Source organism: Paenibacillus sp. MMO-177, assembly GCF_037147795.1.
Lineage (GTDB): Bacteria > Bacillota > Bacilli > Paenibacillales > Paenibacillaceae > Pristimantibacillus.
The window spans coordinates 229,692-287,362 of record NZ_JBBCUR010000005.1; the positions used below are offsets into that span (position 1 = coordinate 229,692).

General features: G+C 51.6%; 49 protein-coding genes (2 of these 49 cut by a window edge). 10 read left to right on the forward strand and 39 right to left on the reverse strand.

Translation table 11 applies throughout. The annotated features are described in order from the left end of the window. From WFK81_RS19220 to WFK81_RS19235, 4 genes are all read left to right on the forward strand, one after another. Window positions 1–301, forward strand: partial view of an AraC family transcriptional regulator gene (locus WFK81_RS19220; protein ID WP_336788000.1) — the final stretch only. The gene continues 527 nt to the left of window position 1, outside the view; 301 of the gene's 828 nt are visible here — the last part of the coding sequence; its start codon lies beyond the left edge, outside the window; its stop codon occupies window positions 299–301. 104 nt (window positions 302–405) lie between these two features. After that, window positions 406–1,587, forward strand: a complete 1,182-nt coding sequence (locus WFK81_RS19225) for a M20 family metallopeptidase (protein WP_336788001.1) — start codon at window positions 406–408, stop codon at window positions 1,585–1,587. 189 nt (window positions 1,588–1,776) lie between these two features. Next, entirely contained in the window at window positions 1,777–3,471 is a 1,695-nt protein-coding gene (locus WFK81_RS19230; protein WP_336788002.1) for a M3 family oligoendopeptidase, read from the forward strand. Window positions 3,472–3,485: 14 nt separating this feature from the next. Beyond that, window positions 3,486–4,358, forward strand: coding sequence for a GNAT family N-acetyltransferase (locus WFK81_RS19235; protein ID WP_336788003.1), 873 nt, complete (start codon window positions 3,486–3,488; stop codon window positions 4,356–4,358). 527 nt (window positions 4,359–4,885) lie between these two features. On the opposite strand, the gene WFK81_RS19240 is transcribed toward WFK81_RS19235, so the two are convergent. From WFK81_RS19240 to pdxR, 3 genes are all read right to left on the reverse strand, one after another. After that, the gene (locus WFK81_RS19240) at window positions 4,886–6,505 is read right to left on the reverse strand and encodes a glycoside hydrolase family 9 protein (protein WP_336788004.1); all 1,620 of its coding nucleotides are present in this window, start codon (window positions 6,503–6,505) and stop codon (window positions 4,886–4,888) included. Window positions 6,506–6,673: 168 nt separating this feature from the next. Beyond that, window positions 6,674–7,030: a nucleotide excision repair endonuclease gene (locus tag WFK81_RS19245; protein WP_336788005.1), complete on the reverse strand. Its 357-nt coding sequence runs from the start codon at window positions 7,028–7,030 to the stop codon at window positions 6,674–6,676. Window positions 7,031–7,036: 6 nt separating this feature from the next. Next, window positions 7,037–8,485 carry a MocR-like pyridoxine biosynthesis transcription factor PdxR gene (gene pdxR, locus WFK81_RS19250; RefSeq protein WP_336788006.1) on the reverse strand — a complete coding sequence of 483 codons (1,449 nt, stop codon included), beginning with the start codon at window positions 8,483–8,485 and terminating at the stop codon, window positions 7,037–7,039. A gap of 112 nt (window positions 8,486–8,597) precedes the next feature. Between pdxR and WFK81_RS19255 the strand changes: the two genes are divergently transcribed. Then, complete coding sequence (locus WFK81_RS19255; RefSeq protein ID WP_336788007.1) at window positions 8,598–9,140, forward strand: pyridoxamine 5'-phosphate oxidase family protein; 543 nt, start codon at window positions 8,598–8,600, stop codon at window positions 9,138–9,140. Between the two features lie 143 nt (window positions 9,141–9,283). Here the strand turns inward: WFK81_RS19255 and WFK81_RS19260 are convergent, their stop codons facing one another. Next, on the reverse strand, window positions 9,284–10,258 hold the full coding sequence (locus tag WFK81_RS19260; protein WP_336788008.1) for a 2-hydroxyacid dehydrogenase: 975 nt from the start codon (window positions 10,256–10,258) through the stop codon (window positions 9,284–9,286). A gap of 38 nt (window positions 10,259–10,296) precedes the next feature. On the opposite strand from WFK81_RS19260, the gene WFK81_RS19265 reads away from it, so the two are divergent. After that, window positions 10,297–11,289 (forward strand): helix-turn-helix domain-containing protein, encoded by a 993-nt coding sequence (locus tag WFK81_RS19265; protein ID WP_336788009.1) that lies wholly within the window; start codon window positions 10,297–10,299, stop codon window positions 11,287–11,289. A gap of 24 nt (window positions 11,290–11,313) precedes the next feature. Here WFK81_RS19265 and WFK81_RS19270 read toward each other — a convergent pair whose 3' ends face one another. The 14 genes from WFK81_RS19270 to WFK81_RS19335 form a co-directional block, all read right to left on the reverse strand. Continuing rightward, a complete protein-coding gene (locus WFK81_RS19270) occupies window positions 11,314–12,033 on the reverse strand; it encodes a response regulator transcription factor (RefSeq protein ID WP_116393787.1) in 720 nt (239 codons plus the stop codon). A 91-nt stretch (window positions 12,034–12,124) separates the two neighbouring features. Beyond that, window positions 12,125–13,900: a two-component system histidine kinase PnpS gene (gene pnpS, locus WFK81_RS19275; RefSeq protein ID WP_336788010.1), complete on the reverse strand. Its 1,776-nt coding sequence runs from the start codon at window positions 13,898–13,900 to the stop codon at window positions 12,125–12,127. Between the two features lie 52 nt (window positions 13,901–13,952). Further along, window positions 13,953–14,870, reverse strand: coding sequence for a bile acid:sodium symporter family protein (locus WFK81_RS19280; protein WP_336788011.1), 918 nt, complete (start codon window positions 14,868–14,870; stop codon window positions 13,953–13,955). A 176-nt stretch (window positions 14,871–15,046) separates the two neighbouring features. Next, a complete protein-coding gene (locus WFK81_RS19285) occupies window positions 15,047–16,459 on the reverse strand; it encodes a PAS domain S-box protein (protein ID WP_336788012.1) in 1,413 nt (470 codons plus the stop codon). A gap of 121 nt (window positions 16,460–16,580) precedes the next feature. After that, window positions 16,581–17,273 (reverse strand): Na-translocating system protein MpsC family protein, encoded by a 693-nt coding sequence (locus WFK81_RS19290; protein WP_442956077.1) that lies wholly within the window; start codon window positions 17,271–17,273, stop codon window positions 16,581–16,583. A gap of 129 nt (window positions 17,274–17,402) precedes the next feature. Next, entirely contained in the window at window positions 17,403–18,107 is a 705-nt protein-coding gene (locus tag WFK81_RS19295; protein WP_336788014.1) for a DUF2294 domain-containing protein, read from the reverse strand. A 270-nt stretch (window positions 18,108–18,377) separates the two neighbouring features. Next, entirely contained in the window at window positions 18,378–19,343 is a 966-nt protein-coding gene (locus WFK81_RS19300; RefSeq protein WP_336788015.1) for a phosphotransferase family protein, read from the reverse strand. Window positions 19,344–19,463: 120 nt separating this feature from the next. Next, entirely contained in the window at window positions 19,464–21,992 is a 2,529-nt protein-coding gene (locus WFK81_RS19305; RefSeq protein ID WP_336788016.1) for a LamG-like jellyroll fold domain-containing protein, read from the reverse strand. 77 nt (window positions 21,993–22,069) lie between these two features. Further along, window positions 22,070–23,020, reverse strand: coding sequence for a glycoside hydrolase family 43 protein (locus WFK81_RS19310; RefSeq protein WP_336788017.1), 951 nt, complete (start codon window positions 23,018–23,020; stop codon window positions 22,070–22,072). A gap of 29 nt (window positions 23,021–23,049) precedes the next feature. Next, window positions 23,050–24,519, reverse strand: coding sequence for a glycoside hydrolase family 43 protein (locus tag WFK81_RS19315; RefSeq protein ID WP_336788018.1), 1,470 nt, complete (start codon window positions 24,517–24,519; stop codon window positions 23,050–23,052). Then, the gene (locus WFK81_RS19320; protein ID WP_336788019.1) at window positions 24,519–26,009 is read right to left on the reverse strand and encodes an alpha-N-arabinofuranosidase; all 1,491 of its coding nucleotides are present in this window, start codon (window positions 26,007–26,009) and stop codon (window positions 24,519–24,521) included. Before WFK81_RS19320 ends, WFK81_RS19315 begins: the two co-directional genes overlap by 1 nt. A gap of 46 nt (window positions 26,010–26,055) precedes the next feature. Further along, window positions 26,056–26,910 (reverse strand): carbohydrate ABC transporter permease, encoded by an 855-nt coding sequence (locus WFK81_RS19325; RefSeq protein WP_336788020.1) that lies wholly within the window; start codon window positions 26,908–26,910, stop codon window positions 26,056–26,058. Window positions 26,911–26,925: 15 nt separating this feature from the next. Continuing rightward, a complete protein-coding gene (locus tag WFK81_RS19330; protein WP_336788021.1) occupies window positions 26,926–27,834 on the reverse strand; it encodes a carbohydrate ABC transporter permease in 909 nt (302 codons plus the stop codon). Window positions 27,835–27,925: 91 nt separating this feature from the next. Beyond that, a complete protein-coding gene (locus WFK81_RS19335) occupies window positions 27,926–29,311 on the reverse strand; it encodes a sugar ABC transporter substrate-binding protein (protein ID WP_336788022.1) in 1,386 nt (461 codons plus the stop codon). Between the two features lie 325 nt (window positions 29,312–29,636). Here WFK81_RS19335 and WFK81_RS19340 point away from each other — a divergent pair, with 325 nt between their 5' ends. Next, window positions 29,637–30,560 carry an ArsR/SmtB family transcription factor gene (locus tag WFK81_RS19340; protein WP_336788023.1) on the forward strand — a complete coding sequence of 308 codons (924 nt, stop codon included), beginning with the start codon at window positions 29,637–29,639 and terminating at the stop codon, window positions 30,558–30,560. 70 nt (window positions 30,561–30,630) lie between these two features. Here WFK81_RS19340 and WFK81_RS19345 read toward each other — a convergent pair whose 3' ends face one another. Further along, complete coding sequence (locus WFK81_RS19345) at window positions 30,631–31,095, reverse strand: hypothetical protein (protein ID WP_336788024.1); 465 nt, start codon at window positions 31,093–31,095, stop codon at window positions 30,631–30,633. A 336-nt stretch (window positions 31,096–31,431) separates the two neighbouring features. Here WFK81_RS19345 and yfbR point away from each other — a divergent pair, with 336 nt between their 5' ends. Next, on the forward strand, window positions 31,432–32,028 hold the full coding sequence (gene yfbR, locus WFK81_RS19350; protein ID WP_336788025.1) for a 5'-deoxynucleotidase: 597 nt from the start codon (window positions 31,432–31,434) through the stop codon (window positions 32,026–32,028). Window positions 32,029–32,133: 105 nt separating this feature from the next. On the opposite strand, the gene WFK81_RS19355 is transcribed toward yfbR, so the two are convergent. The 7 genes from WFK81_RS19355 to WFK81_RS19385 all read right to left on the reverse strand — a co-directional run bounded on the left by WFK81_RS19355 (window position 32,134) and on the right by WFK81_RS19385 (window position 40,462). Further along, window positions 32,134–33,006, reverse strand: a complete 873-nt coding sequence (locus WFK81_RS19355) for a sugar phosphate isomerase/epimerase family protein (RefSeq protein ID WP_336788026.1) — start codon at window positions 33,004–33,006, stop codon at window positions 32,134–32,136. Next, window positions 33,003–34,055: a glycoside hydrolase family 18 protein gene (locus tag WFK81_RS19360; protein WP_336788027.1), complete on the reverse strand. Its 1,053-nt coding sequence runs from the start codon at window positions 34,053–34,055 to the stop codon at window positions 33,003–33,005. Before WFK81_RS19360 ends, WFK81_RS19355 begins: the two co-directional genes overlap by 4 nt. Then, the gene (locus WFK81_RS19365) at window positions 34,056–35,984 is read right to left on the reverse strand and encodes a transglutaminase domain-containing protein (protein WP_336788028.1); all 1,929 of its coding nucleotides are present in this window, start codon (window positions 35,982–35,984) and stop codon (window positions 34,056–34,058) included. A gap of 69 nt (window positions 35,985–36,053) precedes the next feature. Further along, entirely contained in the window at window positions 36,054–36,695 is a 642-nt protein-coding gene (locus tag WFK81_RS19370; RefSeq protein WP_336788029.1) for a transglutaminase-like domain-containing protein, read from the reverse strand. Beyond that, window positions 36,692–37,726, reverse strand: a complete 1,035-nt coding sequence (locus WFK81_RS19375) for a carbohydrate-binding family 9-like protein (protein WP_336788030.1) — start codon at window positions 37,724–37,726, stop codon at window positions 36,692–36,694. The genes WFK81_RS19370 and WFK81_RS19375 overlap by 4 nt, the downstream gene beginning before the upstream one ends. Window positions 37,727–37,754: 28 nt before the next feature. After that, the gene (locus WFK81_RS19380; protein ID WP_336788031.1) at window positions 37,755–39,041 is read right to left on the reverse strand and encodes an alpha-L-fucosidase; all 1,287 of its coding nucleotides are present in this window, start codon (window positions 39,039–39,041) and stop codon (window positions 37,755–37,757) included. Window positions 39,042–39,067: 26 nt separating this feature from the next. After that, window positions 39,068–40,462, reverse strand: a complete 1,395-nt coding sequence (locus WFK81_RS19385) for an alpha-L-fucosidase (protein ID WP_336788032.1) — start codon at window positions 40,460–40,462, stop codon at window positions 39,068–39,070. Between the two features lie 118 nt (window positions 40,463–40,580). Here WFK81_RS19385 and WFK81_RS19390 point away from each other — a divergent pair, with 118 nt between their 5' ends. Continuing rightward, on the forward strand, window positions 40,581–42,839 hold the full coding sequence (locus WFK81_RS19390; protein ID WP_336788033.1) for a helix-turn-helix domain-containing protein: 2,259 nt from the start codon (window positions 40,581–40,583) through the stop codon (window positions 42,837–42,839). A 78-nt stretch (window positions 42,840–42,917) separates the two neighbouring features. Here WFK81_RS19390 and WFK81_RS19395 read toward each other — a convergent pair whose 3' ends face one another. The 5 genes from WFK81_RS19395 to WFK81_RS19415 all read right to left on the reverse strand — a co-directional run bounded on the left by WFK81_RS19395 (window position 42,918) and on the right by WFK81_RS19415 (window position 50,843). Next, window positions 42,918–44,555, reverse strand: a complete 1,638-nt coding sequence (locus WFK81_RS19395) for an ABC transporter substrate-binding protein (RefSeq protein WP_336788034.1) — start codon at window positions 44,553–44,555, stop codon at window positions 42,918–42,920. 41 nt (window positions 44,556–44,596) lie between these two features. Then, window positions 44,597–45,505: a carbohydrate ABC transporter permease gene (locus tag WFK81_RS19400; RefSeq protein WP_116393804.1), complete on the reverse strand. Its 909-nt coding sequence runs from the start codon at window positions 45,503–45,505 to the stop codon at window positions 44,597–44,599. Window positions 45,506–45,558: 53 nt separating this feature from the next. After that, the gene (locus tag WFK81_RS19405) at window positions 45,559–46,488 is read right to left on the reverse strand and encodes an ABC transporter permease (RefSeq protein WP_442956081.1); all 930 of its coding nucleotides are present in this window, start codon (window positions 46,486–46,488) and stop codon (window positions 45,559–45,561) included. A 336-nt stretch (window positions 46,489–46,824) separates the two neighbouring features. Beyond that, window positions 46,825–49,695 (reverse strand): family 78 glycoside hydrolase catalytic domain, encoded by a 2,871-nt coding sequence (locus WFK81_RS19410; protein WP_336788036.1) that lies wholly within the window; start codon window positions 49,693–49,695, stop codon window positions 46,825–46,827. Window positions 49,696–49,835: 140 nt separating this feature from the next. Further along, on the reverse strand, window positions 49,836–50,843 hold the full coding sequence (locus WFK81_RS19415; protein ID WP_336788037.1) for an aldo/keto reductase: 1,008 nt from the start codon (window positions 50,841–50,843) through the stop codon (window positions 49,836–49,838). Between the two features lie 231 nt (window positions 50,844–51,074). Here WFK81_RS19415 and WFK81_RS19420 point away from each other — a divergent pair, with 231 nt between their 5' ends. Next, window positions 51,075–51,488: a hypothetical protein gene (locus tag WFK81_RS19420; protein ID WP_336788038.1), complete on the forward strand. Its 414-nt coding sequence runs from the start codon at window positions 51,075–51,077 to the stop codon at window positions 51,486–51,488. Window positions 51,489–51,531: 43 nt separating this feature from the next. On the opposite strand, the gene WFK81_RS19425 is transcribed toward WFK81_RS19420, so the two are convergent. From WFK81_RS19425 to WFK81_RS19460, 8 genes are all read right to left on the reverse strand, one after another. Beyond that, window positions 51,532–51,987 (reverse strand): VOC family protein, encoded by a 456-nt coding sequence (locus WFK81_RS19425; RefSeq protein ID WP_336788039.1) that lies wholly within the window; start codon window positions 51,985–51,987, stop codon window positions 51,532–51,534. 65 nt (window positions 51,988–52,052) lie between these two features. After that, window positions 52,053–52,526 carry a GNAT family N-acetyltransferase gene (locus WFK81_RS19430; RefSeq protein ID WP_336788040.1) on the reverse strand — a complete coding sequence of 158 codons (474 nt, stop codon included), beginning with the start codon at window positions 52,524–52,526 and terminating at the stop codon, window positions 52,053–52,055. Window positions 52,527–52,735: 209 nt separating this feature from the next. Then, window positions 52,736–53,314, reverse strand: coding sequence for a DUF1345 domain-containing protein (locus WFK81_RS19435; RefSeq protein WP_336788041.1), 579 nt, complete (start codon window positions 53,312–53,314; stop codon window positions 52,736–52,738). 305 nt (window positions 53,315–53,619) lie between these two features. Continuing rightward, window positions 53,620–54,360 (reverse strand): hypothetical protein, encoded by a 741-nt coding sequence (locus WFK81_RS19440; protein WP_336788042.1) that lies wholly within the window; start codon window positions 54,358–54,360, stop codon window positions 53,620–53,622. A 380-nt stretch (window positions 54,361–54,740) separates the two neighbouring features. Continuing rightward, window positions 54,741–55,118 carry a VOC family protein gene (locus tag WFK81_RS19445; protein WP_336788043.1) on the reverse strand — a complete coding sequence of 126 codons (378 nt, stop codon included), beginning with the start codon at window positions 55,116–55,118 and terminating at the stop codon, window positions 54,741–54,743. A gap of 86 nt (window positions 55,119–55,204) precedes the next feature. Further along, on the reverse strand, window positions 55,205–56,023 hold the full coding sequence (locus WFK81_RS19450; protein WP_336788044.1) for a helix-turn-helix domain-containing protein: 819 nt from the start codon (window positions 56,021–56,023) through the stop codon (window positions 55,205–55,207). 93 nt (window positions 56,024–56,116) lie between these two features. After that, window positions 56,117–56,629 (reverse strand): GNAT family N-acetyltransferase, encoded by a 513-nt coding sequence (locus WFK81_RS19455; protein WP_336788045.1) that lies wholly within the window; start codon window positions 56,627–56,629, stop codon window positions 56,117–56,119. Window positions 56,630–56,744: 115 nt separating this feature from the next. Beyond that, window positions 56,745–57,671, reverse strand: the 3' portion of a protein-coding gene (locus tag WFK81_RS19460; RefSeq protein ID WP_336788046.1) for a glycoside hydrolase family 3 protein. 681 nt of this gene lie beyond the right edge of the window; only the last 927 of its 1,608 coding nucleotides appear in the window; the start codon falls outside the window, past its right edge; it ends in the stop codon at window positions 56,745–56,747.

The following is a 57,671-nucleotide window of genomic DNA, read 5'->3' on the forward strand; positions in this document are numbered from 1 at the left end:
TTATATCGAAGAGCATATCGGCAGCGTCATGACGATTCAGGATTTATCTTCGCGCATTGGCGTTACCCCTCAATATTTGTGCCGCCTATTTAAGCAGCTGATGGGCATGCGGCCGATGGAATACGTGAACCGGGAACGGATTAATCGCAGCAAGGAGCTCATGTTTCTGGACCGGGAGCATAAAATGTACGACATTGCCTCCATGGTAGGCTTCGATAGCGCCAGCTACTTCAGCACCGTCTTCAAGCGAGTGGAAGGCATGAGTCCGGAGCAGTTCAAGAGAATGCACGGCATTCATTAAAGCGAGGCAAAGCTTCTTCATTGCCCGATGCCGCACTGGCAGGCAATTATGCGGCATATCGGTTATAATGATGGCGATAGAGCTTTACGGAAGGGGGCTTGTCCATGACAAGCAGCAACAAACAACTCGTATTTGATGTGATTGACTCCCATGCAGATGCATTCAAACAAATCTCGCGCACGATTGGCGCCAATCCCGAGCTTGGTCACCAGGAATTCAAGTCCGCGGCTATGCTATGCGAAGAGCTGGAAAAACAAGGATTCTCGGTTGAACGGGGAACGCTTGGCATTCCTACCGCGTTTATCGGAACCTATACGACCGGCAAGCCGGGTCCAACCGTCGCCTTTTTATGCGAATACGACGCTCTGCCGGAAATCGGACATGCCTGCGGCCATCATCTCATCTGCACGATGGGAATTGCGGCAGCTGTTGGTTTAAAGGCCGTTATTGATCAATTTGGCGGGACGATCCGCGTCTACGGCACGCCTGCGGAAGAAACCAAAGGCGCCAAGGTGCCGATGTCCGAAGCCGGGCTGTTCGACGACTGCGACTTTGCGCTGATGGCGCATCCCTACTATACGTTTGAAAAATCCGGCGATTCTCTGGCGCTCGACGCAATCCGGTTCGAATATTTCGGCAAGCCGGCCCATGCGGCGGCAAGCCCTTACGAAGGCATTAATGCCCTCGACGCGGTTCTGCAGCTGTTCAACAGCATTAATGCCCTCCGCCAGCAGACTCGGAGCGACGCTCGCATTCATGGCATTATCGATAACGGCGGCAAAGCGCCTAATGTCATTCCCGACTACGCTTCCGCCCAATTCTATGTCCGTTCCGCTTCCCGGGCTTACACGAACGAGCTTGCCGAGAAGGTTCGCCGCTGCGCCGAGGGTGCCGCCTTGCAGACCGGCTGCAGGCTGGAGATGAGCAATTATGAATTTTCCTATGATGAGCTGCTTACGAATGAAGCTTTGTCCGAAAGCTTCACCGCCAACTTGCTTGAGCTAGGCGTAAAGCCGGAAGAGATTGAGACCGGGAAGGATCATGGCTCGCTGGATCTCGGCAATGTATCCGTCCGCTGTCCTGCCATTCATCCTTATGTCAAAATCGTCGAGGAGCGTTACCTCCTCCATACGGTGGAGTTCCGTGACGCGGCGATGACGGAGCGCGCGCTCGAGCGGATGATTTTTGCCGCCAAGACGCTGGCTGCCACCGCTTATGATGTGATTGCCGATCCCGCTTTGCTCGCACGGATTCGCGAGGAATTTGAGCTCAGAACCCGGAGATAACATCCACATTCTGAACATACGTGCATAAGAGGCTTCTCTTCGCTTGAGCATTGGTGAAGGAAGCCTTTTTGCTTGCGGATGAAGCAGGATTAACCGCTAACCCTAACGAATAGACATCTTAAGACGATGGTTCTACCATTGATTTCCTATTTTTAATATCGATGATCAAGAGAGGGCAGGTGTATCCAAGTGAAATTTAATGAGTATCGTTACGAACGTCCCGATGTAGCGTCTTTCGAGAAGCAGTTCAAGGAGCTTTTATCCGCCTTTAACGCGGCAAGCCGTTTCGATGAGCAGGATGCCGCGATGACTGGCCTGAACAAGCTGCGTAGCGAATTCGATACGATGCAGCAAATTGCGAGCATCCGTCATTCGATTGATACGAACGATGAATTTTATAAAGCCGAGCAGGATTTCTTCGATGAGAACGGACCTGTCGTACAGGAATACATAACGGATTATTACCGGGCTCTGGCGGGCTCTGCATTCCGTCCGGAGCTGGAGGCCAAATGGGGCCGTCAGCTGTTCCAGCTGGCCGAACTTTCGCTGAAAACCTTCAGCCCGGAGGTTATCGAGGATCTTCAGCAGGAGAACAAGCTGTCCACCGAGTACACGAAGCTTATCGCTTCCGCCAAAATTATGTTTGACGGCGAAGAACGGACGCTTTCTCAATTATCGCCATTCCAGCAATCGACCGACCGCTCCGTTCGTAAGCAGGCTTCCGAAGCTTCTTCCGGTTTCATGAGCGAGCATGAAGCTGAATTTGACCGGATTTACGATGAGCTGGTGAAGGTGCGCACCCGCATCGCGAAAAAGCTCGGCTTCGCCAATTTCGTTGAGCTTGGTTATGCCCGCATGAGCCGTACCGATTATACGGCGGAGATGGTGGCGAACTTCCGCAATCAGGTGCTCGAGCATATCGTGCCGGTGGCGAGCAAGCTGAAGGAACGCCAGCGCGAGCGCATCGGAGTCGACCAGCTCTACTACTACGACGAGAACCTTGCTTTCTTGTCCGGCAATGCAAAGCCAAAGGGCAGTCCGGATTGGATCGTCGAGAACGGAGCAAGGATGTATGCGGAGCTGTCGCCGGAGACGGATGAGTTTTTCCGGTTTATGATGGATAACGGCCTGATGGATCTGGTTGCGAAAAAGGGCAAGCAAGGCGGCGGATATTGCACCTATATCAGCGAATACGGCGCACCGTTTATTTTCTCCAACTTTAACGGCACCTCCGGAGATATCGATGTGTTGACGCACGAAGCGGGCCACGCCTTCCAGGTGTACGAGAGCAGAAGCTTTGCCGTGCCTGAGTACGCCTTCCCTACTTATGAAGCCTGCGAGATTCATTCGATGAGCATGGAGTTTTTCACTTGGCCGTGGATGGACCTGTTCTTCAAGGAAGACGCGGATAAATACCGGTTCCAGCATCTGGCGAGCGCTCTTCTCTTCCTCCCTTATGGCGTAACGGTTGACGAATTCCAGCATTTTGTCTACGAGAATCCGGATGCTACGCCTGCTGAACGGAAAGCAGCATGGCGCGAAATCGAGAAGAAGTATTTGCCGCACCGCAATTACGAGGAGAACAACTATCTCGAGCAAGGTGCTTTCTGGCAGCGTCAGGGGCATATTTTCGGCAGTCCGTTCTATTATATCGATTACACCCTGGCGCAGATTTGTGCCTTTCAGTTCTGGAAAAGAATGCACGAGGACCGGACCGCGGCATGGGCCGATTACCTCAAGCTCTGCCAGCAAGGCGGAAGCCTCTCTTTCACTGAGCTCGTCAAGGTGGCCGGCCTGATCTCGCCGTTTGAGGATGGCTGCGTCACTTCCGTTATCGGCAGCATCGACAGCTGGCTTGAGAGCGTAGACGACAAAGCGCTGTAAGGAGACTGCTCCGTATGGATGTGACATTTCAGTCTCTTAGCGAGCTTCCGATCAAAGAAGTATCGGAGCTGTGGAACCAGTCCTTCGAAGGTTATTTTGTTCCGGCTGCGCTTCCGCTAGATCGGTTCATCGGCAGGATCGCCTCTGAAGGTCTCTCGCTTGAGCATTCCCTTGCCTGTTATGTCGACGGCGAAGCGGCGGGGCTTGTCATGAACGGCTTCCGCGAATATGATGGCCGAAAGCGGGCATGGAACGGCGGAACCGCCATCAAACCGGCCTTCCGGGGCAAAGGAATCGGAAAAGCTCTTATGCTGAGAAACTTGCAGCTGTACGAGGAATTAGGCGTTGAAGAGGCAAGTCTCGAGGCGATTTCGCAAAATGCGAATGCCATTCGGCTGTATGAATCGCTTGGTTATAGGCAGATCGACCGTCTCCTGATCCAGTCTACGGAACAACCGATTCCGGATATGGACCACACGTACGAGCATCCGTACCAGATTGCGCTTGGCATGGCAGCGGAAGCCGCACGGCTTCCCTTCTACTCCCCGGGCGAAGTCTGGCAGGCTGGTCTGCCCAGCCTGAAGGATGGCGAAAGCGTCGCTGTATTTGATGGCGGCGAGGCAGCCGGTTACGCCTTGTACAGAAGGACGTTCGGCCCGGCGGGAGACCTCACGGGCATTGTCCTATACCGGGTTGAAGTTGCTCCGGGACGTACCGACGCCAAGGATGTAATGACGGCCGCCTTGCACGAGGTGTGGCAGCCCGGCGAGATTTGCCGGCGCTCGGCTTTTAATATCCGTGCATCCAACACGGTGCTGGCTGAGCTGCTCGCCGGGATGGGGCTTGTAACCACGATGGAGCAGGTATTGATGGTGCTGGAGAGGTAGCTGGGATATGGTTAAGATCCCTAAAGGACCTTAACCATATCGTGTTGCCCCGTTTACTCCCCGTTAAGGTCCCTGATGGACCCTAACGGTCCATCATTCCCATCGTTTTCTACTATTCGGGAATGTCCGTCCTTGATTAAGGCCCTTTAGGGATCTTAATCATGTAATACTATGCCTTCAGATAGAAGTTAAGGTCCCTAAAGGACTTTAACTTACTATCCCGGTAACGCAAAAAGACCCCTATGGGGTCTTTTTCATGACTAGCTTGCCACCAGCTGTCTACTAATAATCAGTGAATAAGACCCCATGAGGGTCTTATCACTGCCATTTAGCCCTCCGAACTTACTCATAAGACCCTCGCAGGGTCTTATTTCGTGGTTTGCCCGCCTCCATGCGCCCTTTCTCGCTCCCCAAAAAGGCAATAAGACCCTGCGAGGGTCTTATCACTGCCTTTCAGCACCCCAGACCTATCAATAAGACCCCCTCAGGGTCTTATTGATAGCCACGGTCAGCGTCCGGACCACCTCTTACACAAAATGCGAGAGAACAAATACGGCAGGCGAGTTCCAGTAGATCGTAACTTCGTTTGTCGAGTAGCTTTCCATCGCATCGCCGAAGGAGGCCGCAGGAGCCCTGCCTGCCAGATGCTCGCTGGCGTATTCGTCCTGTATGCCAAGGTTGGGCCCTCCGGAGACAAGCCCAGGTACCGGCTCATCTACACCGTCACCTTCAGACGGGCGATGATGCGGATGCATAACCGGCTGGCTCCCAAACCCCGTTACGTAACTGATGCCCATCACATTCATCCCAAATAGATAATGAACGTGATCCAGCGCTAGATCCGCATAATTGTCTGTTCCCGCTACACGATCGGCAATAAGCAGCAGCATCGCATGATTGAGCACCAGCATATTGCTGCCCCATATGTACTGCTCCGGCTGCAAGGATACGCCGTATCCATCCTTCCGGCTTACTTTCGCAAGCCGCTCGGCCCGTTCCAACAGACCGGCCCGCAGCCGCTCTGAAATAGCCGGATCTCCCGTCCGTTCCGACATGAGATAAGAGATTGTCCCGTAGCCGCCCATATCGGCCCAGCCCAGCTCATACTTGTCGAAATCCCGTTCCGCCAACTGAAGAAAAGACTCGTGATACCGTTCTTCTCCCGTTGTACGGTACAACTCGGCCGCAGCCCAATACCGCTCATCGGCGTCCAGCTTATCGCCATATTCACCGGTTACGATCTCGGGCGGATTGCGGAAGCCCGGCACCTCCGGATGCTGCTCAAGCCACTCCCATGCCCGTTCGGCTGCGGCTTGGCAACCGGACGCAAACACAGAATCGAAGCCTTCGTACACGCGCGCCGCCATCGCCATAATCGCGGCAAAGCAGCCCGTTGCCGTGGCCGATACCGGAGAAACGTACAGCTCATCCGTATCGTCTTCCGGCATTGTATCCACGGCAGGGAACCGCAAAGTCGTCAGCTTGTGGAAGACGCCGCCAGAGTCCGCATCCTGCATGCGTTGCATCCATTCCAGCTCATACCGGCATTCATGGAGCACATCCGGCATCACGCCGTCTGTTTCAGGCAAAGGCACCGCTCCTGAAAAAGCCCCCGGATAATATTCATAAGCAAGCAGCAAATCCGCAACGGCTTTTGCACCCGGTCCCACGTATTTGCCGTAGTCGCCGGCATCATGCCACCCGCCCCAGGCATCTACATGTCTCGTTTCATCTCCGTATACTATCGCAGGCGTTAAATGGCATGCCCCATGCTTCCATGCTCCCGCGTACTTCTCTTCCAGCCCGATTCCGCAGCGGAAATAATAAAACGCTTTCAACAAAGCCTGATGAGCAGCCCCATAAACCTCTTCCCCGATAACAAACGGGTCAGACGTTTGCCCGTCCTCCGCCTCCAGCTTATAGGTCCCAGCTTGCCGCACACCCGAAAAATCCGCCCGGCAAACTTTCAGGCCGCTGGATTCGTCTTCAGCGGCAGCACCTGTTTTTCCCTCATACGCCACTTCGCCAGTTGCCTGGTTAATCAACCTGAACGCTCCGCCTTCACCTTCTATAACAGCCGTCTTTCGGTCCTTGCTCCGGAAGCCAAGCTGGTTAACCGCAATTATATTCCGCTTCTCCTGTTCCACAAGCAATCCCTCCCTTTTTCCGCTACATTATAGCTCATCCGCTTCTCATTGGAACTACCGAAACTAAAGAACATCCTGCGAGATTCTCACATTCTTCCCCATCACCGTCACACAACGAGAAAAGGCCCTCATTGCTGAGCAGCCTTTGCATCCAAACGCTAATATTTACTATCGGTACAACACCTTGTCCACATTGTATTTCGCACGGAATTGATTGATCAGGTATGTCTCGTAAATTTCGCGCTCCACCGGATCTTCATTCACGTAAATCTCAATCTTGGTCACTTCGTCGCGGTAATTCTTCATTGGAGATACGCTGTCTTCGAAATGCTTCTTGATGCGTGGTCTCAGCTTTCTGGCCTTGCCGACAAACAGCACGTCTCCTTTGAAATTGTAGAAAATAAAGAAGCCGCCCTTTTCGCGAGTAATCAGATGGAAATCCGTGAAATTGTAAATATGGCTGAGCTGCGGATTCACCTGCTTGTAAATCGTAACGTCCGGTTCCGGAATCGTAATGGTAATCAAAAAAACTCACTTCTCTTTCCTCGTTAGGTCTCCATCGTATTGTATCACATCTTGGGGGAACCAAGCCTTGCGCAGCCGAATAATTCCTTCTCGGATTTGCTGCTCGTTTAATCCGCCAAAACCCAGCATGATGTACGAGGGAGGACATGCCTCCGGGTCCAACCAATGCTTCTTTGGCGTATAAGCAATAACCCCATACTCTAAAGCCTTCTTCACAAGCTCATCGCCGGAGCGACCATGGACATCAAGCAGCAGATGCATGCCCGACCGTTCCCCGATAATGCCGACATGGCTGCCGAGCTGTTCCTGAATCGTACGGAGCAGCATCCGGTGGCGGGATTGGTACAGCTTCTTCATCTTGCGAATATGGCTTTCGAAATACCCTTCCTTCATGAACCGGTACATGGCGGCTTGAATAAGCGGCGATACAGACTGGCTGTAAGCCTGCAGCTTGCTTCTGAAGTTTTGCGCGGCCCGTTCCGGCATCACCATATAGCTTAACCGCACTCCCGGCAGGAACGACTTCGAGAAGGTTCCCAAATAAATAACCTTGTCCCCGGTGTCCAGCGCCTTAAGCGCCGGAATCGGCTGCCCCTGATAACGCAGCTCGCTGTCGAAATCATCTTCGATGATATAGCCGTCCTGCTCATAGGCCCATTGAAGCAGCTTGATCCGGTTGTGGACAGGCATGATCATCCCGAGGGGAAACTGATGGGAGGGCGTCACATATACCATAGCGGCCGTACTGCTCTTCAAGTGCGCCACCGAGATTCCGTCATGTTCCAGAGGCATAGGGATGATCTTTCGCCCCATGTTCACCAGAACCGCTCTAACGCCGTTATAGCCTGGCTCCTCCATCGCAATCTCTTCAGGCAAGGGCAGCAGCTGAGCCAGCAGGCTGACCATCGTCTGAGTCCCGGCGCTTAAGAAAATCTGATCCGGCTCGCATACCACCCCGCGCGACTGGTACAAGTAACGGGCAATCTCGGACCTTAGCCCCTTATGTCCCTGGCGGTCCCCATAGCCGTACACCTCCGTCGTGCATTCCTCCAGGGCATCCACCAGGCATTTCTTCCACAGCCGCACCGGAAAATGCTCAAGCTCAACATCGCCATATTCAAAGTTAATTGCGTTAGGCGGCATCGACTCCGGGCTTGACTCGGCTTCTGGTCTGGCCGGCTTTGTCTCCGCAATCCCCTCAAGCTGGTCCAAGGGCATCACATATAAGCCGCTGCGGAGCCTGCTTTGTATATAGCCTTCCGCCAGAAGCTGCTGATAGGCGGTTTCAACGGTATTTTTGCTGACGGACAAATAAACCGAGAGCTGACGGATCGAAGGCAGACGGTCATTTTCCCGCAGCATGCCCGATTCGATCTGTCCTTTTAAATAGGCAAAAAGCTGCTGATAAAGCGGAATCCCGCTTTGTTTATCCAATTCCGGCGTTAAGCTGATCATTCCGCCACCTCAATCTGTACCCTTTATTTTTAACAAAACTGTACCTTTCGACAGGGACAGATTCCTTCTACAATGATAACACAATGAAACGATAGAAAGGCAGTGAAGCAAAATGTTTCCCATCCGCTTGCAAAAAAGAGCCTGCACCGACGCAGGCAAAATCGAACGTTTCCTGGGGCAGGCCCGGACCGGATTTCTTGGCCTCGCCTCGGACAATGTCCCTTATGTCGTCCCTTTAAACTTTGTCTGGAAAGATAACGCCATCTATTTTCACGGTGCATCCGAAGGTCGGAAGATCGATATGATTGAGAGCAACCCGGCCGCCTGCTTTACGGTCAGCGAAGAATACGGCACCATCGCCGATCCCACGCCTGCCCATGTCGACACCGCCTATATGAGCGCCATTATCCACGGTACCGTCGAGAAAGTCGACGATTGGGACGAAGCGACCGCCGCGATGCAGGTTATGCTGGACAAATACGTTCCCGGCTATTTCGACCGGCCGCTGGCGAAGACTCACCTGGAACGGTACGTCTCCTCAATGGGCAGCAAAACCTCCGTATTTAAGCTGACCGCAAGCTCCCTCTCCGCGAAGGAAAGCGAAGTGAATCCGGCAAAAATGTATTTCGAAGGCCGAAAAAGCCGCGAGGACTAAGCCATTGGGGGCTGTTTCGGTTCAAACTGGACCGGATAATGGGATTATCCGCCCTCGTTAACGATTAGGTCAGCCCTATGGCGGCTAATATGCTTACACGCAAATAAAGAGGATGCTCCAACGAAGGAGCATCCTTTTCACCATTAGTTCTTCAATTCGGGAATTACGTATTGCGGCTCTCTGCCATATAGCGCATCCACCAGGTTGCGGGCCGCTACCATCGCCATGTCGTTCCTCGTCTTCTTGGTTGCCGAGCCGATATGCGGCAGCGTCACCACATTATCGAGCTGAAGCAGCGGATTATCCGGGCTGACGGGCTCCTTCTCATACACATCGAGGCCTGCCGCATAAATCCGTTTCGTGCGCAAAGCCTCAATCAGAGCTGCTTCGTCAACCGTCTCGCCTCGAGATACGTTAATAAAGATCGCCGTCCGTTTCATCCGGTTAAATTGCTCTTCGCCGATCATATGCTTAGTCTCCGGAGTAAGCGGCGTCATTAGAACGATAAAATCCGACTGCTCCAACAGCTCGTTAAGCGCCAGGTAATTTACGCCAAGGCGTTCCTCCGTCTCCGGCTTGCGATTTCGGTTATAGTAGGATACCTCCATATCGAATCCGAATTTGGCGCGTTTTGCAATCTGCTCGCCAATGCGTCCCATGCCGATAATGCCAAGCTTCGCATGATGCACGTCGAGTCCAAACAGCTGCTCGCCAACACCGCGCTGCCATTCCCCTGCACGGACGAGATTATGCAGCTCCGTTACTCTGCGGGCCGCTGCCAGCATAAGGGCAAGCGTCAAATCCGCAACCGTTTCATCCAGCACATACGGCGTGTGCGTGCCGATAATGCCGCGTTTTTTCATCGCGTCCAGATCGTTATGGTTATAGCCTACCGAAATATTGCTGACTGCCTTGAGCTTAGGCGCTGCGCTTAACAGCCGTTCGCTGATGGCATTGCCCGCTGCAAGCAGCCCTTCCACGTCGCCGAGCTTTTCGGCAAGCTCCTGCCCGGTAATCGCTCTCTCCGGGTTTTGCCACATTTCGCAATCGCAATATTGATCGAGGTATGCCTTTACCTCATCGGATACTTTGGATGATATGTACACTTTTGGCCGCATGCCGTCATCTCCTCTCGCGTTCTTACTCTATTATACCTATGTCCCCGCCGATTTGGCGAATGGTTGCCTTTAACGCCGAAGCCCACTACAATGAAGAAGGCAACCTGTCGCCTACGGGCGGCAAGTGCGGAATCAAACTTCAACGTAAGGTGGGACCAGCAAAGGTGGAGCCGTTTAACGAGAAAGTTGTCTATGAAAACCCTTTGTTATCCTTGCGTGTCTGGCAGCCGATCCGGAAGGATGACGATTTCACCAACTGGCATTATCACCGGCAGCTTGAGCTGCTCTATATCATAAAAGGCAGGCTGGATGTGGATGTGGAGGAAGACAGCTACCATCTGGAGCCGGGCGACATCATTATGATCGGCGCTTCCCAGCTGCACCGCGACAAAAGTGTCGGGCATCTCGACTACATCGTCCTTCAGTTCGAGCTGGAGCCGTTTTTCGATCAAAGCACGATTGCTTATATGCGTTATTTCTCCGAGACCGAGAATCCGCTCAGCATGGCCAATTATATTTTTCAAGAGAACGGCAAGGTGAAGAAGCAGATCGGTGACTATATCCGCCAGCTTCATCATGAGGCGGAACGCAAGGAGACCGGCTATGAAATCGCGGTCAGCGTGCTGATCAAGCAGATTCTGCTGACGCTGCTGCGCAACGACAACCGGAAGATGCTCGCCGAGCAGGACGACTTCGACAGACTCCGGCTGAAGCCTGTCCTGGACTACGTCGAGAACCGGCTGACCGACCGGATTCAGGTGGAGGAAGTATGCCGGATCGCCAACATGAGCTATTATTACTTCGTCAAGTTCTTCAAGAAAACAATAGGGATGTCCTTCACCGAATTCGTCAATTACCGGAAGATCAAATGGGCTGAACGGATACTTCTAACGAAGGATCTTAGCATTACCGAGGTCGGGGAGCGGATCGGAATGCCTAACATGGCCCACTTCTATAAGATGTTCAAGAAGTACAACGACTGCTCTCCCAAGCAATTCCAGCGCAAGATGCTGGATTGGAACCGGCAATAGCGCCAACAAAAAAACTCGTCCACCTTATCCCTTTGGTGTGACGAGTTTTTTTGACATGACTAATTTATAACCGACGCCGCGAATCGATTCGATCTGTACGGATTGGCCAAGCTCCAGCTTCTTGCGCAGCGAGCTGACATGGACGTCAACCGTACGCTGGCCGCCGATATAATCAAAGCCCCAGACTACGTTCATCAGATCATCGCGCGTAATAACCATCCCCGGACGTTGTACGAGATACAGCAGCACTTCGAATTCCTTCGGACGAAGCGGAACGGTCTCCCCGTTCAGAATAACTTCGTATTTCTCCGGATAAATCGACAAATCTCCGACGGTAATGACCTTCTCCGAGGTTTCGATCGGCACGCTGTCATCCTGCTGCGTCCGGCGCAATACCGCCGATACTCTCGCGAGCAGCTCCGCCACGCCAAACGGCTTCGTAATATAGTCATCCGCGCCATGCTTCAGCCCTTGAACGACTTCTTCCTCCGCATTGCGGGCGGTCAAAATAATAATAGGCGTCTTAACGCCGTTCTGGCGAAGCCTTGTTAATATTTCAAAGCCGTTCAAGCCTGGCAGCATAATGTCCAAAATAATGAGATCAAAGGTGCGCTGCAAAGCGGTCTGAAGCCCGGTTGCACCATGATCAATGACAGTCGTATCGTAACCCTCTTGCGTCAGATTATACGACAAAAGTCGCGCGAGTGTCGGTTCATCCTCAATAACGAGCACTTTATGTGACATGAGTACCTCCAGCTTGTCCAGCCTGGACACAAATTTTCTACCTTATTTTATCACGATTTCATGAAGAATGGGTAAATTTTTCGGCCGGCTGTTATTGCTGAAGAACGGGCAGCTCGATGACAAATGTCGAACCGACGCCTACCGTGCTTGTCACCGCTATCGTGCCTTTGTGCAGCTCAACCAGATGCTTGACGATCGACAGACCAAGTCCGGTGCCGCCTGAACTTCGGGATCTTGCCTTATCAACCCGGTAGAACCGCTCGAAAATCCGCGGCAGATCCTTCTTCGGAATGCCGATGCCGGTATCGCTGATCTGGATCCGGATATGATCTTCATCGATGCTTGCGATATTAACCGATACTTTACCGCCTTCCGGCGTATAGTTTACGCCATTTGCGATGACATTCATCATAATTTGCCGCAAACGGTCCTCATCGGCTTCCACGTACAAGCCATGCTCCATCTCCAGCTGCAGCTTGATCGACTTCTTCGCTGCCTCAGGCTCCATCATCGTTACCGTTTTCGTCATGAACGAATCCATTTCCACCGGCGAGAAATAGAGCGGAACACGCTTCGATTCGATTTTCGACAAAGCCAGAATGTCCCCGATGAGACGGTTCAGCCTGTCGCTCTCGTCATAAATGATCTGCAGGAAGGAGCGCGCGGTCTCCTCATCGTTCACCGCACCGCCGAGAAGCGTCTCGGCAAAGCCTTTTACCGCTGCGATTGGCGTCTTCAGCTCATGGGATACATTCGCGACGAATTCGCTTCGCATCCGCTCAAGACGACGGATCGCCGTAACGTCCGCAAGCACGAGCAGCACCCCGCTGAATTCCTGGTTCTCCTGATGAATCGGCACCAGGTTAAGCTCAAGCAAGCGCTCCTCCGGGAAATAGAACGTAATCTCCTCGCGGATATGCTCCCGGCCCTCCAACGCTTCCTGAATCAGCTGGGACAGCTCGTATTGCTGCTTGGCCTCCGCATAATTCCTTCCGACAAGCTCGCCGGACGAAATACCGAGGAGTTCTCCGGCACGGCGGCTCATCAGCAGAATCTTGCCGGCAGGATCAATCATCATTACGCCGTTAATCATGTTGTCAAGCACGCTCTCCAGCTGGCTTTCGTTCTGCCGGATTCGCGTCATTTGCACCTCAAGGCTTTCGGCCATCGCATTAATAGCATGACCAAGCTCGCCAACTTCATCCTGCTTCCTGACCTTCACCCTTGCTTTATAATCCATCTGCTTGATGCGCTGGGCCACCTTCGTAATTTGTTCAAGCGGACGGGTTAAGCTTAAGGCGATCCGGTAGCTGATAAAAGCGGCAACAATAAACAACACCAGCAGCCCGATAATCAGAACGGTCCACAGCTGATTGATGCTCTTGTCGACTTCCTTCAGACTCATCGCCAGCCGGATCACATTGGAGTGCGGATCCGAAGGATTAACCGAAAGGGCTACGTACAATAAATTTTCGTTTAAAGTGTCGCTATGTCTAATGGCTCGTCCGATTCCGTTCTTATGAGCCTCCACAACCTCTACCCGCGTGCTGTGATTATCCATCGTTTCCGGAGCATGGTCCGAATCGCCAAGGACGGTGCCGTCGCCTGCTATAAAGGTAACCCTTGTATCGGCATAGGTCTTAAGATTCTCGGCTTCCTTCGTGAAATACGGGAACAATGCCGCGTTATCCCCCTGCTTCCACTCGGTTTTGGCCAGAATGATATGCATCTCGCGGATCATGTTGTCCTCGAGCGCATTGATATGGTTATCCTTAAACGTCTTTGCCATGAAGAGACCGGCCGCGGTTACGGATAACGCAAGGATAAGGATCATGGTTAACGTTAATCGGTTGCGAAAGCTGTTCATGGCCCTTCATCTCCAATTTGCCTATTTGTCACTCGTTTTATCGTACATGCCGTCATGCGGCTTCGCCAGTCTTGTTTTTATTAAGTTTTTGTAAAACGAAATGATGCACCGTAGCGAGCGGCTGCTGCACAAGGATAGACAGCACAACCGGTACGGCAGCTAGAGGGCTGAAGTAGCCCAGCGCCAGCACGATGCCAAGCGAAATATTTCGCATGCCCGTCGCATAGGACACCGTTACCTGCACCTCTTTGCCGCCGAATTTCGCCGTTCCGAGGAACCCTACCGCATAACATACCCCCACCAGAACAATAACAAGCGGGATCAGTTTCAGCATATCGTGCTTCAACTGGTCAACATACGGCGCAATTGCGGAAGCGTTCAGGGCCACCACCGCAACAAAGCAAAGCTTCGAGATTGGCATCGCAACGGGCTTCACCTTCTCCTGAATCCGTCCCTTGCTCAGCTCATACAAAGCTACGCCAACGATGGTTGGCAGAACAACGATAACAAACAGGTCGAACATGATCGGGCCAATCGCGATATCAACCGAAGTATTAAAGAATAAATGAATGCCGTAGGGTACAACGAAAGGACTTAATGCCGAATCCAGCACAACCATCGCAAGCACGAGAGGTACGCTCCCGCCCGACATGCCAACCCATAGAACGGTGGATACTCCAAGCGGAATGATCGTAAACAGCACGAGCCCAACCACGTAAGGCGAGGATGCGCCAAACAAAAGCGAACCAAGCCCGTAGGCAGCCAGCGGTGAAAGCAGATGCGCCAATATAAGCGTCCATAACAATATGCCGGGCTTTTTGATAACTTCATACAAATGCCGGAGCCCGCAGCCAATCCCCATCGTCAAGGTCACATAAGCAAACAAATACGGGACGGCGTCCACCATCGGAGCAAGCGCATCGGCAAAAAGAAAACCCAGGACAAGCGATCCCGGGATCAGCAGAAACATCCATCGTTCGAAAAATCGATTAAACTGCAGGCCAAACTCCCTCGTAAGCCATCCCTCTTTTCTATATGATGTCGATCAACATTATAGCCTTTATAATAGCATACTCCCTGAGAGATAACTGCCCGAAAACAAAGAAAGACACCCGAACATTCCGGCTGCCTCCCTTATATCTTTCCTCATTTCATGTCACCCGTTTCAGCTTGATTCTGTGCGTTTGCGGCTGGCAAGCAGATATGGATCGTAGTCCCTTTGCCTTCCGTGCTTGTGATATCAAGCGTTCCGCCATGCGAATGTATGATTTGCTGAGAAGCCGTCATGCCAAGACCCGTTCCATTCTCTTTAGTTGTATAAAAGGGAGATCCGATCTTCGCGATAAGCTCCTGCGGTATGCCTTTTCCCGTATCGGTCACCTGAATCATAACCGTTTCCTCGTTTGGAAGAGACGCCTTGATATCAAGGAACCCGCCGTTTGGCATCGCCTCCAAGGCGTTTTTTATCAAATTGATAAACACCTGCTTCAGCTGGGCTGCTACACAATGTATGTCCGGCAGACCGTCCAGACCCGATATTCGGATCTCCACGTTATTCATTAAAGCCTGGGAGCCCATCAGCATGTTGACGTCCTGAATAATCTGGCCGATTTGCTCATCCTTGAATTCTTGGGCCTGCGGCTTTGCCAGGCATAACAGCTCGCTTGTAATCAGCTCGATTCTTCGCAGCTCGTCCTTCATAATCGTAAAATAATTGGCGCTAACGCACGATGCGGCCTGTTCGATGAGATGAACGAAACCTTTCAGCGAAGTGAGCGGGTTCCTGATTTCATGAGCAATGGAGGCTGCTAGCTGGCCAACGGCAGTCAATTTTTCCGCTTCCAGCAGCTTTGTCTTGTTTTGTTTCTCTTGCATAATGTTTTTGGCAACGCCAAACACCCCCACGGTTTCATTATTGACGATGATCGGCATGTTCGTTACTTTCACGTCAATAACTTTACCGTTCTTGTGAATCGCCTTTGTTTCATAATGCTGCGTAATTCCCTTTGCCGCCAGCTTGAAGAGACTTTTTGTCTTCTCGAGCTCCTCCGCGGGAATGAGCGGGATATAGGACATCTTCAAAAATTCATCAGCCCTATAGCCTAACAGCTGCTCCATCGCCGGATTGACGCTTAGATAATTCCCTTCCAGATCGAAGGCAAATACCGCATCCGGATTATATTTGAAGAGTGACTCGTAGTGCTGCTCCTTCAGAAGCGACAAGCCTTTTTTCTGCGTGATATCCTGCAGGTAAACGGACAGACCGCTCTCGGAAGGATAAGCTTTTACCTCCAGCCACATCGAGATGGGCGGACAGTAAGCTTCAAATTCGACCCGAACCTGCTCCTGCATCGCTTTAAGGTAATGCTCATAGAAAATGCTATAAACCTCTTTTGGATACACACTCCATATGCATTGGCCAATCGCTTCTTCCGGCGTGCAAGAAAAAAATTTGGCTGCTTCTTTATTCATATAAGTAAATTTCCAGGAGTTATTGAGAGCAAAGACGGCATCTGTTATTCGATTAAGAACCTCGCTTCGTTCAACATAATGGCTCATATTTCCTACTCCTTGTGCGAAAATAATTTACCCATAATAAAAAACCTAAATATAAGCCGCATATTGCTGCTTTTATTTAGGCTGATGTCCAGCGATCTATCTGGTTCATTACCGCCGCCAATTATTGATTCGGATTTAAAATGAACACCATGACGCTTTTATCCAGATGGAAATCCCAGTCAACAAACAGATCCATAACCTTTGCGTTTAAAAACTCTTGAAAATGACCGTTGTTATGCAGATGCCCTTTTTCAAGATTGCGCTTGGCCAGTCTCAAGCTTTCTTCATGTCCGATCCGGATCAATTCTTTTTCGATGCTGATCAGAATTCCCACCCGAATAACGAGTAGAGTTCTATCGTTGATCAGGCAAGAATACAATTCGTCCGGGCGTTTCTGAACCTGCTGGCTGATTAGACTGATTTCGTGCTGAAGCTCATCTTTCCCCGTGTATTCGCAACCGAGCAAGGGTTGGCCTTGGGCATCCCGACCTTCAACGCCAACCATAACGCCCGAATGATTGTGAAGGCCCCAGTCATAATAAAACTCCTGAATATCCATGCCTGCCAGAAGCAGCAGGTAGGCTTTGATCTCGGGAATCAACGACTTCATTAATAGATCTCTGGTCGATTGAATCGAGTGGATTTGATCTTGCTCAAGAAGAATCTTCTCCGTCGGCGACAGGAAGTTTCTTAGATATAAAACGACAAACGGCCGATTGATGCTGACATAAATGGACTGCGGTCCTCTCCCGAAAGCCTCTCTCAGCAATCTGCCAACATAGCTCGCTATTTCGGTTTGAGCTTCTTTCTCCAAGATCATTCATCCTTAATTTAGGCAAAAGCATTATTTCTTCCGCCCCAGATTTATTGTAGTAATATATTCGGAATAAAACAATCGAAACTTTACCTATTATTTGCCTTTTTCCGCATCCTATCCGTTTCTTCATTTATGATCGGGATTCAAAATAAAGACGATAACGCTTTTATCCGCATGAAAATCCCAATCTACGAACACATCTAAAATCTGCGACTTGATAATCTCCTGGAAGCGGCTGCTGTTTATTAGATAGTTTTTTTCAAGATTACGTTCCGCCAGCTTCAAGCTTTCTTCGAACCCAAGGCGGATCAATTCCTTGCCGATACTGATCAATATTCCCGTTCTGACGACCAGGAGTGTCCGGTCATTGATCATGTAGGAATGGGTTTCATCCGGCTTCTTTTGGATTTGGTGACTGATGCGATCGATTTCATCGTGCAGCTCCTCTTTCCCCGTATACCGTTCCTGCGGTCTGAACCGCAGAGTCTCATCTTCCGCTTCTATGCCAACTAGGATTCCGGAATGATTATGAAATCCCCAGTCATAATAAAACTCCCTAAGGTTCATATCCGCCAGCAGTAATAGATAAGCTTTAATTTCCGGTATCAACGATTTCATGACAAGGTCACGGGTATGCTGCACGGAACTCAACTGATCCTGCTGAAGAAGAATCTTTTCGGTTGGCGATAAGAAATTTCTCAAATAGATGACGATAAACGGGCGGCTGATATTCACAAAAATCGATTGCGGCCCTTTTCCGAACGCTTCCCGAAGCAGTCTACCAATGTGACTCGCAATTTCCTTTTGAATTTGCTTTTCATTCTTTTCCAAAAAATCCATCCTTAGTTTTAGGTAAACCTGCTTTTTTACCTTCAATATGTAATCGTAATAGAAACAAAAAAAGCCTAAATAAAAGTTGTAAGAAACCAACTCTTATTTAGGCTTATGTCCAGCTCCGTCTCTGGTTCATTAATGCCGAATTAGTCGTTAACCGCAAAAAAGCAATTTAAAAAGGCAAAAGCTTTATTTCCTTTACCCTAGCATTATTTTAATGATTTTTTATCATTTAAACAAGAAAAATTTCGAGTGCTTCATGCCGAATTACGCCATACCCGCCTCAATTGCCGCCTTGTTTTCCGTAATCATGCGGATGGCCCAGTCATACACTCCTCTATCGGGATACCTTCGATAGTCGCATTCCAGGGCGGAGATGAGGAACAAGTACATATCGTACCACCTTGAGCGCACCTTCTCGCTGTCGTTCAGCCCCGACATGCCGTACCCTTGGAGAAAGGAGGAATTCAAATGGATTGACCGGAAACCGGTCTCCATGAGCGGATCCGCCCATAGACATCGCTCGAAATCAATCAGCCCCGTTACGCGGCCGTCTTCAATAAAGACATTGCCCGCCCACAAATCCCAATGAATAAGTCTTGGCCTTTTGACCTCCGCGAAGAATGGCGCATCCCGAACAAGCAGTTTATGAAGCGTTCCGGCATCAACCGGCAGCGCGATATTTAGCCGTTCCGCATCCCGGACGGCATCCTGCAGCATGCTGCCGAACACGTCAATCCAGACGTTTCCTTGCCGCTCCGGCTGACCGAAATATCCGAAACGCTCCCCGGCGATTTGATTAATCCTCGAGTTAAGTTGTCCAACCTGCCGATCGATCGCTGCTCTCGCCGTTTCTCCAAGCTCGTTAGAGACCGAATAATAGCTGCACCCCTGAAGCTTCTCCGAGAAGAAGTACTCCGAACCGCACAAGCTGCGGCTGGGATCATAGAACAATACGGACGCAACAGGCAGGTCTGTCCGTTCGGCAATGAGCCGAATCGCTTCAACTTCACTGAACAGGATGTTATGCTCGTGCGTCATAACATTGGTATCCGGCGGCGGCGCAACCTTCAGTACCGTCTGGCGGCCGTCGGACAAGTCAACACCGTAAGCCGCATTGAAGAAGCCCTCCTTCAACTCGACAATTCGGTCTGCGGATAGGCCAGGGAACGCTTTCCTGGTCATCGCTTCGATGGTTTCCCGCGGCAACTTATATTTCGTTATGCTTTCCATAGGAATTCCCCTCCTTCATGCCAGCCCGAGAAACAGAGAACCGCCGAGGTAAGATAACGTCGGCGGCCAGTCTAGTTGCCCTAGCATTGGCTATTCAAATATCGGCTTGCCTTCCGTGCTCTAAATCCCCGCCAGCTCAGCCACCTGCATCGGGTTAAACGCTCCTTCGAACACCTGCAGCTCATCGAGCTGGCCTTTGAACGGAGTATCCCACCAGTTGACGCCCAAGCTGAAGACCGAGTCTGTGCCGGTGAAGATATCCGGGAAGTTCGAGCCGGTGAACTTCAGTTCCCCGTTCACATATACTTTCAGCGTGCCGTTATCGACCGAGTAAGCGAGATGCGACCATTTGCCGGCCGGAATCGTCACACCTGCAATCCCGTCATACCAGACGCCGCTGCCTGACCATACCATCGTGTTATTGCCAACCGGTCCTTGAGGCACAAGGCTGACCCAATTGTTGCCGTCCTTCGCGCCAAAGAAGGTTGTCGTATAAGTCGTAAGCTGGTCTGGCTTCACCCACAGCGAGACCGAATATTGATTGCCGGCAATCAACTTGTTCGGCAGACGCACGCCTGATGCTCCATCCAATACTAACGCATTGCCTTCGATGCCAGCCGTATAAGAGATTGATCCACCCGAATTGTCAATCCGGTTGCCGGTTACGGTACCGGCGCCAAAGCTGCCGGTCGACTCTGTCAGATCGTTCTCGAACGAATATTTCGCCGCCAGCTTCGCAGCTTCATATGGAAGCACCGTTAGGGTGAAGCTCTTCGTACCCGTTACGCTTCCCTTCTGAATCGATGCGGTAAGCGTAATAACCGCAGACTCGGCTCCAGGCATCGGTCGAACAACAACCCCCGCAGACGATACGACGTCTTCATTGCTTGAAGTCCAAGCAATAGAAGCATGCCGAGTCCCCTCGGTAGGCAGATCGAGGTCCGCAATTACGCGGCTTGTATCGCCCACATTCAAATCAGCGATAATATCGGCCACAACCTCCGAATCCGTCTTCTCCTCCTGCTTGCTCCCCCATACTGCAACGCCGTCCTTTGAAATCGCTGTAAAGGTCATTACAAACCTCGCAGCTGTTGGGTCCCAGCCTTTGACAAACACGCCTTTATACGTTACGCCATCCAAGGTCAGCTCCGCCTCATTGCGCCCTGTCGCCTTCCATGTCCCTTTCGTGTCACCAGTCACTTTATTGTTCTTGGTCAGTGTAATATAGCTGGACTCTACGATGTCCGCCGTTGTGCCTTTGCCATGGTTAATGAATTTGTACTCCCCAGTCAAATCCTGACGGTTCACCTTCTCGAGCGATTCTCCTGCATAGCGGTATGGCGTGACAACCGGCCAACCGTCCTTGTTCATGAACATCTGATGCACGCGAACCTCATGGATCTCGCCTCTTTGCGGGAAGCGTGTATGGAAGACAAGAAACATTTTGCCGGTATCCGGGTCCTGATAGAACGAGTTATGTCCCGGAGACACGTAGCCGTATCCGATTCCCGTGCCCGGATCGCCCACCTCGCGCTTGAACAGAAAGTTGCCCATCAGCTTGTTGCCAAAGGCAGAATGATCGGTATCGCCTGGAAGCACCGCGTCTTTGCCTGCCGCATCGACGAATGGTCCATCCGGATTTTTGGAGCGGTAGAGCCTCATATTGTAGCCGCCGTCAGCGCCAAGCCAGCCGAGCGTCTCAAACAGATAGTAATAATCCGTCTGCTTGTTATACACCATATATGGACCTTCACCGGATTTATAGTAACCGCCGGCGATCTTTGTACCGAAGTAACGGTCAACCAGTCTGCCGTCCGCCGTAGTAGAGTCCGTACCCGGGTAAATCGCTTTGCCGGTGGCAGGATCAATCTCCAGCGTGAAAATGCCGCCAGACCATGAACCGTACGTCATCCACAGCTTTCCTTCCTTATCCCGCAGCAGCTGCGGATCGATGGCGTTAGGATAATTAATATTCGCGAACGAGCCGTCCCCATTAAACCATTTGTCGCTTGAGCCGCTCAACTTGCCGTCTTCGATCAGCTGCGGAATATTCGTGTTCGTCCATTTCTTGTTGATGACGCTGTTTGCATCGTATGCATCACCGGCTGTAAAGCCGGAATAGACAATCGTGCCCACATACGTATAAGGTCCTTCGATATTTTTGGACACGGCATAGCCGATTGCCGAGCGGATATAGGTGGATGAAGTGCAGTAATAAAGCAAGTACGCGCCTTTAGTGCCGTCTGCGTTTACGTAGTCCTTGTTCCAGATGACATCAGGCGCCCAGACGGAAAAGCCGCCTTTGCTGTCGGAATCATTTTCCCCCGCCCATTTGAACGAAGCTGCCAGGTTGTTCGATAAATCTCCGAAAATCACGTTGTTAGGCGTTGTATAACCGTTCGTAAACGTCGTCCAATTCATCAGATCCGTCGATTTGGCCGCTTCGATATGCGAACCGAATACATAGAACGTATCGCCTGCTTTTACGATGGATGGGTCATGAACCGAGACATTGCTGAACGTTGGGGCAGCAGGCTCTCCTCCTTCACCGGGTTTATTGCTCGAAGCCCCGCTGCCCATCACCGTGATAGGAATCGTTAAGGTTAATATAAGCAGAAGCAAAATCAGTTTGTACGATTGTTTGACCATTGTCGTAAACCTTCTCCTCTCCATTAAACAAAAATCAGCCTGGACAGCGGCAGCGCCACCTTGGCGAAGCTTATAAGTTATTCAAAAACCGGCTTGCCTTCCGGACTCCACTCCAGCTTTCGGATGAACGTGTGACGATTCGGGTCGTAGAGCGGATCGCCAATAATCTCCTTGTACGTGCGGGCGTGGAAGACAAGAATGTCGTCTTTACCGTCTTCCGACTTGGTAAAGCTGTTATGGCCCGGTCCATACAAGCCGCGTGCCTCATCCGTCTTTAGCACGGGCTGCGGCGATTTCGTCCAGGAATCCGGATTCATCAGATCGGCTTCTTCCGACGCTTCAAGCAGCCCCATGCAGTAATGATGATTTGTCGCGCTGCCTGAATAGGAGATGAAGATACGTCCGTCACGCTTTACGACAGCCGCCCCTTCATTCACGAGGAAGCCGATCACTTCCCAGTCATGCTCCGGCTTTGTCAGCATGACACCGTCTGCCGCCAGCGTCCACGGGTTTGCCATAGGCGCGATATACAGGTTGGAGTTGCCTTTGATATCCGGATCCTTCTGGGCCCAGACGAGGTAACGGGTACCGCGATGCTCGAATGTCGTTGCATCAAGCGCGAACGATTCCCACATCGTCTTGATTTGGCCTTTCTCGACCCACTCGCCTTCAAGCGGATTCGTCGACGCGTTCTCCAGCACGAACATGCGGTGATCGAATAATCCCTCGTTCGTCTCCGTCGTGCGGGCTGCGGCAAAGTAGATATACCACCTACCTTCGATATAATGAATTTCCGGCGCCCAAATGTTTGCGCTCATCATGCCGGATTCGTGCTTTCGCCAAGCGACGACCGGCTCCGATAGCGCGAGTCCGGCGATCGTATTCGAACGTCTCACTTCGATCCGGTCATATTCCGGAACCGAAGCGGTAAAATAGTAGAATCCGTCCTCATGCTTGTAAATCCACGGATCGGCGCGCTGCAAAATAATAGGCTGTTCGGTTGCCTGCATCGTTTTCTGTTCCGTCATCGACTCTCTCCCTCTCTATCTTGCCTTTGTTATCGTCTTGCACCCCACATCGCGACGCCTTCCTTGGACAGGACCGTGAATGTCTCCGTCCACGCCTCCGCCGCCGCATCCCACGACCGGAGCCAATAACCGTCATAGTTCACGCCGGCGATTGTCAGCTTCAGACCCGCTTCCCCGTTCAATCGCCATTCACCGCTAACGGCACCAGACACGGTGCCGTCCGTCTCAAGCCGGATTGATGACGATTCTTTCAGCTCCGCCGAGATATCCTTCCCGTGGTTCACAAGCTCATAATCTCCTGCAATCGTATCTTTACCAACTTTCCGGAGTGTCTCGCCGGCATACCGGAACGGCGCAACAACCGGCCAACCGTCCGCGTTCAGGAAAAACTGATGGACCCGGATCTCATGCTTCTCTCCGCTGTAAGGGAAGCGCGAATGGAAGATTAAAAAATATTGTCCGCTTTCCTCATCGTAATAAGCCGAGTTGTGACCCGGCGACACATAACCGCTCTCACGTCCTTCACTCGCCGGATCGTTCCACAGATGGTTGCCCATCAGTTTTGTGCCAAACGGCTCGATCGTACGGTCATCGAACAGCGGAAGTGACGGATCTGCCTTTGCCTCAATCATCTCTTTGCCCGCGGCATCAACATATGGACCGTCCGGATTTTTCGACCGAGCAACACGAATGTTGTAGCCGCCTGCCGCATCAAGCCCGCCGAATGAAAGGAACAGATAGTAGTAATCCGAATCCGGGCTGTACAGCATATACGGGCCTTCGATTCGGCTATGGTTGCCGCCGAGCAGCTTCTTGCCGTACCCTTGGTCAGGCAAAGGCTTGCCCGTCTTTTCATCCATTTCCATAATATAAATTCCGCCCGAATACGATCCGTACACCATCCACAGCCTGCCGTTTTTGTCGAAGAAGACGTCGGGATCAACAACGTTCGGATGGATGGTCGCGTCATAGATCTCCCCATCCTCGCTCGGCTCCCCCCACATGCCGGACTTGAGAATGATGCCCAGATCCTTATACGGCCCTTCGATGTCATCCGCCACGGCCACGCCCATTGCCGAGAGCGGCGAATCGCCGCGGCATGCATTGTAATACATATAATACTTGCCGTTGGAGAGCTGAATGACATCCGCGGCCCAAAGCGTATCGGTCTGGGCCCATTCGAATGTCTCGCGCAACTCCTCTGTCACATTCGGAATGAGCGGATTGCCGTCGGCCGCGCCGGATGCGATAAGCTCCCAATTCATCAGATCGGTTGATTTCGCTGCCGCCAAATGTGAACCAAACACATAAAAAGTGCCGTCTTCCGTTCGAATGACGGACGGATCATGGACGGATGCTTCCGCGAACACTGGCGTGCCTTCCATCTTGCCTTCTCCGTTGTTCCCCGCATCGCTGCAACCGCCCAGCAGCAGCGCTGCCGTCAAAGCCGTGCCGATACCCGTCCACAGACGACGATATCTCCCCGCCGCGCGCGCCATTATACGTTTGGCGTCAGCCGCACAACCGCTGCCGATGCCGGAGGCAGCTTAACGGACAGCTTGCCGTCCGCCCAGTACGCTTCGTTAAGCGGCCGCTGCGCAACCCGGTTTGGCTGATCGAATGTATTATGGGCGTGAATGTCATCCGCCGCGAGAAGGGAACCGCTAACCGTATACCCTGAAGACGATCCGCGCAGCTCGAAACACAAATCCGACGACTTTAATGGATCAAGGTTTGCGAGGCTAACGCTGATGATGCCTTCCTTGATCGAAGCGGATACGGTTACCTGCGGCAGCTTCTTGCCGAAGCCTTCGTATTCGCCGAAGGAGCCATGAATAGCAAGTGCCTCGGCATCCTGATGCACCTTGAACATCTCAAGCACATGGTAAGTTGGCGTAAGCAGCATTTGGTCGCCTTCCGTCAGAATGACCGCTTGCAGCACGTTAACCATCTGAGCGAGATTCGCCATATGAACACGGTTGCAGTGCTTGTGGAAAACATGAAGATGAATGGCTGCGACAAGCGCGTCGCGCATCGTATTTTGCTGGTACAGGAAGCCTGGATTCGTGCCCGGCTCGGCGAGGAACCAGGTGCCCCATTCGTCAACGATAAGACCTACGCGCATCGCAGGATCGTACTGATCCATGATGGTGCTGTGGCGCTTAATCAATTCGTCCATATGAAACGCCTTGACCATCGTTTCCGCCCAATCTTGCTCATCAAATTCCAATGCCGATTTCTTCTCTTCCCATCTGCCCGGAATCGTATAATAATGAAGGCTTAGACCGTCCATGACATGGCCCGCCTTGCGCATTAACACCTCCGTCCAACGATAGTCGTCAATGTTCGCACCGCCCGCGACCTTATAAATACGGTTGTCGCCATATTGTCTGACATAGGTCTGATAATTGCGATACAGGTCCGCGTAATATTCCGGCTCCATGTTGCCGCCGCAGCCCCAATTCTCGTTGCCGACTCCAAAATATTTCAGCTTCCACGGCTCTTCCCGGCCGTTCTCCCTCCTCAGGTTCGCCATCGGCGACTCGCCGTCAAATGTCATGTATTCGACCCACTCGCTCATTTCCTGAACGGTACCGCTGCCTACGTTGCCGCAAATATACGGCTCCGCGCCCAGCAGCTCGCACAACTGGAAAAACTCGTGCGTGCCAAAATGGTTATTTTCCACTACGCCGCCCCAATGAGTATTCACCATCCTCTTCCGAGCTTCGCGGGGGCCAACGCCATCCTTCCAATGGTACTCGTCTGCAAAACAGCCCCCGGGCCAGCGGAGGTTCGGAATATTCAGCTTGCGCAGCGCCTCAAGCACGTCATTGCGGATCCCCTTCGTATTCGGAATCGCGGAATCCTCGCCAACCCATAATCCTTCATAAATGCAGCGGCCCAAATGCTCCGCGAAATGTCCATAGATATGACGGTTGATCTTGCCGACCTTCCAGTCCGTATGCACAACGATATGGTTAGTAGTCATCGTTTGGTTTGTCTCCTTTTTCTATATAAAAAGCAATAATCATTTATTAGCCTTTAATACCCGTCAAAGCGATACCTTCAATAAAGAAACGCTGAGCGAAAGCAAACAAGAGCAATGTGGGCACTAGCGCAACGACCGCACCGGCCATAATAAGCGTCCATTCTGTTGCGTAGTAGGACGAGAAGGAAGCAAGCTCAAGCTGAAGCGTGTATTTCTCCGGAGTATTCAGGTAAATCAACGGACCCAGATAGTCGTTGTATCCTGCATTAAAGGATAGAATCCCTTGCGTAATAAGGGCCGGCTTCGTAAGCGGAACAATAATCTTCATAAAAATGCCAAACGGATTCATGCCGTCGATCTTCGCTGCATCCTCAAGCTCGTCAGGGAGCTGCTTAATGAATTGGCGGAAGAAGAAAATCGTCATCGGCGCACCAAACATGCCGGGAATGATAAGCGGCTTCCAGCTGTCGGTCCAGCCAAACGTCTTGAACATAATAAATGCCGGAATCATCATGACCGCACCGGGAATAACCATTGTGCCAACGAGTGTCATAAACAGCTTGTCGCGCCCCGGGAAGCGAAGCTTTGCGAACGCGTAAGCAGACAGCGCACAGACAAACAGTCCGATCAGGAGCGTTGGGATGACCACAATCATCGTGTTGAAGAAGCCTCGAATCATATGCGCATCCGTAAAAATTAACTTGTAGTTCTCCCAGGCAAAGGCTGAAGGTATCCACTGCGGCGGATACGAGAACACTTCGCCGTCCGGCTTAAGCGAAGTAGACAGCATCCACAGGAAGGGTACCGCCATAATGACGCCGCCGATGATCATTAGCAGGTAAACTACCGTATTGACGAGCGCTGCACCTGTTTTCACCTTGCGGCCAGTTATTGTACTCATGATTCGTCCCCCTCCTTAGTTATAGTGGACCCACCGCTTGGACAGCAGGAAGTTGATTAGAATAACAAACATAATAATGATGCCGATAAACCAGGCGATTGCCGACGCGTAACCCATCTCGCTGTACTCGAAAGCAACGGTGTACAGGTAATACACGATTGTTGTCGTGGAGTAATTCGGCCCTCCGCCCGTAAGCAGCTGGAAACGGGGGAAGTCCTGAAGCGCGCCAATCAGCGAGGTAATCAGAATGAAGAACGTCACCGGCGAAATTCCCGGTACTGTAATATGAATGAATTTGTTCCAGCCGTTAGCTCCGTCCACCGTAGCCGCTTCGTACAGGGACGACGGGACATTGCCAAGCGCTGCAAGATACAGGATAATGCTGACGCCCATGCCGCCCCAGACTCCTTGGATGATGATGGCGATCATTGCCCAGTTCTCGTCGACAAGCCATGCCGGCGGATTCAGGCCAAGCTCGCTCAGATAGTAATTGAGCAGCCCGAAATCGGCATTAAAAATCCATTGCCAGATCATCGCAAGCGCAACCATGGAACAGATCGTCGGAAGGAAAAACATCATCCGGAAAAAGTTTCTGCCGCGCAGCTTCCGGTCGAGCAGCAGCGCGATAATCAGGGAGACCATCATACCGATCGGAACACCAAGTGCCGCGTAGAACGTATTCAACAACGTTTTCCATACAAGCGGATCGTTCGTCAGCGCGCGTCTATAGTTCTCAGCGCCTGTAAAATCGGCAGGCTGGCCGAAGCTAAAAGTCGTGAAGCTCATATAAAGTGAATTGATTAACGGATACAGCAAAAACACAAGCGCGCCGATGAACGGCGGTGCGATGAACAGGAATCCCCACCATTTCTCGCTGCGATAGAGCGACTTGCGCTTCGCCGACTTGACTGTAAGGTCCTTCACAGGGCTGGCCCCCTTCTTCCCTAAGTTGTTCTTGATAAAATGGTGCAGCGCGTCCGCACACGGCATCGGCGTTGCACCATGTCGTTATGAATTATTGAAAGAGTTCCGGATTGCCTTCCTTCAGGTCTTTCTCAATCTGCGGCTTCAGCTTCGTAAAGTAATCGACCGCCGATTCCTTGCCGGTCCAGAACTTGCCGAGGTTTTGGTTCAGCGTATCAAGCCATTTGCCGTTCGGCAGGTACGTCCACGGACCCGGCTGCTGGCTTTCTCCCGCCTTGACGAACACTTCAGGATGTTCCGGCTTTTGGCCAGGCTGCGTGTATACTTCGTCGTCGGACATCGATTTGAAGTTGGGAATCTGGAAGCCAAGCTCCGTCATCTTCTTTTGGCCTTCAATACCGGAGAAGAATTCAACCAACTTGAACGCTTCCTCCGGATGCTTCGACTTCGCGTTTACCCCAAGGCCAACCGAACCGGACCAGCCGTTTGTCCACGATCCGTTATTGGACGGAATCGGAGCGACATCCCAATCAAACTTCAGCTTGCGGTATGTAGGCACCATCCAGCGACCGCCCGTAATGGTCGCAAGCTTGCCCGCCTCGAACATTTGACCATCGTTCATCGATTGCAGCGCGCGGGAATCCGGTACAACTTTTTGCGTATTCGTCAGATCGTAGATGAACTGCATCGCATCGGAAGCCGCCTTCTCATTCAAGGTAAACTGTTTGCGGTCATCGCTTAGTATCGTTCCGCCATTGCCCCAAACGAAGCCTTCCCACCATACCGGACCTGCGCCGTAGATGTCGGTCTTGCCGTCACCGTTCTCGTCGACCGTCAGCTTCTTCCACATCTCAAGCGCTTGCTCCCAAGTCATAGGCGTATCTGCGCTTGGGTATGGAACGCCCAGCTTGTCGAAAATCGTTTTGTTATAGTACATCACAGTCGGGCCAATATCTTTCGGAAGCGCATAGTAGCCGCCTGTTCCCGTGATTTTGCCATCGTAACGGTAACGGCTCAGACCGCCTTCCCACATATCATTGAGGTCCAGTTTGTCGCTTGCCTCAACGTACTTCGTAATATCGAGGAACGCGCCTTGCTTTACCCAGCGCGGGAAGTCACCGTCACTTGTGAAGATCACATCCGGCGCGGAGTTGCCGGCAATCATGGTATTCATCTTCGTTGTATAATCGTTAGGAATGTGAATGAATTTGACTTTAATATTCGGATTCGCTTTCTGGAATTCGTCGAGTACCGCTTCGAACACTTTGCGCTCGTCCGGCGCTCCCCATGAAGAGATGGAGATCTCGACTTTCTCCGCCGGCTTCTGTTCCTTCTCTTTATTGCTGTCGGCAGCCGCGTTCGTACTCGCCTCAACATTGTTGCTTTTGGTCCCCTTATTCCCCGCATTATTGCTGCTGCATCCCGTAACCGCCATCACGGCAATCAGCGTAAGCATCAAAATCGAACTTTTTTTCATTTGTTTCACAACCTCCTTAGGATTATAAAGCGAATGACAGGCCCCCATAATAGCGCTTACATGTTTGTTCCGAAAAAAGTCATCCTCCCTTCGACTCAACCCATAGTATTTAACAAATGTGTGAAGTATTTCGTAGATGACTGTGTCATTAAGCATGTTAAAACGATCCCCCCGTTTTGTCAACGCATTTTTGTGAAGTGTTTCATATTTTTATTAAATTCTTTGAACATTAATTCAAAAATTTAAATGACTGTTACACACTCTTGTCAGAGTTCAATCCGATAAGGTATATTTAATACAAAAATGAACTATCGGAAGAGGTCCCATGGAGACAATCGTATCGGAGAATAATCTCCCCCTGTTCGAAGCATTGGCCAGCAACGTCCGAATCAAGATTATTGAACTGCTCGGACAAGAGCCTATGATCATGAAAGACTTGGCTGCCGCGCTTGGACTCAGCAATTCCATCATTACCATGCACGTGAAGAAACTTGAGAAGGCCGATCTGGTCCGCACCGAGATGATTCCCGGCAAAGGTGCGTCGCAAAAGCTTTGTACCTTGGTCGCCGATCGGATCGAGCTTGTATTCCCAAGCAAAGGGCTGATTCCGCGCAACTTCCATATTTCCAACATCTCGATCGGACATTTCACCGATTTCGACGTCAAACCGACATGCGGCCTGGCGTCCAAATACAAGATCATCGGCGGCGGCTTCGACGACCCGCGGTACTTTCTTGACCCGGAACGCGTCGACGCGAAAATATTATGGTTCTTGAAAGGCTTTATCTCGTACAAAATCCCAAACTACCTGAAGCCGGATGAAGAACCCGAGGAGCTCGAGATAACGATGGAGCTGGCGTCCGAGGCCCCGCTTTCCAATGAGCATTGGCCGTCCGACATCTCATTCTCTTTCAATGGATTTCCGATCGGCAAATGGACGAGCCCCGGGGACTTTGGCGGAACGCGCGGCAAGTATACGCCCGAGTGGTGGAACATCGAAATGAATCAATACGGCCTGCTCGTCCATATCCGAATCAACGGCGACGGTACGTTTATTGAAGGTACGAAGGTTTCGGACTACACGATTGCCGACGTCGATATTAACCGGCTGCAGTGGGATCTGAAGCTTGAAGTAAAGGAAGACGCGAAGAACATTGGCGGCCTGACCATTTACGGTGCCGGCTTCGGCAATTACTATCAGGATATCGTCAGCAAGCTTACTTACATTGACCGCAAGAAATTGAAATAAACTTGCCTATACAACAAAAGAGACAGCTTCGCATATCACTACGCGGGCTGTCTCTTTTGTTCGATTACCGTCACGGCTTAACGCCGTTCACGATCTGCGACACCTCTTCGGTAACCTGATTGCCCCCCAGCTCCTTCCACTGCAGGACGAAATCATCAAATGCTTCCACCGGTTTGTCTCCAACAATAATCTGCAAATACGTGTCATTTTCCAGCTTCTGAAGAGCATCCCACTTCGCGTCCATCGTTGGCGTCGTACCGTAATAAAGGCTGCGCACCTTCATCACGGATGCAGCCGGTGCCGGGAGAGAAAGGACGCACCCGCTGAATGAAAACCGTCCGGTGTTATCGGACGGTTTTCTCCCCGCAGTGAACCATTTTCTCCTTACGGAGAAAATGCCGCTCTTTGGGTCGGTCCTTGGACCGTTGCCTGCCCCAGAATACCTCACCGCTAGAAAGCCGTTGACCACCCCATTGCCTCCATGCCCTCTGCCCGTGGTCATCCCATTGCAGTCGAGCCCTCTAGCCGTGGCCATACGAATGCTGCTTCTTCCTCTCAGGCCGTAAGCCATCGGCCCCTCGGCCGCGAGGCTAACGAAACTACGTATCGTTATTTCGCCTAATTTTGCTGTTTCCAGATTCTAACGAAACGTAGTATCGCTATTGGGCTGCATTTGCTCATTGGGCGGGCTTTTTTCAGCTAATAACGTGTCTACGTTTCGTTAGAATTCCGAATGCCCTCTTTTCGGGCAAATAAGGATATGTAGTTTCGTTAGGATTTACCCCATGTATGTGGGAGTCTGCTGAATTATGGTAGGATATAGTAAAACAAACATAGCTGCACGGGGATTAGAGAGGAGTTTGCGAAACAGATGGAAAGTCATTTTTTTGCCTATATGTACCGCCTGAAATATATTGAACGCTGGAGTCTGATGAGAAATACGACCAAGGAGACCGTTGCGGAGCATTCCTTCCACGTTGCGCTGCTTGCCCATATGCTGTGCGAGATCGGCAACAGCTTCTTCGGGCGCAGCTATAATGCGGACCGCGCCGTAACGCTGGCCTTGTTCCATGATGCGACTGAAGTCTTTACCGGCGATATTCCGACTCCCGTGAAGCATCATAATCCGAAAATGCTCGCAAGCTTCCGCGAGATTGAAGCAATGGCGGCGGAACGGCTGCTCGGCATGGTGCCGGAGCCGCTTCAAGCCTCGTACGCTCCTCTTCTCGGCAAGCCTGGAAGCACGCTGTCCGAAGAAGACCAGCTGCATCACAAAATCGTAAAAGCTGCCGACCTGCTGGACGCTTACCTGAAATGCTTGACCGAGGTATCTACCGGCAACCGGGAATTTCTCGTGGCCAAAGGGCAGACGGAAGCTGCCATCGAGCAGCTCGGGCTGCCGGAGACGGAGTGGTTCCTCGCCCATATGGCGCCAAGTCTCGGCATGACGCTGGATGAATTATCGTAAAGAGCAAAGTTTACCTAAGCTGATAAATAGAGTAGAATCCAAGGCTGGTGAGTCTTATGTTCAGTCAAAGCACAAAAATCGGCCTCCCGTAGGAGACCGATTTTCTTATATTTCCTGCCATAGCCGCTTCACGTTATCCATGGCAATGCGGGAGGCCATGCGGCACTCCTCCATCCCTTCGAATTCGACAGTCAGATAACCATCGTAGCCGGATTGCTTGATCAGACGGAAGATTCGCCGGAGGTCGAGATCGCCGTGGCCAACAATCGCGCCGCGCAAATACGTGCCGTGGGCAGACTTGAACCAATCGCCGCCGCCCGGAGACTCGTCGCTAGGCCGTATGTAGAAGTCTTTGATGTGGAGCAGCGAAGCATACGGCAAGCTGCGGCTCACGCCAACGAGCGGATTCTCGTCGACGCACAGGAAGTTGCCAACGTCTAGCGTCGTCTTGAAGTTCGGGCTGTTCACCTCATGCAGGACGCGCAACACGCGGTCGCTAGCCTGCACGCTGAAGCCGTGGTTCTCGATGGTTGTCGTAATGCCGTACGCCGCGGCGTAATCGGCGATCAGCCGGCTTCCCCTGACCATGTGGTGCAAATTCTCCTCGAACCATTGGATCGTCATGCTCTCCGGCGGAAGGGTAAACGCCGTCACGTCGTGACGCATGTGCTTCATGCCAAGCCTATTAACCAGATCGACGTGTTCCTTAACGCGCGCGATTTCGCCTTGGAACGCTTCCTCGCTGTCCTGCACGAAGTTGGCCGGCATCGAATAATTGGACAACTCAATTCCAGCAATCTTCGCCTTCTCCCGGACAGCGTCCGCAAGCTCAGGCTGGTCGACAAGCGTAAAGCCGTAAGGCACGATTTCCATATGCTCCCCGCCGTTCCCGGCAATCCAGTCCACAACGTCAAGCACCGACATGTCCCCTGCTTTAAGCGCGGGGAGCAGACTGTACGTGCTTAGTCCTACCTTCATATCGTCCCCCTATCTCCGCGAAGCCCGTCATGAATTGCATTCAGCAGCCGGCGGGTCCGGTCGCAGCCGAATTCCCAGAACATCAGACCGGCTAGGCCGTTAGCTTTTACATAATCGCACTTGTGCCGGATCGATTCCTCATCGTCGTAAGAGATAAAGCTTGAACCGTTAAACAGATAAGGCGCGCGAGCTTCCTCGTCCCAATAACGAACAAAGCCGTTTTTTCCAATGTATTCCGAAGTTAAAGCCGTGAAGTCCGGACCGTAGCCGCCAACGCTCCCGGCCATCTGGTGAAGCCCGCGGTTTCGGTCCGGCACCTGGTTCCACATGCGGGAATAGAAAGCCGCTCCGATAACGATCTTCTCCTTCGGCACCCCGGCGCGAACGAACAGACTGACGGAAGCGTCCGTACTAATCCGGAACAGGTCTCCCGTCGGCGTATACAGGTTGGCATGATGACCGGTCAGCACCTGGAACCCGCCGCGCATATCGTAGGTCATGAGCTGAACAAAATCCAGGTATTTCTGTGCCTTGTCCATCTCGGTTCCGTCTACGTAATACTGATCGGCTCCCGCCGCGATCGTTAGCGGATAATGCCGGCCGTCCAGCTCCCCTTGCTTATCCAGCGCTTCGCGAATGACGGCAAGCAGCAGCGTAAAGTTCGTGCGGTCATCCGGGCTTGCTCCGATTCCGGCTTCCCCATAGCAAGGATACTCCCAATCCAGATCAATCCCGTCAAAAGGATGCTCGGTCACCGCGCGAACCGCCGATTCCGCCATGCGGCTTCTTCCTGCTTCGGTAGACGCCGCTTCCGAGAAGCCTCCGGCGCTCCAGCCGCCGACGGAGAGCAGGATATTCAATTGCGGACGTTCCCTCTTAATCCGCGTGAGCTCTTCCAGATTGCGCAGATGATCGGTTGAGATGGCATCGCTTCGGACATGGCCAAACGCGACATTCAGATGCGTAAGCTTCGCCAAGTCTTCCCCGGTCAGCTCGGCAAGATGGCTATCGCTCGCGTAACCGGCGGCCACGTAGTTCTGCTGTGTCATTTAAGATTCTCTCCTTTTCGCTGGCGATGTTTCGCTGGTCTGCCTTACGGCAGCCAGCACTTGCCATGCTTCCTTGCCCATTCCGATCTTATAGCCCGACGCGGCATAACGGATACGGTCTTTGCCATCCAACACGAACAAATGCGGGTAACCCGCCTCGCGGACCGCTGCTGGCGGCAGCGAAGCTTGCGAACGATCCCTCGCGAATCTGACTCCTGACGGCAATTGCGCGTATTGAGCGGGATCAAACGACGAGGTCCATTCCGCATCGCCGATGATGAGAAGTATAGGGCCATTTAGTTTACCCGAAGAAGCCGCCAATTCACCTAACTCGCGAAGCAAATGCTTCGTTGGTTCGCGCTCCGGCTTGATCCAAGCAACGATTGCGCCATCCTCCATGATCTGTTCGCCGACCGTCATTACCGCACCGTCCAACCCTTCGAGTGGTCTCGCTCGGTCCATTTCGCCTAACACCGGAAGTTCGCGGAATGCCTCACGGTAGGTGAACCGTACATCCATGTTCTCGCCTGCGCGTACGCGGAAATAGGAAAACCGCGCCAATACAGTGCCATCCTGAAGGCGCATCCCCGTCGTAAGCCGGTACGAACCCGGCTCTGCCTCAAGCAGCTTTCCGTACACGTCTCCAAATTTATCGGGGTAGACTAGCGTTTTGTAGAACCCGTTCTCCTCCAGTCGGGCCACCGTGAAATTCTCGGCATAAGACGGCGCTGGGGCATCCTCCTTTGCTTCGGGATCGCGTTGCAGCCGAATGCTGCCCTTGCCCCCGATCGAAGACGAAGACAAATTCGCGCCTTGCATCGCGTCCCGCCATTCCCCGCCAGTCCTGTATTGCGGGGTTAGCTCATGCGGATGCAGACGCGCCGGGATGCCTAAACTTCGGCAGACGGCTACGAAAAGAATGTTCAGCGATTCCAGGTCTCCCCATTGCAGCTTAAACGTACCGACCGGATTGCCTTTCCCCTTCAGATTGGGAAGATCCTCCCACGCTCCATGCCTTTCGCTTAGCCAACGCGCCAGCGCAGACGGGTCCGACCGGAAGACATCCCGCTCTAGCTCCGTAAACGCCGCTTGGAAAAACTGCCGGTAAGGCACGATCATCTCGTTCAGCACGCGCGGACAAAGAACGTACCGTTCAAACTCATCGTCCGGCAGGCTGCCGCAATGTACAAGCGAGCCGACCAGATGATCGTCCAGCGTTTCCTTTCGCGCATCGATCCAATCTTTCTCGCGCAGGCTCTCCAAGAGCCGCAGCGGCCACTGCCCATATTCCGCCGTCCGCTCCCGCAGGAAAGACGAGATTTCGCGGAAGTTTCCGCGCGAGCGGTTCAGAATGTTCCACACTCGTTCTCCCGGAAGCCCTAGCGATGCAGCCAATTCCCCGGCATCTTGCTTGCTTGCGAACGTTCTCTCATAGACGGCGCGAAGCCTCGCCCCTTCTTCAAGCCGGCGGGCATGTCTGCTCTGCTGCTCTTCCGACAAGGGTTCCGCCGGTTCTTCTTCGCCCTCCGGCGGGGGAACCATATCCAGATCGAAGATGCCTTCCGGCTGCCCCGCTCGATCCAAAACCATTTCAAGGCGGTTATCCCCATAGGCAGCCAGCTTAACCTCGCCCCATCGGCCGTTCCAAGCACCGCGGACCAGCAGATCGCCATATCCGGTCTTAAAGCTGACTACTCCCCTTGCATCGGAGAACAGCGTAGCAATCGGATAAAATTCCGCCATATTGTAAAGTTCGAAGCGCACTTCGGCGCCCGGGACCGGGTTGCCGGCACCATCTTTTACCGCTATTTCAACGGTACGCGTCGAAGCATAGTTTTCGAGCAAATTAATCTCCGTGAACCAATCGCTTGCTACCGTAATCTCTTCCGGGCCGGAATAGTCGGCCAGGATGCGCGTATTCAGAAGCATTGCCCTGCGGGCCGGCGGGCCGAACCACCCTTGGTTGAGCCGCGCTTCCGGCTCGCAGGCGCCGAGGAATCACCATTTTCCGTCCGCCCACGCTTCTACCCAGGCATGGTTATCGTCGCAATGCGCCCACCTGGGCGTGTAGACCTGGCGGGCGGGAATACCAATGCTGCGCAGCGCCGCAACCGCTAACGTCGACTCCTCGCCGCAGCGGCCCCTTGCGCTCTTGATCATCGTAAGAGGCGACATTGTTCTCAAATCGCTACCAATATAAGTAGCCTTCTCGTAACACCAATAATTCGTCTCCAGAATGGCCTCTTCCATCGTCAGCGACTTTGTGCGATAGGCTAGCTCATTGAACAAAATGCCGCGGTGATCCTCGATATTTTCCGTATTGACCCGGTAGGGGAGAACATAATGCAAGAACAGGGAGTCGGGCACCCGATCGCCCCAAGGGACGAGCCGGCGGATCGCCAGAGTCCTCCGCACATGGCTTAAGAACAAGGCTCCGTCATAATCGGCAAGATCGTTCACCGGCATATAGGCAAACAAATATTTGAGCGCCCAGCTCTCTTCCTCCGTCAGTTCCTCCCGAAACACATCGAACAGCTCGTGTTCCCTGGCCTGCGCCAGCTGGCGTTTTCTAAGGAATTTGCTCTCGATCAAATCCCGCTCCGCCCGATTCAGCGAAAACGGCGAAGTCCAAGTCGTCATGGTCCCAATCTCTCCTTCCACAGCTTTCCGTCCTCGCGAATGCACCACAGTGACATTCCATCCTCCGATAAGGCCGAGATCTGAAACAAGCTGCGCGTTGTCTCGACGGTTGCTTCGATGGACCACTCATCGCCATCCATCAATCGCTTCGCATCCGCTTCATACCTGCCTTCAGCCGCGTAATGGTTGCGCTGGCGGTAATACAGCTTCCGCAGCTCCCACTTGATGCGCTCGTCCTCCGGAATAGCAAAAGAATGCGGACCTTCATCGCCGGAAAACACCACGTAGCCCCACAATTCAGGGTAATGCATGTTGACAATGCCCATCGGCGACCACACCCAGTTGTCCTCCGGATAGGGCTTGCCGATCTTCGGATTGATAACCTTGCGATAGCCGCCTTCCGTCTGCTCCGCCTGCCATTCCACTCTGGAGAAGTTGATGCGCCAGAACTCTCCCATCAACGGCGGCCTGCTCTCCGCCGCGCACTCCCGCAAGCTGGCCCATGGAATCGCGATTTCCACGCTCCACATCCGGTTGTCCGCCGCGGGATTGTTCAGTTCGCCATCTATATAGACCGCGCTTCGCAGCCCCGCGATATCCCAGCCGTTCACCGGCGGTCCGCCGTCACGGTAAGGCTTGACGAGAAGCAGATCCCATACGGTATTCAGCGCATTGATCTCGATCTCGTAATAACCATGCGTGTCCCCGTCCGGGTCGATAAAAATTTCAAAATCGTTGTCGTAAAAAATAACCGAATCCCGCTCGGTGAGCGTTGCCCAAATCTGATCCTCGAGCAGCTCCGCTCCGACATACAAACATTCGTCATCCCACAGCATTTTGACGCGGGTCCTCTTCGCCGGCTTGGGGCGAACATCCCCTTCGATATCCGTGAAATCCTCGGTCCAGTCCGCCGCTTCCCAGAACGGCTTGTTCAAGCATCCGTCAAGCGCTAGCGGCCCTTTGGCCCGCCGGCAAATATAATGCCTTGGCCCGTAATCGATTACCGGCTCCGGCACTCCGCTAAGCATCATGTCCTGTCCCCCGATCGCTTGCAGCTAGTTAGTTATGGGTCACCACGGCTCCCGCGCCTCCGTAAAACTTCACTTCGTCGCCAAATTCCAGCTTCAGCACCGTTACGTGCTCATGCGTGTCTTCCGCCGTCAGCCCAATCCAGGCCGTCCCGGGAATGTCGAACCAAGGAACGCCACCGTGAATCTCATGCGTAAGCTCTTTGCCCGAATGCAGCACGGTAATCCGCTTAATCGGATTGCACAGACCTTTCAAGCAAATATGTTCCTTCGGTTCGTCATACACGAACAGGTAGAGCGTCTTCTTATCCGGAGTTAGCGTGCTCCCGCCTAAATAATAACGAGTCATGATGCCTTCCCTCGTTCCGTAAACAGCCTCCGCATGCTGACGGATCCATTCTCCTAGCCCAAGCAAAATATCTTCCTGACGCTTGTCGATCGTACCGTCCTCCCGCGGTCCGATGTCCAGGAGCATGTTTCCGCCCATGGAGATACAGTCGCAGAACATCCGGATGATCATGCGAAGCGATTTATAACGGTTGTCCGTCGGCACATATCCCCATGAGCCGTTAATAGTCGTGCAGAATTCCCAAGGCCCTTCCGGTCTCGTAATGGGAAGCCCTTGCTCCGGCGTTTTGTAGTCGCCATGTCCCTGCAGCCGCGAATTGACGATCACATCCGGATTAAACGACTTCAGGTACTGCTTGAACGCCGGCAAATTCCATTGGTCGGCGCTTCGCTCCCAATCCCCGTCGAACCACAGGAGATCGACCCGGCCGTAATTCGTCAGCAGCTCCCTAAGCTGTTCGTCGTTGAACCGCAAGAACCGCCGCCAACGCTCCTCGTCCTCGACACCGTCAGCCGGATTAGAAAACCGGTTAACGGTGCTGAGGTCCTCGGGGATCCTGCCGCCCTGATAGACGCTTGGATAATCCGGATGCGACCAGTCGATCAGCGAGTAATAAAGACCAAGCCGAATATCCCGCTTCGCAATCGCTTCCGAGAATTCCCGGACCAGATCCCGTCCTGCCGGCGTCTTCTTCACGACGTTCAAGTCGCTGAGCTGCGTGTCCCATAAAGCCACGCCGTCGTGATGCTTGGTCGTCAGAACAGCGTACCTCGCACCCGAATTTTCGATCAGATCGGCCCAACGGTCCGCATCGAACTTAGAAGCCGTAAACCCGCCAAGCTGATTCATGTATTGTTCATATGACATTTTCCCATTGTAAAAAGACCATGATTCCGCCACGCCGTCAACCGCATAAATGCCGTAGTGAATGAATATGCCAAGCTTTGCGTCTTCGAACCATCTCTGCATCCCGATTCATTCCTTCCCTAAGAGATTTACGCGCGAATCCGGAAGACATGCGCGATCGGCGCTTCCTTAGCGGAGCGCTCCGAATCCGGCAGCCGAACGGCTATGCCGCTTTCGGTACGGCTGTAGTCAAGCCGCTCCTCACTGCCGACCAGTTCGATGCTTCCCGCTTCTCCGTTCCAAGGAACATGAATCTCCTCCGGAACCGGCTCGCTTGCGTTCTTGTACAGATGAAACGCATAAACGATGCCGTTTTTCTGCGTAAAGCAAGTATTGCCCACCGTATACGGCTCGCAGATTCGACTGCCGTAAATCGCTTCACCGTAAACGTTCAGCCACTGTCCCATTCCTTTCATTCGGGCGATCGCGGTCTCGGGCAATCTGCCATCCGGCTGAGGGCCGACGTTAAGCGCCAGGTTGCCGCCTTTTGCCACAATTTCGATGAGCAGCTGGATGAGCTGACGCACCGATTTGTAACGGTCCTCGTAACGGAAGGAGAACGACGTGCCCATCGTGATGCAGCTTTCCCATGGGACATGGAGCGCCCGTTTCGGCAGTGTCTGCTCGGGCGTGATCAGGTTCTCGTAAGGCCCTCCGACAGTCCTGTCCGCCGAGAGCAGCCAAGGCTGTATTTGGCGCGCCTTCTCTACTACTTCTCCCAGCCGGATATTTTGTTTGCGGTAATCGTTCACCCAGCCGGCGTCGAGCCACAGCACGTCGATACGCCCGTAATTCGTCATCAGCTCCATGATCTGCTCATGCGTAAATTGCACGAATTTCTCCCACAGCCACGGGTATTCCGTGGGATCGTAGCTCGGCCCTCTGGATGTCTTCGTATCCGGGCGTATTCCCGGCGTCCAATAATAAGGTGAATGCCAATCCGCTTTGGAGAAATAGGCGGAGATGCCGAGCCCTTTAGCCCGGAATGAGTTGAACAGGTGCTTCACGATATCCGCATGCTTATGCGTATGGAACGGACATTCTTGCCCCGTAATGCGATAATCGGTCGTGCGCGTATCCCACATGCAGAATCCGTCATGATGCTTGGTAGTGAAGTTCAAATATTTGAAGCCGCTCTCCGCCGCAAGCTCGGCCCACAGCTCGGGCTGGAAGCGAAGCGGATTAAACGTCTTGTTCAAGGCAAAATATTGCCGCTTCAGCTCTTCCGAATCGATATCCCAATCGATACCGTCCCGGGACCAATCCCCATCCTCGTCGCTTAACGCCCAAGATTCCACCAGGCCGAGCTGCGAGTAAGGCCCCCAGTGCATCATCAAGCCAAGCTTCTGATCCTTGAACCATTCGAGCCGCTCAAGCAGCAGGGGATCTTCCGGCTTCACCCAGCTCTCCTCGCTGCTGTAGTTATGTACCCCTTGTTCAACCGCTTCTTCATGTACGGCAGTTGCCTGTTCCTTCTCGCTCATTCTATTTCCTCCTAAAAAACCATTCTTTCAAACCGATGGACGTTGTATAATAGATTTAATTTTCAGATATTTAAGTTTTGTAAAAGAGATAGATCACCGTTGTCAGGGGGCATACCATTTGAACCGGAACTATTTCAAGTCCAAGCTTTTTCTGAAATACACTTGGTCTTATTTATTTATCTTGTTGATTCCTTTGATTTTCACTTCGATCTTTATTTATGAAAACGCCTCGCACCGTCTTCGTTCCGAAATCGAACGATCCCATCTTGACCAGCTGACGCAAGCCAAGACCATCATCGACGGACGAATGAAGGAACTGAGCGAGATTGCGGTCCGCATCTCCTACGACCACAGGCTCGCCTCTTACCTCGTGCACGACCCGCTTCATAGCGGAGAATCCATTGAAGCGCTGGACCAATACAAAGCGACAAGCTCGATCATCGGGGAGCTGTACTTGTATTTCCACAAGGACGACCGCATCTATTCCAGTGAAGGGATGAACCATTTCGACGTATTCACGAGCAATCTTTTGTTTCAAAATTGGAATAAAGACGCGGTATACCAGGATTTGAACAACGTCAAGTTCCCGACGATGCGGCCTGCCGATATCGCAAGCAACTCTTCCGGCCGGAAACAATCGATGCTCGCCTATCTGATTCCGATCAAACCCAATAATCCGAATCCGTATGGAACGGTCATGTATTTGATCCAGAAATACGAGCTGACGAGCCTCATCGATTCCATACTAGGCAACTATCAAGGCCAGACGTATATTCTTGATAACCAGGGGCAAATTCTGGTGGATAATCTGCAAGGAGAGACGTTATCCGATACGGACACCCGTTCTTTGTTTGGCCATTTGACCCCGGGTATTCAAAAGCATGTCCTGAACGGTCAGGAGCATTCGATCGTCTCCGTTCAATCCCCGGTTAACGGCTGGACCTATGTGACCATCATGCCAAGCAAACAGTTCTTCAGCAGCGTCCTGCATGTCCGGAGCTTCATCGTTATGTTTCTTATCTTTGTTGTGGCCGCCGGGGCGGCAATCGCGCTATTGCTTGCTCGAATGCAATACCGGCCCATTTCGACGCTGGTTGAGTTCGCTGCATCCAAGAGCAGCAAGCCTCTTGGCCGTCCCGGCGAGTCCCGCAACGAATTGGACCGGATCCGGACTACGCTTCTCGAATACAGTGCGAGGGCCGACCTGCAAGAGCCGTTCGCCCGCCATCATCTGCTCTCCATGCTGCTCCGTTTCGGCAGCTCCCGGATTCTGACGCCGGAGCTAAGAGAGGTACTGGACCTCCGGTTCGACCGTTCCCTTCACTTCGTCATGGTGATTGGCTGGATCAGCAACGAAAAAAACAACGTGTTGGAGCATCAGGAGATACTGGAGCTGCTCACGCATATTGAATTGCCGAATCTGAACGGCCACGGGTACGGAGTTGAGCTTTCCCAATTAGGCCAAATCGGCGTCCTGGTCTGCTTCGACCCGGATGAAGCTGCCGGCGAATTCGAACACAAACAGCTTATCGTTGAAGCCTTGCGCAGCCATTTGATGGAATCCTGCCGCATTCAACCGGTCATTGGCGTCGGCACGAGCTATTCCGGTCCGGATGGGCTGAATCAAAGCTATATTGAAGCGTGCTCGGCCTACGACATGAGGGTGTTATCCAGCACCGGTTCGGTGAATTATTTCGAGAAACAATCGGTTGCGACGGATCAAACCTTCTGGATTCCGAACAATACGTTGTTAAAGCTCTCCCAGAGCTTAAAGCAAGGCAGCTTCGAAGTAGCGTCGCAAATGATCCAGTCGGCCATCCTAAGCTTACGGCAGTCCGAGCTGTCCACGCTGCTCATTCGCTGCATCGGCATCGATCTGTTGAATACCATTCTGAAGACCGCGTCAGAACTCGATAACAAGCGGCTGATTCAAGAAATCGCGCCGCAGATGATCTCTGGCCAGCCGCTTGACGAACTGGAACGCAATCTCCTTCATTTGGCTTCCCGGCTATGCGAACAGGTTGAGCAAGCCAACCAGAAGGAAGAGCAATCGCTTACCGACCGGATGATCGCTTACATCGAAGAACATTTCGCTGACAATGCCCTTAGCCTTGAGACGGTCGCTTCCGAATTCAGCCTGTCTCCGTCCCACGTCAGCCGCTCCTTCAAGGAGAAGATGGGCGTGAACTTCGTCCAATACATCTGGCAGAAGAGGCTGGAAGAAGTGATGCACCAGCTGAAGACGACGGACGATTCGCTCAAAGACATCATTATCCGGGTCGGCTACGTGGACGCGCCCAACTTCATCCGCAAATTCAAGAAGGAGACCGGCTACACGCCGGAGCAATACCGCAAAATGTTCTCGTATGTTCAATGAGGAAACCTCTATCGAGCCCCTTATTCTATCGCGGTAAAGAGGCAGAGGGCCAATATTATCGGCCTGGCCTTCTGGCCTTTACTTGCCCGACTTCCAGCGGTCGTACGCGCCTTGATAGACTTCCGCTATCCGGTCTCCGCCCATCTTTTTAACCTGTGCCAGGTACTTGTCCCAACCCGACATCGGCTCTTGTCCCGTCACGAATTTCGCTTCCATCTGCTGAACGTAAGTGTCCAGGTCGGACAGCAAGGACGTAATTTCGCTTTGCTCGTCATTGGTCAGATAAACGTTAGGGAACGGAGCATTGCCGATTGGCTTCAGCTTTTCTTCGCTTTCCTTTTGAATCCAATTGTCGAACTCGGTTGTAAGACCATTCGTTAATTCGTTTATTTTGATGCCCGGAGTCAAGATTCCATAGTTCGGCGTAAGCGTGCCTCTGTAATCTTCGCGCTCCTGGCCGTTCGGAAGCTCTACCCACTCCTTCTCGTGAGTATCCTTATTCTTGTACTTCCAGAGCATGCCTTCAGGTCCTTGGTTCATAAGCGTTGCGCCTTCGTAGCTGTATTGATAATCAACCCAGCGCATGGTCGCCTCAGGATTCGGGTCCTTGCTCGTGATGGCAAACGTTCCGTTGGCCGAGATGCCCGGATGCATGCCATAGACCGGCGTTCCCGCGATTTCGCTGCTAACCGGCGTCATAAGCGGATTATCCCCGCTAGGATCGCCGCCAAGCGTGAAGTAAGGGAAATAATCGTTAAACAACGCGATCTGATTATTCTGGCCTTTCGCTTTTTTCTGGTCGGAGGTCTGCGAGAAGGTCTCGTGATCCAGCAGATTCTCGTTCCACAAACGGTTCATGAACGTCAGGTAACCTTTGTAGCCCTCCTCTTGCGGAGAATAGTGAACCTTGCCGTCCTTGTCGGCATAAATCTTCTCGTCATACATGCCCCAGAATCCAAAGAAGAACATGCGCAGATCGTCCAGCTTCACGGAAGTGAGCGGTATTTCGTCCTTCTTACCGTTCCCGTTCGGATCCTCGTCTCTCACCCGCTTCAGGAAGTTGTACAGCTCCTCCGTCGTCTTCGGCAGCTCCGTCACGTTTAACGCCTTGAGGAACTTTCCGTTGTACCACATCGGACTGCGATACCAGATGGCCGACAGATCGATGTAAGGGAGAGCATACATATGTCCGTCAGGCGTCGTAAACGATTTGCGGATGTCCGGATGCTCGTCGAAAATTTTCTTGAGATTCGGCGCGTAGCCTTCGTCAATATACTTCTCGAGCGGAATAAGCACGCCTTGGGTTCCGTACGTCACCTGTTCAGCCGGCGTCAAATCCGGAGCGTAGAGGACATCCGGCAGGTCTCCGCTCGCGAATACGAGGTTCTTCTTCGTGGAGAAGCTGTCGAGCGGCGTTAATTGGTAGGTGAACTTGATATTCGTCAGCTTTTCCATTTCCTTTAACGCCGGCATGGTGTTCCAGTCTGCTTTGCCCACGTCCTGCGACATCATCTTAAGGGTGATCGGCTTGTCAACGATAGGAAAGCCGTCTTTTTTTACGCCGCTATCGGTAGAAGCCTGAGGTGAAGAAGAATTTGCAGAAGAGGATGGCGAAGCGGAATTGTTGTTCTCATTGGAAGAGCTGCAGGCAGCCAGCATGCTGGCTGTCATGGTAACGCTGAGAATAACGGATGATGCCCTGGAAATCCTGTTCATGCAATACACACTCCCTTTTTTAGTTGAATGATATGGGAAGATCAGCCCTTAACGGAACCGATCATTACACCCTGGACGAAATAACGCTGCAAGAATGGATAAATGACGATAACCGGAATCGTAGCAACGATAATGACGGCATATTTGACGAGCGCCGCAATCTCCGCCTTGCTGTTCATAGCCGTTGCCGAAGAGATGTCGATCGCGCCGCCTCCTTGCGCCCCCATCTCCTGAAGAACGAGGATTTGACGCAATACAAGCTGCAGCGGATACTTTCCGGCCTCGTTCAGATAAATCAGCGCCGAGAAATAGCTGTTCCAGTTGCCCACCCCGTAAAACAACGCCATTACGGCGATGATCGGCAGCGAGAGCGGCAGAATGATTCTGAAAAACAGCCGCATATTCGAGCAGCCGTCAATCTGCGCCGCTTCCTGCAGCTCCTTCGGAATGGAGCTTTGAAAAAAGGTGCGGGATACGATTATATTCCAGATGGACGCGGCGGACGGAAGAACGATCGCCCACATCGAATTCATCATGCCTAGTTCCTTCACGAGGAGATAAGTTGGGATCAGACCGCCGCTGAAGAACATGGTAACCATAAACATGCCCATGAAGAAGTTTCTCCCGACGAAATCCCTGCGGCTTAGCGCGTAAGCTGCAGGCAGCGTCACGAACAAGTTGATCGCCGTCCCAACTACCGTATAGATGATGGTATTTTCGTAGCCAATCCATATATTGGTGTTCTTGAACACCATCTTGTAGCCTTCTAACGTAATGCCTTTCGGCCACAGCCACATCTCTCCCGAAGCCACGGCCTTCGGATCGCTGATGGATGCGCTGATCATATACACCAGCGGATAGAAAACGATCAGAAAGGCGAGAAAAACGTACAAGTAATTGCAAGCGAGAAATAGTTTATCGCCCCTGCTCTCTTTAATGCCATGGAACATGCGTCTCCAGCCTCCTTCTTCGTAAGCATTCACTTTACCACAAGCTGTTCTCGCTACCACAAACTGTTCTCGCTCGTCCTGCGAACGATCTGGTTTACGGCTATCAGCAGAATGGCGTTTATGACGGAATTAAACAGGCCAACCGCTGCCGAGAAGCTGTATTGGGCATTCTCCAGACCGGAACGGTAGACGAAGGTAGCGATGACGTCGGAAGACTCCATATTAAGCGGATTTTGGAGCAGCAGGATCTTTTCGAACCCAACCCCAAACAAGCTCCCCATGTTCAAAATAAGCAAAATGGTCATCGTCGGAATCAAGACGGGTATATTAATGTGGCGAATGCGCTGGAACCGCGAAGCCCCGTCGATAATGGCTGCTTCATGAAGTCCGGGATCCACGCCGGATAAGGCGGCCAAATAAATGATCGTCCCCCAGCCCGCGCTCTGCCACACATTCGAGAATACGTACATCGTCTTGAACCACCTGGGATCGGTAAGAAATTCCGGCGTGCCAAAGCCAAGCCATTGAATGACATGAACCAGAATTCCGGTAGACGGCGACAGGAAAGATATGATCATCCCGGCCATTACGACAACCGATATGAAGTGAGGAGCATAGGTGACCGTCTGGGCCATCTTTTTGAAAAAGCCGTTGCGTACCTCATTAAAAGCCAGCGCCAATATGATCGGAATCGGAAAGCCAACCGCTAGATCGTAGAGACTGACGCTCAGCGTATTCCAGATCAAGTCCCAGAAATAATAGGAATGGAAGAACCGGTCAAAATGATCCACTCCAACCCAAGGACTTCCTACTATTCCTTTGGTCGGAATAAACGATTTAAACGCGATCTGGACGCCGTACATCGGCAGGTAACAAAAGATTAGAAAGTAGAAAAAAGCCGGTGCAATAAAAATGTACAATTCCCAGTTCTGCACGATCCTTCTTCCGAGCCGCTTGGTCGAAGTCCCGGATCGTAGCGCCATGCTGCCCGTTGCGGCAGCCTTCGAATCTTGCATCGGATCACCTCTTCCAAATGGGTTAAAGTGCTCTCGCCGCGAAGGAACGTTTGCTCGTCCTTGTCAGCGCTTACTTCCGAGGATAGAGCATGGAAGCGGCCAACGTAAATATGTCGTTTTCGTGAACATAAAAAGCACTACCCGACAAGGCCTTGGCGATGATGACAATCGCTTCGGACAATCGGACAATATGTTATTTTCGCAGCGGGATTAGGCGTTCAGCCTGTCCTTGTCAAGATTAACATATCCGTGAACAACCGAAGACAAAGAAAAGCCGGGTCAACAAGGACCCGGCTTTCATTATTATAAGGGCAGCTTTTTCGTTCTGACAATGGAAACATTCCCTGTTAAGGCTTCAGGCAGCTGAACATCAAGCTCAACATCCTCCGGAGCGGAGATTCGAAGGGACATGACGCCATCCTCGATGCTCCAGTCAACGTCGATGGTTCCTCCGTTAGGCAGCGGAACGGCGCCCCTTGCCCATTTCAAATCGCATGGAGCAGGTTCGATTCTCACTTTGCTCCAGCCGCTGTCCAGGCGTTTAACGCCAAGCACATTGCGTCCCAGGAAATAAGCAGGACCTGCCGACCAAGCATGGCAATGGCTGCGGGTAAGCAGATCGGCATTGGCGCGATTTTCCGTAAAATTCGGGTACATCTCCCAGCATGTCGTTGCATCGTTTGCGATCATCAAGCCGTAATTGCTGCGTATATCGTCAAGCATGGCCGGGATACGCCCCATCGCTTCCAGCGCTTCATAAAGGAAGAATGACATAAACGGACTGCCGATCTGAACAAACGAAGCCGGCGGCTGAAGAAGATAGGATTCCAGCTTCTTTTTGCGCTCCCCTTTAGCGATGCCGCACAATAGAGCAACAACTTGCGTCTGCATGCTGTAGATATCGGATCTGCGGCCGTCAGCATGAATACAATCGAGGTAAGCTCCCCGCTCTTCATCCCATAAATGGTCGTTTATGGCTTGCTCCAATAATACAGCAGCTTCTGTAAAAGATGCTCCTTCATCCGCTTTTCCTGCTTCGAAGGACATTTGTGCCGCCTGCCGGAGTGTCTTCGCCAGAAACAGATTCTGATGGGTAACGATCCCTTCGTTCGGCTGGTCAATCGGCGCCCAGTCGAGCAGATTCCAGCCCCTCATGTCGAGCAGCCCTTGCGCATTAACGCGGGTCAAATAATGTTCAAGCGTAAAGCGTACCTTAGGCCACATCTCCGCTGCAAAGGCCTTGTCTCCCGTATGTTCCACATATTCCATCGTTGCGAGTACCCAGAAGAACGTCCAGTTCGGAATGACGCTCGTCCAGCCGCTTGGTACCTGATCCATATAGAGGGGAGATCTGTCCTTCGAGCCCGGAACGAGTCGCAAGCAACGTTTAACGATATCAAGCTCGCCAAAAACATAATAGTTAACCAATGCCTCGTTGCGGCTGTCCCCTACCCAATAGGTCTGCTCATAGGAAGGGCAGTCCACAAACGTATCCTCCATACAGTTCCGGGTTGTATGCTGGCTGATTGCCCAGATGTCGTTCAGCAGCGGATCGGAGCTATGGAACGTTCCGGCTTCTACAACCGGATAAGTGCTTTGTACGATATAGACCTCATGCAGCTTAACTGGCCCTGCCGCTCCTCTTATGGTCAGCACCGCATAACGGAACCCGCGCCGGACCGGCGATTCGTATTGCTGCCGTCCTTCCCGGCAGACGTACCTGAACGTATTATCGAGACCAAACGTATGCTGACGAAAACCCGCTTTTAAATACTCAATACCGTATACATCCACAACCGTCCCTGCCGGAGCTTCAATCTTGAAGCCAAAAAAGCCGGTCCGCTGCTTGCCGAGGTCAATAACGAGCTCCGTATCCCCATCTTGGAAGCGCGGGATAACCGCATATTCCTGCGATGCCGTCAGGCAGGCATTGAGACCGGAAGGCAAGGCATACCGCTCGGCTTCCGGACGCCATACATTGGAGCCAAATACATCCTGCTCGGTATAATAAGCGCCGGCGAGAGGGCGGATCCAATCTTGGACGGATGCCAACTCCTCCATCGAAGCCGCTCCTGCCGCTTTTAAATAGTTCGGCTCGTTCCGGTCTATCTGCCTGTTTTCCCTTGTATCAATGTATTCGGTATCGTCAAACGGTCCGATAAGCAGCCACGGCGTCTCCCCGTCCGAATCCGGACAATGAAGCGAGAACTTCTGCTCCGAGTGGATCGCCATATGGTAAGCTCCCCCGTGATCGCCTTGGGTAATATCGAGCAGAAGGAAATGCTCGCCGGCTTCCAGCTCTGCTTCATAGTAACGCTCCGGATCGTTGCCATGACTCTTCCGGATCCGCTGCCCGTCGATCCAGAGCTTCTCGCCGCGGGATTGCAAAATGCCAAACGTCACTTGACCTGCTTCAGCCATTACAAGCTTCGTAGCGATGTAGCCCATATATTCAATGGGATTGGCATGCTCCACCGAACCGGGAACCATTGCGTTCCGAAGATCGATAGCTGCGGTCCAGGCCGGCGGCTTCACCCGCTGCAGGGACTCGATGCGGGAAGGATACAGCTTTTCTTCCGTCAGGAACGGGATGTCGCGGGGAATCAGCTTCTTCCACGGACCTTCCCCGACTTCAGCAACGTTAGCAGCCTGTAACCAGGAAGAATCGTCGTAGGTTGTCTCCGTCCAATCGCCATCCGATTCCCTTGCATCATAAATTTCCGCAAAGCCCTGCTGGCAGGACATGCGGGGAGCTGCGGAATGATGGCCTCTCAGCTTCTCCGTCTTCCAAGACGAATCCGTTGCTGCCAGCACGTCATCGCCTGATGCGATTTCCGCCAGCAGCCCGCCTTTACCCCGTAAATAATAGAAGTTGGTTACGCCAAAATGCAGCACAAGAACGGCAATCGTGTTCCTGCCGCCAGGCTGAAGCAAATGACCGATGGAATAGGTATCGTAAAATTGCTCCTCCGGCCAAGAACGGACCGGACCTCTGCCGATTTGCACCCCGTTCACATAAGCGACGTATCTCGAATCCGCGCTAATTCGCAGCTGTATATCGGAGGCTCCTTCCTCCGGCACGTCAAACGTTGAACGGAAGCAGCGCCATTCGTTGCGCGGGCTTTCCTCTTCCCCTCCCCAAATCCATCGAGCCTTCCAAGCCGAATGCTTCATCATCTTTTCCTCCTGGCCCTATTGAAATCATTTCCTGACTGCCTCTTCCACCGCAACCTAATTCGTTTTGGGCTGACTAAAAAACAAAGCTCCTTCGCATCCAGCTCATGCCGGCATTAGAGGGAGCTTTATTTTGTTTCTTATTTTCTGCCAAGGGCTTGCTGGATAAGCTCCACTTCCTGCGCAGTGAGCGGCTCTCCCGCTGCTTGCGCGTTGGATTCTACTTGGCGGGTATTTTTGAAGCCTGGAATGACGCATGCATTCGGAGACTGTGCCAAGGCATATTGAATGGCTGCTCTGACCAAATCCTGCGTTTCACTGCCGAAATGCTCTTTAAGAGGCTGAAGCTGTCTGCGGATCTCGAGCAAGCGTTCCTTGGAATAGGATTGGTTCGTTGAACGGATATCTCCTTCACCAAACTGCGGAGGATTCTCCGGATCGAATTTATCGAGCAGCAAGCCTTGAGCAAGCGGTCCGAACAGGACCATTCCTAGGTTTTGCTCTTCCGCCCAGCGGAACAGATTGGTGCCCTCCCGATCAAACTCATTGCCAAATGCATTGTAATGGAACTGCAGCACATCCGGACGGGTTACCGGACATACCCGCATAAAATCCGCATAGCTGTATGCCGATTGGCCAATCACGCGGACCTTGCCTTCCTTCTGAAGCTCGCGCATCGTATCGGCTGCTTCCTCCAAATAGCGGTCGTCCGGGCCAAAGTTCGTATTATGGAAATAATAGAGATCAATATGATCGGTTCCGAGATTCGTAAGAGTCTGCTCCAGCTGGTGGCGGATATGCACCGGCTGCATCGCGTTTGGAGCGGTTCCTCTGAACCACCCTACCTTGGAAGCAACAATCACGGAGTCGCGCGGAACATCTTTCAAGAACTGTCCGATAACCCTCTCCGAATGACCGTCACCATATACATCCGCCGTATCCAAATGATTAATGCCAAGCTCATGCGCTCTGCGCAAGCCGGCAAGAGACTCGTCGTCATTATTGCCGGACCATCCTACGGGTTCACCGTCCCGCCACGATGGCCCGCCAATCGCCCAGCAGCCCAGGCTAATTTCGCTTACCTTCAATCCGGATCGTCCTAGTACACGGTATTCCACGACTATCACCTCTAATTGAAATTTGAACATTTGATATAACATATGATTCAATCCATTATAGCATTAGAGATTTTACGGAATAAGAAGTGAAAAATTATTTACTTAGTTACTCCAGGATACTGTGGAATTGCGACAACGATTTGAGCAGCTTTTCTTTACATGCTTAGTGACTAAAAAAAGCCCCTTCTCACGAAAATTATAATTAGGACCAAAATGGGAGCAGCACCTTATTAACAATCCCCATTGCTAGGAGGGAAATTTATGACTGTCCAACTCGATGAAGCTATTAAACTCTCAACTCATAATAATCCCCATATTATTTCTATTATGGCCGAAATGATCAAAACGATGGAGAATGACGCCAAACTCAAAAAAGAAATCCTTTTTAAAGTTGACGAAATCAGTATGGAGATTTCCAGAAAAGATAAACTCTGTTACGACGTTGTCAATGCTACCCGTATTAACGGTGACTATTACAAAGCCAAGATGGTGTGGAAGCAATTTAGAAATGAAGTAGAACATGCCCTAGGAGAGCTGTATAAGCAAATTCAGCGGACAAGATACCCTGACGAGTGGAACGAGACCTATGAGCTCCTAAAGCGTAGAGCAGCTTTATATGATGATGAAGTGGAGAGATTAGAGCGGCAAGAAACCCGAATGCACAACCGAACATAATATGCCTGCTGCCCGCGATGCGGACAGTCCGCACCCGACTTACTTATTTATTGCCGAGTTGTTCCGCCAGTCCGATTAGAAGTCCTTCATTTCCACGAATGTAGCAGAGCCGATACGAGTTTTCGTACTGTACCATTTCGCCAACGAGCTGAGCACCATGCTTAGCAGTGAGTCTGGATACCATCTCGTCAATGTCTTCAACGGTGAACATGACGCGCAGATAACCGAGGGCATTTACAGGAGCAGTTCGGTGATCGGATATAACAGGCGGGTTGAGAAATCGTGAAAGTTCAAGCCGGCTGTGGCCATCCGGGGTAACCATCATAGCAATCTCTACACACTGTGAACCTAGCCCGGTGACGCGACCAGCCCATTCACCTTCGACGGTTGCTCGCCCTTCCAGCTTCAAGCCAATCTCCTCGAAGAAAGAGATTGCGTCATCAAGGGATTCAACAACGATGCCAACATTGTCCATTCTTAATAAATTGTTTTTTGCCATAGTTTTATCTCCTTATGTAAATAAATTATTTCTAAGGTTCCTCGTTAATTAGCGTAACGAATGAACTAATTTGTTAATGAGTTTTTCATTACGTACCAATAATCGGTCTCAGCTGGATACGCATGTTTTTCAATAACTTCATAATTTATTTTTTTATAAAAAGCTACATTACTCGGTATAGATATACGTACTTCTAACCTAGATTCATTTACACCTTTATTCCTAGCGTGATTTTCAATGTATCTTACCATCATTTTCCCAATGCCCCACCCACGGTGAGAAGGGAGTACAGAAACCCTTCCTATGTAAACATAATTATCTTGAAATATAAATTGTGCCGATCCGACAGGAACACCTTCCGCTTGGGCAATAATTGCTCCTCCATTATTAGAGATTTTCTTAACAATGTCATCAATAGTCTCTGACAGTGCTCCAGATGGAGGGTTTAATTTGCCCCGATACTCCTCAAATGCTTTTACCATTACATCGTGAACAGTTTGAATTTCTTCTAAACTGGCTTGAATGATCTTTGTTTCCATCAGTACTTTCCCCCATCAATACCTCGCTAATTTATATCTTTTGTTTTTTCATAATTTTACCACAAATATCTGCAAGTGTAATTTAGCGCTATGCTATCCTTCCTTTAGTTCAATAAAAATAGCAGCATATCATTATCTGATCAGCTGCCATTTTGTTAATCTCAACTAAAGTCTCCACGAGGTGGTCTATCATTTCTGCGCCTCAATTATTATGAGATGTTGATCGCCCGCGCTGCGATTACCACAACAATTACGAGAGAAATGGACGCCTGCATCATCGTTAGAGCTTTGGCCGTTTTCGATAACACAAGCGTATCCGTCGGGCTAAACGCGGTGTTTGTGTTAAAAGCCAAAAATAAATAATCGAAAAAGGCTGGACTCCAGGTTTTCAAATCCTCACGAGTCATTTGCGGGAAAAGAAAGTCTGGTAGACGTTCTTCTTTTTCATTTCTCGCGATGGGCCCGCCACGATCGATTTCCCAGTACCAGACGGAAAACACAAATATATTAGTTACCCAAAGCACCAAAGCGCTTCCGAACAGTTCACTTGCACTTGCAACGTGTGTGAAAAGTTGATGCAAAAGGATAATGACGCTGCTAATAAGCCCGAGCATCACCATGCTGTTTGTGATGAGCGCTAATTTTCGTATCCACTCGTGATGTCGCTTTAAAATGGAAATGATGAGCGGTACAAACATGCAAACAGCAAGGACCGGAAATGTCCAACTCTGCAATACGGTCAATTTTTCTGGTAGGAAACTAAGCAAGATGCTGATCACAATAATCACACTAAAATATTCCCACCTAAAGTGTCGGTTCACTCACTGCTATCCCCCTGTCTCCATTGTATTACTCCTAACAAAGCAACCTACCTATTTAAAGAGTTATTGTAGAAAATAGCTTTCACACTATTTGAAACATATTTATGCAAGGTAACTAGATTGTGGTTGGATGTTTGTGGATGCAAACGGACAGTGGGTATACAAAGTATTTGAAGAGCAAGGATTAATATAACTTATTCTTGTTACGCTCTCTTACCCCTTGAATAAAAATGGAGCAGCTGCCATCGGCAGACTGCTCCATTTCTGAACTATTATTCTCCTTCGCTTAGCAATCGAGCGAGTAACGACTCTGCCTCATGAGTCCTTCCCATCTTAAGAAGTTCATTCGCATGGTGCTCAATAATAATCTTGTTAGTAGAGAATGTATGCTGCAAGTTCCGAATTGAAGCAAAAAAAGCTTCTTTATCCTTTGCTCCTGTGGGTGGAGCCAATATACCCAAAGAATCTTCCGTTAAAATTGTAATCTGTTGACTCCGTTCAAACCGAATCTCTTGCAGGTATTGGACAGGGTTCGGAATTGGTTTTAGGTTAAATCTTTCTTGGACTTCGTTCAACACCTTCTGTTTCTCTCGTTTCCATCGATCATGATCAAACCATTTTGAATTCAAATCTTGAGCCTCTTCCTTACGAACACTCTCAAGATACGCTTCTTCACTCGGATAATCGTTAAGTAAAGCCAATTCGTCAAATAAGTATAACGAAAAAAAGTCGTGCAGATTTCGAGCAACAAGCTGTATGCGATCTGAATCCATTGGTGAGACCTGTATCACTGGTGCTTCATCCAAGTCTTGGACAAGGCCAAAATCAGCTAACAAAGCGTAGTGTATACCATCTACTCCAGTACGCGCAAACGGAAAAGAATCCACCGGCGTACAAAAATACCCTCCCTTCTCATTAAAATCAATACCTAGGAAGAGCCCCGTAGGAGTCTCCAAACATTCTACTCCTCGGGAAAAGCCTCTCTCCCAAAGCATTATTTGTTGAAGCAGCATGGGGGTCCGATACTTAATGGTCATTACATTAACCTCACAATTAATTTATTTTCTTCCAATTGAATTCAAGATTAATACCAAGTTATCCTGCCCATTCGCGGTTGCCGTTTACTTATTGGCGCCTGTTGCTTCATAAACCTGAGGCTATGCTCCTAATTCAAGTCACAAATCATCTACAAGGTTATTTCAACAAAAGCTGCAGTAGATCGCTCCGATCTGCTGCAGCTTTTTCATTGAACATTTAGTCCACTCAGGGCTGTTAATAGTATGGATGAATTCGGCATCGGGCAGCGCCGTCACGCGAATGAATAGCGTCTTCTGCTGACTGATCTGCTGCCGTTGCATCTACTTATTGTTTGATGACGCATTCTTTCCCTTCGTTAAGCGACGAGACTGATTAAATTATCATCGGGGTCCTTTACAATCGCATATCGCTCACCCCACGGCGTATTCCGCGGCTCGAGATAGCCGTCATATCCTAGCGCCGTCAACTGACGGTACAAGTCGTCCAACTCTTCGCGGCTGGAGATCTGAAAGGCGAGCTCGGTTCGATAGCCGACAGGCGCTTCCCAGCCTTCAAAAACGCTCTTTACCGATTCCACCATGTCGAATGCCCACACAATTCCGTCTTGCTCCACTTCTACGTGATGCTCTTCGTCGGCGCCGGCCGGAATAGTCAGCCCCAGCACTCGATAAAAATCCAATGCCCTCTTCATCTGTTCTACATAAATCCCCACTCGTCTCAACTTTACCGTCATGTCTTGCATCTCCCTTCACCCTGTTTGATTTTCACCCCCATTGTAGCGATTGCCACGCATCGAAAAATAGTAAAAAACGGACTTCCTCACTCCTGCCTGGTCAACCGTTTGAGCGGCAGCCCGTAATAACGCATAAAAGCACCGGCGAAGTGCGACTGATCGTAGTACCCATGTTGAAGCGCCAATTCCGTCAAGCTGGAATAGTCTCCGCTGTACAATTCCTCCAGTACGCTTTGAAAGCGGACGATACCGAGCATCTCCTTCGGACTGAGGCCAAGCTCCCGGTCAAAGGCCCTCCGCAGATGCCTCTCGCTGAAGTTCACTTTATCCGCCAATTCCGTTACGGAAAGATTGCCTTTAGAATCGTATATATATTGCATGCTCTGGTACACCAAAGTGGGGGCAGACGTCTCGCTCGCAGCCAGCATTTGTTCCAATTGTTGTTCGACGACCTCGATCCTGTCCGGAATCGATTTGGCAGTCAGCAGTTTTTCGACCCAATCCAGCGCCTCCTGTCCCCAGAGCTCCTCTAAAAACACACGATTTGCCGTAAATGCCGATATGGGAGACTTTAGGATCGTACGGGCCGATTCCGAATACAGCCGGATGCCCCAAACCGAGCGTGCTTTTGCAAACTGCAAAACTTCCACTTGCGTCCTTAACCCTACGACATAAGCAGCCTGGCGGCTTGATGGCGCGAGCAGATCCACTATAATATCAACACAGCCATCGGGTATGACTCGATGCCCCTGATTGCCAGGGACCGGCTTGAAATCAACCGTCCAATAGGTAGCGACATGCGACGCCAGGTGGCGGCTCGGCGCAAACTCCCGGAAGCTGTGCGAGGGGCGATGCAGCTTTGGCTGCAATTGGGGAGCATGCAAGGGGCGATAAGGATGCGTCATCCGTCCTCTCCCTCCTATTCCGTCTAGATGATTCGCTTGCTTGTAATGAGATTCTCAGAAATAGTGATATTCATGGCAAGATCCCGTCTCGCGTTATTTAGTGAGATCCATACGCCAATCATTGCATCGAATGAAATTTCCCGGCGGATACTCGAAGGCGCACTCGCCGATGAATATAAAGTCGAGCTTCCTGCAGATTGCGTTTGACGCGGGATTGTCGATGGACGGAAATGCGTGAATGTACCTGTGTTTCCGCTCTCCGCTGGCTCTTGCGAGGGTAGCCGCGGTCGCTGAAGCCGCTATGCCTCTGCCCTGGAAAGGTGGCAAAACTCCCCAGCCGATCTCGTATATTCTCTCCTCCTGCCAGGTGCGTTCCCAGTACCCAATATTACCGACCGCTTCGAGATCAGGGTGCAGGACAATGCTGAACATACGACCAGTTCCTTTCCTGCCGATCTCAAGGTACCGATTGTGGCGTGCAATGACTTGCTCCTCACTCTCCGGACCTCCAAGGTATTTCAGCATCTCCGGCGCATTCAGGCGATAAAGCAGAGCGAGGTCGGCTTCTGTCCATGGCTCAATCCGTATCTTCATTCGATTTGGCATCTCTTTCACTCCTATAAATGGAATAAAGGAAACGTATGTTCCTAATTAATTGTAGCATACTAAGCAAAAAACCGCCCCTGAAGGTCAAACATGACCATCAGAGGCGGTTCTCTATTTACAGCGTTGCATTCCAACCAAAAGGGTATTCCGCGGATAGCTCAAGCGGCAGCGAGCCGGTTGGCTTCAGCTCGCCGGTTAATACTTTGGCGGCTGATTCCAGGGCAAGCGGGCGGCATTCGTATACGGCCAGATAAGCCTTAACGTCCGGATATACCTTCAGATCAAGCGGGTTGCGGACAGATACCGCAACGGTGCGGTCGCCTGCCAGCTTAATGACTTGCCTTGCGATCTCGCGTTCAATCGGATGTTTTGTCGCATCGTAAGTGACCACAACAATCTGCTCGAACGTTTCCACACCGGCAAGCGGATCCGAGCCGCTCATGGAACGCTCCTCGACTTGATCAAGCCTATTCTTCAGATAATCGCCAAGCGTACCGTCGTTCGATAACATCTCATCCGCAACCGATACCGGCTTGATGTCCGGCCACAGCACAAGCGTGCGGCCTTCCCGGCGAAGCGGAAGCAGCGGAGCTTCATTTTTCACTAGAGTAGCAGAAGCTTCACTCCATCTCCGGGCAACCGATTGGTTCGCCGATGTCGCAAGCTTCTGCTCAACCTCCTCCCATGCCGCGAGAGGGGCGTCGATCTCATAATCTTGTTTCAGCTGCATCACTCTCGCGAGCGATTCGTTAATCCGCTCCTCGGACAGCTCGCCGTTCTCAACCGCGGCAACGACGGCTTCAAGCGCAGCCACCTGCTTTTCATACGTATGGCTGACAAGAACCATGTCGGCTCCGGCTTGAATGGCCTGAACGGCACCATTGGCCGGACCGTAAAATTTATCGATGGCATCCATCTCTAGGCAATCGGTGACGATAACCCCTTTGTAACCCAGCTCTTTACGCAGCAGCCCTGTTAAGACCGGCTCCGACAAAGTCGAAGGCTTCCCTGATGGATCAAGTGCCGGCAGGCAGACATGGGC

Excerpts from the sequence above, each read along its gene's own strand:
- WFK81_RS19395 (WP_336788034.1), bottom strand. The coding sequence starts at position 44,555 with ATGAACAGGATTTCCAGGGCATCATCCGTTATTCTCAGCGTTACCATG.
- WFK81_RS19355 (WP_336788026.1), bottom strand. The coding sequence starts at position 33,006 with ATGAAGGTAGGACTAAGCACGTACAGTCTGCTCCCCGCGCTTAAAGCA.
- WFK81_RS19225 (WP_336788001.1), top strand. The coding sequence starts at position 406 with ATGACAAGCAGCAACAAACAACTCGTATTTGATGTGATTGACTCCCAT.
- WFK81_RS19360 (WP_336788027.1), bottom strand. The coding sequence starts at position 34,055 with ATGACACAGCAGAACTACGTGGCCGCCGGTTACGCGAGCGATAGCCAT.
- WFK81_RS19310 (WP_336788017.1), bottom strand. The coding sequence starts at position 23,020 with ATGACGGAACAGAAAACGATGCAGGCAACCGAACAGCCTATTATTTTG.
- WFK81_RS19305 (WP_336788016.1), bottom strand. The coding sequence starts at position 21,992 with ATGGTCAAACAATCGTACAAACTGATTTTGCTTCTGCTTATATTAACC.
- pnpS (WP_336788010.1), bottom strand. The coding sequence starts at position 13,900 with ATGAACAGCTTTCGCAACCGATTAACGTTAACCATGATCCTTATCCTT.
- WFK81_RS19260 (WP_336788008.1), bottom strand. The coding sequence starts at position 10,258 with ATGCGGCCAAAAGTGTACATATCATCCAAAGTATCCGATGAGGTAAAG.
- WFK81_RS19300 (WP_336788015.1), bottom strand. The coding sequence starts at position 19,343 with ATGGAAAGCATAACGAAATATAAGTTGCCGCGGGAAACCATCGAAGCG.
- WFK81_RS19365 (WP_336788028.1), bottom strand. The coding sequence starts at position 35,984 with ATGCTTCTGAATACGCGCATCCTGGCCGACTATTCCGGCCCGGAAGAG.
- WFK81_RS19340 (WP_336788023.1), top strand. The coding sequence starts at position 29,637 with ATGGAGACAATCGTATCGGAGAATAATCTCCCCCTGTTCGAAGCATTG.
- WFK81_RS19370 (WP_336788029.1), bottom strand. The coding sequence starts at position 36,695 with ATGACGACTTGGACTTCGCCGTTTTCGCTGAATCGGGCGGAGCGGGAT.
- WFK81_RS19335 (WP_336788022.1), bottom strand. The coding sequence starts at position 29,311 with ATGAAAAAAAGTTCGATTTTGATGCTTACGCTGATTGCCGTGATGGCG.
- WFK81_RS19315 (WP_336788018.1), bottom strand. The coding sequence starts at position 24,519 with ATGGCGCGCGCGGCGGGGAGATATCGTCGTCTGTGGACGGGTATCGGC.
- WFK81_RS19445 (WP_336788043.1), bottom strand. The coding sequence starts at position 55,118 with ATGACGGTAAAGTTGAGACGAGTGGGGATTTATGTAGAACAGATGAAG.
- WFK81_RS19400 (WP_116393804.1), bottom strand. The coding sequence starts at position 45,505 with ATGTTCCATGGCATTAAAGAGAGCAGGGGCGATAAACTATTTCTCGCT.
- WFK81_RS19440 (WP_336788042.1), bottom strand. The coding sequence starts at position 54,360 with ATGCTGCTTCAACAAATAATGCTTTGGGAGAGAGGCTTTTCCCGAGGA.
- WFK81_RS19235 (WP_336788003.1), top strand. The coding sequence starts at position 3,486 with ATGGATGTGACATTTCAGTCTCTTAGCGAGCTTCCGATCAAAGAAGTA.
- WFK81_RS19415 (WP_336788037.1), bottom strand. The coding sequence starts at position 50,843 with ATGTTCAAATTTCAATTAGAGGTGATAGTCGTGGAATACCGTGTACTA.
- WFK81_RS19285 (WP_336788012.1), bottom strand. The coding sequence starts at position 16,459 with ATGAGCCATTATGTTGAACGAAGCGAGGTTCTTAATCGAATAACAGAT.
- WFK81_RS19455 (WP_336788045.1), bottom strand. The coding sequence starts at position 56,629 with ATGCCAAATCGAATGAAGATACGGATTGAGCCATGGACAGAAGCCGAC.
- WFK81_RS19320 (WP_336788019.1), bottom strand. The coding sequence starts at position 26,009 with ATGACTACTAACCATATCGTTGTGCATACGGACTGGAAGGTCGGCAAG.
- WFK81_RS19450 (WP_336788044.1), bottom strand. The coding sequence starts at position 56,023 with ATGACGCATCCTTATCGCCCCTTGCATGCTCCCCAATTGCAGCCAAAG.
- WFK81_RS19255 (WP_336788007.1), top strand. The coding sequence starts at position 8,598 with ATGTTTCCCATCCGCTTGCAAAAAAGAGCCTGCACCGACGCAGGCAAA.
- WFK81_RS19265 (WP_336788009.1), top strand. The coding sequence starts at position 10,297 with ATGTCCCCGCCGATTTGGCGAATGGTTGCCTTTAACGCCGAAGCCCAC.
- WFK81_RS19385 (WP_336788032.1), bottom strand. The coding sequence starts at position 40,462 with ATGAGCGAGAAGGAACAGGCAACTGCCGTACATGAAGAAGCGGTTGAA.
- WFK81_RS19280 (WP_336788011.1), bottom strand. The coding sequence starts at position 14,870 with ATGTTTCTGCTGATCCCGGGATCGCTTGTCCTGGGTTTTCTTTTTGCC.
- WFK81_RS19270 (WP_116393787.1), bottom strand. The coding sequence starts at position 12,033 with ATGTCACATAAAGTGCTCGTTATTGAGGATGAACCGACACTCGCGCGA.
- WFK81_RS19420 (WP_336788038.1), top strand. The coding sequence starts at position 51,075 with ATGACTGTCCAACTCGATGAAGCTATTAAACTCTCAACTCATAATAAT.
- WFK81_RS19375 (WP_336788030.1), bottom strand. The coding sequence starts at position 37,726 with ATGATGCTTAGCGGAGTGCCGGAGCCGGTAATCGATTACGGGCCAAGG.
- WFK81_RS19430 (WP_336788040.1), bottom strand. The coding sequence starts at position 52,526 with ATGGAAACAAAGATCATTCAAGCCAGTTTAGAAGAAATTCAAACTGTT.
- WFK81_RS19345 (WP_336788024.1), bottom strand. The coding sequence starts at position 31,095 with ATGGCCACGGCTAGAGGGCTCGACTGCAATGGGATGACCACGGGCAGA.
- pdxR (WP_336788006.1), bottom strand. The coding sequence starts at position 8,485 with ATGATCAGCTTAACGCCGGAATTGGATAAACAAAGCGGGATTCCGCTT.
- WFK81_RS19325 (WP_336788020.1), bottom strand. The coding sequence starts at position 26,910 with ATGAGTACAATAACTGGCCGCAAGGTGAAAACAGGTGCAGCGCTCGTC.
- WFK81_RS19410 (WP_336788036.1), bottom strand. The coding sequence starts at position 49,695 with ATGAAGCATTCGGCTTGGAAGGCTCGATGGATTTGGGGAGGGGAAGAG.
- WFK81_RS19380 (WP_336788031.1), bottom strand. The coding sequence starts at position 39,041 with ATGCAGAGATGGTTCGAAGACGCAAAGCTTGGCATATTCATTCACTAC.
- WFK81_RS19405 (WP_442956081.1), bottom strand. The coding sequence starts at position 46,488 with ATGGCGCTACGATCCGGGACTTCGACCAAGCGGCTCGGAAGAAGGATC.
- WFK81_RS19425 (WP_336788039.1), bottom strand. The coding sequence starts at position 51,987 with ATGGCAAAAAACAATTTATTAAGAATGGACAATGTTGGCATCGTTGTT.
- yfbR (WP_336788025.1), top strand. The coding sequence starts at position 31,432 with ATGGAAAGTCATTTTTTTGCCTATATGTACCGCCTGAAATATATTGAA.